Genomic DNA, 55,457 nt, shown 5'->3' with positions numbered 1-55,457 from the left:
TATTCGAGGCCGACGCCGACCGTGCCACCCCAACGGGTGTCGCTGGCGCTCGCGGCGAGCGCGCCGGTCGGTATGAAGAAGGTGCGGTAGCGATTGTCGGTCACCGCCGCGCCGCCCTTGAGGTAGAACAGCACGTTGTTGGCGGCGTAGCCGATCTGGCCGGTGAACAGGCCGAAGGCGTCGACCTTGGTCTGGTTCGAGAAGCCCGGGAAGATCAGGCTGGTATTGCTGCCCTTCAGGTCAGCCCAGTCGCCCTGCGCTTCGAGGCCGAACACCCAGGTGCCGGACTGCCAGCGGTAGCCGATCTGGCCACCCGCAACGCCGCCTGTCGCATCATGGCAACCTTCCGATCCGAGGAAGATGCCGGCAGGGACCGCGTCCCAGCAATTGCGGCTTGAGCCCCAGCCGCCGTTGGCGCCGATGTAGAAGCCGGTCCAGTCATAGACCGCAGCGACCATCGGCGGAGCCTTGGTGTAGGGACGCGCGGCGAGGTCAGCGGCGGAGGCCGGCGCGGCAAGCGCGACCAGAGCAACCGTTCCCAGCAGAAACTTCTTCATCCTCAGTCTCCAATTCCGTCCGCTTCTCGTTGGTCCCGAAGCGGCTGAGACGCGAGCGCCCACGCCATTGGTCAAAGCCTATAACCCGATTCAACCGCAAAAGCCGTCTCCCAAATGCAACACTCGGCGGAGAAGTGAATCTGATGCAACACGCTGATTTGTTTATAGTTTTTCTAGGGTGTCGGCCGTCGGTGTCGGGTTCCAGTTCGGAATTCGCGGGTGTGGGCGCATTGCGCCGATTGCTACGGCAGGTTGCATCGAACAAAACTGGAACATTTCCGGCCACGATGCTATATGTGGATAACCGCGGGACGGCCGTGCGATGCCGGAGGCATCTAGCCGGTGTCAGCGTATAGGGTCGTTCGCGACGCCTGCAGTAAGTGGCGAAGGTTGAGAGCGGCGGCCGATATCCGGTCAGCCCGGTTTTGAGTGGAGATAGAGCGATGGCGGGAAGCGTGAACAAGGTGATCCTGGTGGGCAACCTCGGCAAGGATCCGGAAATCCGTCGGACCCAGGACGGTCGCCCGATCGCAAATCTGTCCATCGCGACGTCGGAAACCTGGCGGGACAAGGGCACCGGTGAGCGCAAGGAAAAGACCGAGTGGCACCGCGTCGTGATCTTCAACGAGGGCCTCTGCAAGGTCGCCGAGCAGTACCTGAAGAAGGGCGCCAAGGTGTACATCGAGGGCCAGTTGCAGACCCGCAAATGGACCGACCAGAGCGGTGTTGAGAAATACTCGACCGAGGTCGTGCTGCAAGGCTTCAACTCCAACCTGACCATGCTCGATGGCCGGGGCGGCGGCGGTGGCAGCAGCTTCTCCGATGACGGCGGCAGCGACTTCGGCTCGGCCGGTCCGGTCAGCTCGGCGCCGCGCCGCGCGGTCGCGGCGGGCGGCGGCCGCAACAGCGACATGGACGACGATATCCCGTTCTGACGGGCGAGTGTTCCGATCCTCAGCAATTTGTCGAGCGCCGCTCGCTCCGTAACGGTTGTTCACGGGACGGGCGGCTCTTTTGTTTTGGTTTCTGACTTTATGTAAAGGAATAATATATCACATCAATAATTTGAATTTGAATGATATTTCGAGAATATAGATGGCGGATTTCGGTGCCTTTGACAGGCGCAAATGTTAATTGTATTAACATGATTTCCGTCGGCTCGATTGCCCGGCGACACCGTCATCCGAGGGCTGTTACCATGAGCCTCGCGCCGCTGCTCGACGCCGCCCCTGCGATGCCGCTCCATGCCTTCGCGGCGATGGCTGCCTTCGTGCTGGGCTCGATCCAGCTCGCCGCGCCAAAGGGAACCCTGCCGCATCGAACGCTCGGCTGGATCTGGGTGATCCTGATGCTGGTCGTCGCGGGCGGCTCGTTCTGGATCCACCAGATCCGGCTGCTCGGGCCATGGAGCCCGATCCATCTGCTCTCGATCTTCTCGCTGGTGATGCTGGTCTCAGGCGTGATGGCGGCGCGCGCCCACAACGTGCGCCGTCACAGGATCACGATGATCTCGATTTTCTTTGGCGCCCTGGTCATCGCCGGCCTGTTCACCTTCATGCCCGGACGGATCATGCACGCCGTGGTCTTCGGCCAGTAAACAGGCAGCAAAACCGGTTTGATGAAGCCCGTTTCCGGGGCGCCGAGCGAGCCGCCGCGCCAGCTCAGTTCCCTTCCTGTAAGTGCATGAAAAAACGAAGGGAAGAACGGCTTGCCGCGGCCGTCCAAGGGTGGTTATCAGACCCCCGATGGGCTATATGATTCCCGAGTAAAACCGACCGGATTTCCCCTTTGTCCGAACCCGAAGATGACAAGCCCGGCGAGCCGCCGGTGCCTTCAGATATTCGTCCCGTTTCCATTCTCGACGAGATGAGGAAGTCCTACCTCGATTACGCCATGAGCGTGATCGTGGCGCGGGCGCTGCCGGATGCGCGCGACGGCTTGAAGCCGGTGCACCGGCGCATCCTCTATGCGATGCACGAGAACGGCTTCGAGTGGAACAAGCCGTACCGCAAATCGGCGCGCACGGTCGGCGATGTCATCGGTAAATACCATCCGCACGGCGACCAGTCGGTCTACGACGCGCTGGTGCGCATGGCGCAGGATTTCTCGATGCGCGTGCCGCTGATCGACGGCCAGGGCAATTTCGGCTCGGTCGACGGCGATATGCCAGCTGCGATGCGTTACACGGAATCGCGGCTGACCAAGATCGCGCAGCACCTGCTCGACGACATCGACAAGGACACCGTCGACTTCCAGCCCAACTATGACGGCTCCGAGAAGGAGCCGTCGGTGCTCCCGGCGAGATTCCCGAACCTGCTGGTCAATGGTGCCGGCGGCATCGCGGTCGGCATGGCGACCAACATCCCGCCGCACAATCTCGGTGAGGTGATCGACGCCTGCATCGCGCTGATCGACGATCCGTCGCTCTCGATCGATGACCTGATCAAGATCGTGCCCGGTCCCGACTTCCCGACCGGCGGCATCATTCTCGGACGGCAGGGCATCCGCTCGGCCTACCACCTCGGCCGTGGCCCGATCGTGATGCGCGGCAAGGTCGAATTCGAGACCATCCGCAAGGAGCGCGAGGCGATCGTCATCACCGAGATTCCCTATCAGGTGAACAAGGCAACGATGGTCGAGCGCATCGCCGACCTCTACAAGGAAAAGAAGATCGAGGGCATCGCCGACCTGCGCGATGAATCCGACCGCGACGGTTACCGCGTCGTGATCGAATTGAAGCGCGATGCGGTGCCCGATGTGGTGCTGAACCAGCTCTACAAGTTCACGCCGCTGCAGACGAGCTTCGGCGCCAACATGGTCGCGCTCGACGGCGGCCGGCCGCAGCTGATGAACCTGAAGGACCTGCTCACCATCTTCGTCGCGTTCCGCGAGCAGGTGGTGACGCGGCGCACCAAGTTCCTGCTCAACAAGGCGCGTGAGCGCGCCCACATCCAGGTCGGCCTGGCGATCGCGGTCGCCAATATCGACGAAGTCATCCGCGTCATCAGGACCTCGCCAGATCCGGCCACCGCGCGCGACACCCTGATGTCGCGCGACTGGCCGGCGAAGGATGTCGAGGCGTTGATCACGCTGATCGACGATCCGCGCCACCGCATCAATCCGGACGGCACGATCCGGCTTTCGCTCGAGCAGGCCAAGCACATCCTTGACCTGCGCCTGCAGCGCCTGACGGCGCTCGGCCGCGAGGAGATTTCCGAAGAGCTCGACAAGCTCGCCGTCGAAATCGCCGACTATCTGGAAATCCTGCGCTCGCGCGCCCGCGTGCAGGGCATCGTCAAGACCGAGCTTGCCGAGGTGAAGGCCGAATTCGCCACCCCGCGCCGGACCGTCATCGTCGAGCAGGAAGGCGAGGTCGAGGACGAGGATCTGATCCAGCGCGAGGACATGGTGGTGACGGTGTCGCACGCCGGCTATGTCAAGCGCGTACCGCTGTCGACCTATCGCGCCCAGCGCCGCGGCGGCAAGGGCCGCGCCGGAATGCAGACCCGCGACGAGGATTTCGTCGCGCGCCTGTTCGTGGCCTCAACGCACACGCCGGTGCTGTTCTTCTCCTCGCGCGGCCAGGTCTACAAGGAAAAGGTCTGGCGGCTGCCGATGGCGGCGCCGAACGCGCGCGGCAAGGCGCTGATCAACATCCTGCCGCTGGAGCAGGGTGAGCGCATCACCACGATCATGCCGCTGCCGGAGGATGAATCGTCCTGGGCCAATCTCGACGTGATGTTCGCGACGACAGGCGGCAACGTTCGCCGCAACAAGCTGTCCGACTTCGTCGATGTCCGTCGTTCCGGCATCATCGCCATGAAGCTCGATGACGGCGAGGCGATCGTCGACGTGCAGATCTGCACCGAGCATGACGACGTGTTGCTGACCGCCGCCGGCGGCCAGTGCATCCGCTTCCCCGTCACCGACGTTCGCGTCTTCACCGGCCGCACCTCGATGGGCGTGCGCGGCATTGCGCTGGCCGAGGGCGACAAGCTGATCTCGCTCGCGATCCTGCGCCATGTCGAGACCACGTCGGACGAACGCTCGGCGTATCTGAAGATGCGCCGCGCGGTGGCCGGCGAGAGCGGGGCCGAGGAGGCGGTTGCGGACGGCGAGGCCGAGGAGACATCCGGCAGCTTCCAGCTCTCCACCGAGCGTTACGCCGAGATGTCGGCGCAGGAGCAGGTGGTGCTAACGGTCTCCGTCAACGGCTACGGCAAGCGGACCTCGTCCTACGAGTACCGGACCACCGGCCGCGGCGGCAAAGGCATCGTCGCGATGAGCGTCAACAACCGCAACGGCAAGCTGGTCGCCTCGTTCCCGGTCGAGGATGCCGACCAGATCATGCTGGTCACCGACAAGGGCCAGTTGATCCGCTGCCCGGTTGCGGACATCCGCATCGCCGGCCGCTCGACCCAGGGCGTGATCGTGTTCGACACCGCCGAGGACGAGCATGTCGTCTCGGTCGAGCACATTCCCGAAGAGGAGAACGGGGCGAACGGCAACGGCGAGTAACTCATTCGCCACTGCCGGTTCGTCACTCGCATGATCCGGGGCGCGACGATTTCACGACGTCGCGCCCTCATCACAATCGGAACAGGCCGAGCCCCTCGGTCACATCGTGCCTGGTGCGGTCGGTGACCTCCCTGGCCTTCATGGTACCGGCACGGATCACCTCGATGACGTGATCGAGGCTCGCGGCTAGCTCGGCGCGCCTTGCCCGGATCGGCGCGATCAGGGCTTGCAGGATGTCATCGAGACGCCGCTTGATCGTGGAATCCCCGAGACCGCCGCGCCGATAGCGCGCCTTCAACTCCTCGACCATGCCGCGATCGTCATCGAAGGCGTCGAGATAGGCGAAGACAAGATTGCCCTCGACCTTGCCGGGATCGTCGATCCTGAGGTGATCGGGATCGGTGAACATCGCGCGCACGGCGGCCGAGATTTCGTCGGGCGAGGCTGAAAGCGGGATCGCGTTGCCCGCGGACTTGCTCATCTTGGCGCGTCCGTCGACGCCCGGCAGCCGTCCCGCGCGTGGAATGACGGCCTGCGCTTCGGGCAGCAGCTCCCGACCGGCCAGCGCGTTGACGCGGCGGACGATCTCGTTGGTCTGTTCGATCAGGGCTGCCTGGTCCTCGCCGACCGGGACGACCGTCGCTCGAAAGGCCGTAATGTCTGCGGCTTGCGACGCCGGATAGCACAGGAAGCCCGCCGGGATGTCACGTCCGAATCCGCGCGCGCGGATTTCGTCCTTGATCGTCGGATTGCGCTCGAGCCGGGCGACCGTGACGAAGTTGAGATAGAGCATCGCCAGCTCGGTCAGCGCCGGGAGGTGCGATTGCAGGCAAATCGACGTCTTGGCGGGATCGATCCCGACAGCAAGATAGTCCAGCGCGACCTCGATGACGTTGTTTCGCACCTTGGCGATGTCGTTGACGTTGTCGGTCAGCGCCTGCGCGTCGGCGAGCAGCAGGAACTGCTCGTGCGTGTCCTGAAAGGCGACGCGGTTCCTCAGTGACCCGACATAGTGGCCGAGGTGAAGCGGACCGGTGGTGCGGTCGCCGGTCAGGATGATCGGTTTGGTCATGGCTCTCTCCATTCGGTTGGAATGGGATCGCCGCATGCGCGCTGAACCAATGAAAAAGGCCGCCCGATGCGGCGGCCCCGAATTGCATCAACTCACGTCCGGCCGCCTTCGCTAGGAGGCGAGCCACCAGACAATGCGGATCGGCTGTTTCATGCTGACATCGGTAGACCCGGCACGTCGTGCGGTCAAGGCGCCGGGGCAGCGGCGCAAGGCTGCTCCCTCCGTCGACGTCCGGCAGTTGCGCCAAGGTCCCTGCATCGCCATTGCCTGCACCTGATCGATCGAGATCGCCAGCCAAGGTTTCAGCGACAACGGCGCGTCGTCCGACATTGCCATTCGTTCCGGGGGCTTTCGGCAATTGCGGGGCCCGGATGCAGCGAAGCGAAATCCGGGAAAGTGGTCGCCGAAATGCGAAGACCCCGGACTACGCTTCGCTGCATCCGGGCTACGAGATCAGATCTCGATCTCCGTGCCGAACTCGACGACCTGACCGGTCGGCACGCCGAAGAACGCGGCGGTGCGCTCGGCGTTGCGCTGCAGGAAGGCGAACAACGACTCCCGCCACACCCACATGCCCGGGATATCCTCGCGCGGGATGATGGTCTCGCGGCCGATATAGTAGGTCACATCGGCCAGACGGACGCCGGGCAGCTTGCCCTGGCGGCAGGCGAGCTTCAGTCCTTCGTAGACGGTTGGATACTGCATGAAGCCGTAATGCAGGATGACGCGGATAATGCCCGGGGTGACGTCGTGGACCTCGGCGCGGCCTTCATCCGGGATGCGCGGGGATTCCTCGATCTGCACTGTGACCAAGAGCACGCGTTGATGCAGCACGTGGTTGTGCTTGACGAACTGCGTTAGCGCGAGCGGCACGCCATTAGGGGCGGATGCGAGGAACACCGCCGTTCCCGGCAACCGGCTGTGGCACCTGTTGACCGCGGTCTCAATCAGATCCTCTTCCGGCTGCCGCAGGTGGGTGCGCGCTTTCTCCACCAGCTTCACGCCTCCGCGCCAGGTCAACATCAGAAACGCCACGGCGCCGGCGAGCACCAGCGGGAACCAGCCGCCCTCGATCAGCTTAGTCGAATTCGCCGCGAAGAAGATCGCATCGATGATGAAGAAGAAGCCGTTCACGGCAATCACGATGATCGGCGCATAGCCCCACTGGATGGCAACCAGCGCGGCGAGCAAGGTGGTGATCGCCATGAGTAGCGACACTGCGATGCCGTAGGCGCCGGCTAGCGCGTCCGACGAGCCAAAAGCCACCACCGCGCCGAGCGTCGCCGCCGCGAGCAGCCAGTTCACCAGCGGCACGTAAATCTGGCCGATCGCGTCGCTCGTGGTGTGCTGGATATGCATGCGGGGCAGGAAGCCGAGCTGGATCGACTGCTGGGTCAGCGAGTAAACGCCCGAGATGATCGCCTGCGAGGCGATCACGGTGGCGATCGCGGACAGCGCGACCAACGGATAGTGCGCCCAATCCGGCGATAGCTGGAAGAAGGGATTTTCGATCGCGGTCGGATCGGAAATCAAGAGCGCCGCCTGGCCGAAATAGTTCAATACGAGCGCGGGCAGGCAGACCGCAAACCAGGCGAGCCGGATCGGGAAGCGGCCGAAATGACCCATGTCGGCATACATGGCTTCGCCGCCGGTCACGGCGAGGAAGGCCGCGCCGAGCACGGCGAAGCTGATGTGGAAATCCTCATGGAGCATCAGGTCCAGCGCGTAAGTCGGGCTCAGAGCCGCGAGCACGCCGGGCGCCTTCATGATGCCATGGATGCCGAGCAGTGCCAGCACCACGAACCAGCCAACCATCACCGGCCCGAAGATCCGGCCGATGAAGCTGGTGCCGCGCTTCTGGATCACGAACAGGACGACCAGAATCGCGATTGTGATCGGCACCACCGCGGGAGCCAGCGACGGCGCGTCGACCTTGAGGCCCTCGATCGCCGACAGCACGGAGATCGCGGGCGTGATCGCACCGTCACCATAGAGCAGGGCGGCGCCGATCAGGCCGACGATCAGGAGCTGGGCCCGCCAGGTCCCCGGCTGCGCGTTGCGCGCCGAGAGCAGCGCCAGCAGCGCGACGATGCCGCCTTCGCCGCGATTGTCGGCGCGCATGATCAGCATGGCGTATTTGACCGAGATGATCAGGATCAGCGCCCAGAGGATCAGTGAGACAACGCCGAGCACCTGGCTCGACGTGACAGCGCCGCCATGGGCGGCGGCCTTGGCGGCTTCCTTCAGCGCGTAAAGGGGGCTGGTGCCGATATCGCCGTAGACGACACCGAGCGCGCCGAGCGTGATCGCGAATGGCAGCGGGCTGGGCTGATGATGGCCGGAGGCAATGGCTGGCGTCGTGCTCACGTGCGAATCCCCCGATGGCCTCGCACCCGCCGGAGGCATCCGGTGGGCGCATTAAAGGATAGTCTGCGACGGGACGTCGCAAATTGCCATGGGGTATTACAGGACAGCTGTGACGCTACGGTGTGCGGTCGGCGGTGACGAGGCGGGCTTCGCGAACGATCGACTTGGAGCCGGCGGTGCGCAGGCAGGATGCTTCGAAATTGGGCCAGGGCTGCTGCGAGCAGTCCTTGCCAACCGGGCGGATGTCGAGGCGGTCGGCCTTCGCGAGCGGCTGCGGGGTGCTGGCCTCGACCTGGGGCGCAAAGCCCGGAAGCACGGTGAGCGCGGCAGCAATGAACGCGGCAACGGCGATGGCAGAAAGTGCCTTGAGCATGACGGTGTCCCCTGTCATCGGGCCGTGGCGGCCCGTCGTTTCGTTGTGTGACCTGTACCGGCCGCAAGTTTCCTCGTGTCTTCGCCATGCCGGAAAATGGTTTCGTCCCGGGGCGGTTGTGTTTCGTCGGCCCGCTTGCGACGAAACACTCGCTCCCGTAGACGCTGGGATGCCAGGACAGGTTCACGGGACTCGTTCATTGGCCGAGGCGGGATCGGCTGCCCGGGACCTGCGGAACCGGAGCCGCTTGCCGGGGAGAGCAGGGCGGGTTAGGAGGGGGCCATGCCCCGTATCGCGCTCTATCCTGGCTCCTTCGATCCCGTCACCAACGGCCACCTCGATGTGGTCAGGCTGGCCGCCGCCCTGTGCGACCGCCTGGTCGTCGCCGTCGCCGTCCATCCCGGCAAAAAGTCGCTGTTCTCGACCGAGGAGCGGCTGGACATGCTCAAGGAGGTCTGCGGCCCGATCGTCCAGAAAGCGGGCTGCACCCTTGAGTGCACCACCTACGACAATTTGACCGTTACGGCGGCGCGGCAACTCGGCGCGACCATCATGATTCGCGGCCTGCGTGACGGCACCGACCTCGATTACGAGATGCAGCTTGCCGGCATGAACGAGGCCATGGCGCCCGAGGTCCACACCGTGTTCGTTCCGGCATCGGTCGCGGTCCGCCCGATCACCGCCACACTGGTGCGCCAAATCGCCCAGATGGGCGGCGACTTCTCTTCATTCGTGCCGTCATCGGTAGCCGCTAGCCTGAAGGCGAAATTCGCCGGCTGACGCCGGCCGCCTGCCACATCCCGACGTCCTGATCCGGAGTTTCCATGATCCGAATTCTCGCATTCGTTGCCGCGCTCCTCTGCGTCGCTCCCGCGATCGCGCAACCGCTGCCCGCCGGTCTCGACAAGGCCAATGCGATCGTGATCGACACCGCCAAGGGCCGCATCGTGATCAAGCTGCGCACCGACATCGCGCCGCAGCATGCCGAGCGCATCAAGCAGCTCGCGCGCGAGGGCTACTACAACAACGTGCCGTTCCACCGTGTCATGGACGGCTTCATGGCGCAGACCGGCGACGGCCAGAATTTCAACGGCACCGGCGGCTCGAAATATCCGAACCTGAAGCAGGAATTCTCCAACGTGCCGTTCAAGCGCGGCATCGTCGGCATGGCCCGGCGCGGCGACAGCGTCGACAGCGCCAACTCGCAGTTCTTCATCATGTTCGCCGACGGATCCGGCCTCAACGGCCAGTACACCGTGATCGGCGAAGTGGTGTCCGGCATGGACGTGGTCGACAAGCTGAAGAAGGCGCCTCCGGGCTCCGCGAGCGGCAGTGTCACCGACCCCGACAAGATGGTGAAGGTGCAAGTCGCATCCGACATCAAGTGAACGATGGCGGCGGCGCGCAGCAGGGCACTGTCCTGGTTTGCCGCGCCGCTGGTGTGGCTTGCGCTGACCGCGGCGGCGGCGCCGGCCGAGCCCGAGCGGCTCGACACGATCAGGGATGTCGTCCTTAGAATTCACCGCTGCTGGCGGCCGCCGCCGCCGGACAAGGCCAATCCGATCGACATCACGGTCATCGTCAGCTTCAACCGCGAGGGCGCGATCCTCGGGCATCCCAGGATCAGCTATGAATCGCAGCAGGCGACTGATAACGACCGGCTGCAATACCGGATCGCCGTGATGGAAACATTGCAACGCTGCACGCCGTTGCCATTTACGGAGAGCCTGGGCGGTGCCGTGGCCGGCCGACCCTTCGCGATCCCGTTCAGAAACAAGAAGTACCCACCCAGAACCCAGGAGAGGCAAGCATGGCTGTCACCGAGAACACTTTGATCCTTGAAACCACCCAGGGCCCCGTCACCATCGAGATGCGCCCGGACCTCGCGCCGAACCACGTCGCGCGGATCAAGGAACTGGTGCGCGAAGGCTTCTACGACGGCATCGTGTTCCATCGCGTGATCGACGGTTTCATGGCGCAGACCGGTTGTCCGCAGGGCACCGGCATGGGCGGCTCCGGCAAGAAGCTGAAGGCCGAGTTCAACAAGGAGCCGCACGTCCGCGGCACCGCCTCGATGGCCCGCGCCGCCAATCCGGATTCCGGCGACAGCCAGTTCTTCATCTGCTTCGATGACGCCTCCTTCCTCAACGGCCAGTACACGGTCTGGGGCAAGGTCACCGAGGGCATGGAGAACGTCGACAAGATCAAGCGCGGCGAGCCGGTGAAGAATCCGGACAAGATCGTCAAGGCGCGCATGGCCGCCGACGCGGCGTAACGCCGTCGCGCATTCGAAGCGTTGTGGAGCGGGATGACTTTCTTCGGATCGTCATCCCGTTCTGATTCTTGATTGAGTGCGAGCGTTACGCGGTTACGCCGCTCGCGGTCCGATCACGCTAGTTCGTGGTGAGTTGACGGACGGCGCCGATCCAGTCCTCGATGTGGTAGGAGCGGACCATCTTGCCGCCTTCGAGCGTGTGAACGTCGATCGACATCACCTTGAACGACTTGCCGCTGTGCGGCGCGCCCATGAATTCGCCCGCGGGCGTGCCGGTCGCCTCACCGCGGATCGTCACCTGATTGCCTGACACCAGCACGTCCTTGATCTCCCATTTGAGGTCGGGGACGGATTTGAGGCGTTGGGCAATGCCCGCGATGACCTCGTCGCGGCTGTTGCAGAGATTGTTGCCGCGGCAGGAGACCCAGTCGGCGGCCGTCGCCTGCCGGATGAGGTCCGCGCTGTCACCGGCGAATTGGGCGTTCAGCGCCTTGTAGAACGGGGCGACCGTGGCGCGGGCCGCCTCCGGGCCCATCTCGGCCGCGGCCGGGCAAGTCGCGATTGCAATGGCGGCGGAGGCGGCGAATATCCGTTTCATGCTGGGTTCCAGTTGTTCTCTTCCAAGGGGAGCGGTGCTATGAACCCGGCCGGATCATTAATCCAATGAGTAATATTGTCGTTTCATGAATAAGATCGATTTGCGCCGGTTCGACCTCAACCTGCTGGTCGTGTTCGATGTCCTGATGAACGAGCGCAGCGTCACGCGCGCCGCCGAGCGGCTGGGGCGGACCCAGTCGGCGATCAGCCATTCCCTGTCGCGGCTGCGCAGCCAGTTCGGCGATCCGCTGTTGGTCAAGGGCGGGGTGCGGATGCAGCCGACGGCGTTCGCGCTCGATTTGATCGAGCAGGCACGGCCGATGCTGAGCGGCATCCAGCGCGTGCTGTCGCCGACGCAGGTATTCGATCCGGCGCATTCGCAGCGCGTGTTCAGGCTGGCCGTGCCGGATTTTGCGCTCGCGTTGTTTGCAGAACTGCTCGCGCGGGTTCGCCGCGACGCGCCGTCGGTGTCGGTCGAATGGACGACGCCGCGCGCGCCGACCCTGCTTGACGTCGCCGAAGGCCAGGTCGACCTCGCGATCGTCCCATCGGAACTGCAATGGCCGCCCAGCGTGGCAGGAGAGGCGATCGGGGCGCTCGGATGGCGGTGCTTCGGCCGCCGCGGTCATCCAGCGTTCTCGGACTGGGGGCCGTCTAACTGGATGCGCTGGCCCCATCTCGCGGTGCGGATCGGCGACAATGTGAGGAGCCCGGTCAACATTGCCGCGGCGGCCGCTGGCCTGACCCGGACGATTGCCGGATGGGTGCCGCATTTCCCCGCGATCGCACCGACCCTGGCGAGGTCGGATCTGCTGGCGACGCTGCCGGCGGCGGCGATGGCGGGGGCGGTCGAGGCTCACGATCTTTGGAGCGTGGACGTGCCGTTCGCGATCGCACCGCTGCCGCATGCGATGGTGTGGTGCAGTGGCCGCAGCCGCGATCCCGGCATGGTCTGGCTGCGCGACCGGCTCCGTCCCATCGCCAGACGCACTTTTGCCGGTTAGAACCAAACGACACATGCGTACCGATCTTTTCGATTTCGAGCTTCCCCCCGAACGCATCGCGCTCAGGCCCGCGAGCCCGCGCGATTCCGCGCGGATGCTGGTCGTGCATCCCGACGGCGTGCTGCGCGATCGCACCATCGGCGACCTGCCGAACTGGCTCGAGCCCGGTGATCAGATCGTCGTCAACGACACCAGAGTGATCGCGGCGCAACTCAAGGGCCGCCGCATCGGCCGCGAGACCGAGCCGAAGATCGAGGCGACCCTGATCAAGCGGCTCGACGGCTCGCGCTGGCAGGCACTGGTCAAGCCGGCGAAGAAGCTCGGCGCCGGCGACACCATCCGTTTCGGCAACGAAGGCAAGGTCTGCCTGCTCGGCCATCTCGACGCGATCGTGGAGGCCAAGGGGCTGGAGGGCGAGGTGACGCTGTCATTCTCGTTCCATGGCCCCGCGCTCGACCAGGCGATCGCTGACGTCGGCGCGACGCCGCTGCCGCCCTATATTGCCTCCAAGCGCACCCCCGACGAGCAGGACGCCGCCGACTATCAGACCATGTTCGCGGCGAACGAAGGAGCGGTCGCAGCGCCGACCGCGGGGCTGCATTTCACGCCGGCACTGGAGGCCGCCTTGCGCGGCCGCGGCGTCGAGCTGCACCGGCTGACGCTGCATGTCGGTGCCGGCACCTTCCTGCCGGTGAAGGCCGACGACACGTCGGAGCACAGGATGCACGCCGAATGGGGCTGCGTCACCGCGCAGACGGCATCGGCCCTGAACGCCGCGCGCGCCAAAGGCGGCCGCATCGTCGCGATCGGCACCACATCGTTGCGGCTGCTGGAGAGCGCGGCCACCGCCGACGGCACCATCCAACCGTTTTCCGCCGAGACGTCGATCTTCATCACGCCCGGCTACCGCTTCCGCGCGGTGGATATCCTGCTGACGAATTTCCATCTGCCGCGCTCGACGCTGTTCATGCTGGTCTCGGCGTTCTCAGGTCTCGAGACCATGAAGCACGCCTACGCCCACGCGATCAGGGACGGCTATCGCTTCTATTCCTACGGTGACGCCTGCCTGTTGTTCCGCGCGCACGAGCCGCGCGGCGATTTGTAGGGTCCGCAAGCGCAACTGTATTCACCGTCACGCTTCGAGGCTCGCCTTGCGGTGCAAGTGCACCGCAAGGCTCGCGCCCTCCAGCGACAACGGCGAAGCCGTTGCGCGGGGATGACGGGTGTGCGCAGGTTCGCGCTCTTACCTCACGCCGGCACGCGCTCCGGCAACAGCTCGGCGATCTGCACCGCGTTGAGGGCAGCGCCCTTCAAGAGCTGATCCGCCGCGACGAAGATCGAGATCGAGTGGCCGCTGGCGTCGCTGAGGTCCTTGCGGATGCGGCCGACCAGCACGTCGTCCTGCCCGGAGGCATCGATCGGCATCGGGAAATAGTTCTTCGCGCGATCGTCGACGATCTTGACGCCCGGCGCCTGCGCCAGGATCGCGCGGACCTGATCCTCGGTGATCGGCTTCTCGCATTCGAAGGTGATCGCCTCGCAATGAGCGCGCAGCACCGGCACGCGCACGCAGGTCACGCCGACCGCGATCGTCTCGTCCTCGAAGATCTTGCGGGTCTCCTTGATGACCTTGGTCTCCTCGTCGTTGTAGCCGGTCTCGGGATCAACAGAGGTGTTGTGGTTGAACAGGTTGAAGGCGTAGGGGTGCGGCATCACCTTCGGCGTGTAGACCTGACCGTTGAGGTTGGCCCGGGTCGATTCCACGAGCTCTTCCATCGCCGCGGCGCCGGCGCCACTCGCGGCCTGGTAGGTCGCGATGATCACCCGCTTGATGCGGTTCTTCTGATGGATCGGCCACAGCGGCACCAGCGCGGTGATGGCGGCGCAGTTCGGGTTGGCGATGATGCCCTTGTGGTCGCGGATGCGGCGCGCGTTGATCTCTGGGATCACCAGCGGCACGTTCGGATCCATGCGGAACGCCGAGGAGTTGTCGACCACGACCGCGCCGGACTTGACCGCAAGCGGTGCGAACTTCTTCGAAATGCCGCTGCCGGCGGAGAACAGCGCGATGTCGACGCCCTCGAAGGCGCGCTCGGTGAGTTCCTCGATCACGACGGGCTTGCCGCGGAAGTCGACGGTCTTGCCGGCCGAGCGGGCGCTCGCCAGCGCCTTCAGCTTGCCGACGCGGAAGCCGCGCTTGTCCATGGTGGCGATGAATTCGGCGCCGACTGCACCGGTGACGCCGACAATCGCGACGACGGGATCGTTACTCACTTTGTCCTCCATTCAGGTTTGAGCATGATCTTGTCGGAAAACCGGTTCCCACTTTTCCGGATCATGCTGTTTGCTGCAGGCAAAAAAAAGCCCCGGACCTTCATCAGGCGGGGCTTCGGGTGAAGATGATGCGGTTCGACCGACTACGCGCGCACGCCTCCCGAGGCCCCGGAGGGCTTGGTGGTTTTGGTGGTGCGTTTGGTCAAAGTGATCATGGCGCGGACTTATGCGGGAGAGTTTGGCGTCCGTCAACGGCTTTTGGACGCATGGGAGCCCCTCGCGGCCTCATTCAGCGCCGCCGCGCGCCCGGAGGCTCCAGGATCACCTGTTTCAGATCGGCGCCGCTGAGCACGACGATCACGAAATTGAGCCTGCCGCGCTCGCGCGTCAGGCCGCCGCTGATCGCCTTTCCGGACGTGGTGCGCTCGGCGACCCGCACGGCATCCGACAGGCGATGCCGGAGGGTTTTCAGCACAATCAAGTTGCTGCGATCCTCGGCGTCGAGCGTCATCAGCGGCGAGGCCGCCTCGCTTTCCATGACGGCGCCGGTCGCGGCATCGATCGTATGCCGCCACACACGGTCCTCCTGGACCGTCTTGACCCGGTAGACCGGCGTTGCAGCCGCGCCGTCGAAACTGACGTCGGCAGTCGTCGATCCGGCATGCAGGGATTCGGCAATCGCCATGGCGCGGCTCAGCGTCACCTGCGCCGCGCGGAAACTGTCGAGCTCGCGGCGCACCGTCTGCGCGTCCAGCGCGGCGTTGTCATCGACCGGGCCCTGAAGCGGGTCCCTCGCGGCATCCGCGGTCGCGATCGCATAAGACGGGGAAGCAAAGGGCAGGGACAGCAGCGCGCTCGCAAGCAGGAGCGTTGCGAATGTCCGGCGTCCCGGCATGCATGGTCGTCGTGTCGTCATCATCGAACCCGTGCTTCTCGCTCAGCCTTCGCACACAAGGAGACTTGGAGATAGGTACGGCCGACCCGCGGTTCGAGGTCGGCCGCCGAGCGTCCCTGACGGAGCGACGGCGGCTCCGCTGTGGCGATCGAAGTCTGGCAGGTGATGCGGGCCGATTTGGGGGCTTGCAACGGCAGATCCGCTTCCTCTTGAACAAAACAATACGGTTTCGTTTTGTTATCGTCAAGAACGGAATGGTCTGAACGATGTGCGGGAACCCGACGTTCGGGAACCGTCAGCGAGGCGGCCGGCGCCGTACCGGGGTCTTCGGCGATGCAGGCAGGCGGTTCGGCGGTCCCAGGGCACCGGCGAGGAACAGCCTGATCGCCAGCTTCATCCGCTTCTCGGCGGCCTTCATGTCGACGGGGATGCCGAATGTCGCGATGCGGTGGGTGTGGCCGACCACCATGTTGAGGAAGGCCTCGGCCGCAATCGTGGTGTCCTCGACGTCGAGGGCGCCGGCTGCGACCAGCTGATCAAACAAGCGCGCGGTCGTTGAAACGGCTTTCGACCAGCCTTCTTCCTCGGCAAGTTTGGCGATCTCGGGAAAATTGATCGCCTGTGCCGTCAGGATGCGGCCGAAGGCGACGGCGTCAGTGCCGCAGCTGATCGACAGCAATTGCCGCCCGAGATCGACCAGCCGCTGTTCGATCGATCCGTCAGAGGGACAGTCGACTTGCATTTCGGTTGCGGCCGCGAGCGGGGCGAGCCAGCGCGCGATTTCGAGCCGCAGCACGGCGGCAAACAGCCCGCGCTTGTCGCCATATTGCGCATAGACCGTGGGTTTGCTGACCCGCGCCGCCTCGGCCACCGCGTCGATCGAGGTTGCGTCAAACCCGCGCTCCAGGAACAGGCGCGTGGCGACGTCGATCAGCCGCTGGTCGCGCTCGATCGCGGCGTCCCGGGTCGGCCGGCCGCCGCGCGACTTCGGAGCGGCGCGTTTGGCTGCCTTGGTCGCCGTCAATCCCATACCCATTCATCTCGTTGTATGCGTTCGGACGGGTTTGTCCCGGTCTATAACCCGCAGGAACCGGATTCGTCCAATCAGCGGACGTTCGGGCCGCGCGGTCATCGGGCGGTTCGGCCAGATACCGGGGGGAGGCGGGTTGATCGGGCACCGGCGGCACGCAATAAGCAGCCGCATGACCGTCCCCAATCATTTCGAACTGCTCGCAACCGATGGTGCCGCCCGCACCGGACGCCTGACCGCCCCGCACGGCGTGGTGCAGACGCCGGCGTTCATGCCGGTCGGCACCGCCGGCGCCATGAAGGGCATGCACTGGCGCGAGGTCCGCGAGGCCGGCGCCGACATCGTGCTCGGCAACACCTATCATCTGATGCTGCGGCCGGGCGCCGAGCGCATTGCGGCGCTGGGCGGCCTGCAAAGGTTCACCGGCTGGGGCGGGCCGATGCTCACCGACTCCGGCGGCTTCCAGGTGATGTCGCTGTCCGAGCTGCGCAAGGTCACCGAGCAGGCCGTCACCTTCCGCTCGCATATCGACGGCACCAAGGTCGAGCTGTCGCCGGAGCGCTCCATCGAGGTGCAGCGGCTGCTCGGCTCCGACATCGCGATGCAGATGGATGAATGCGTGCGGCTGCCGGCTGAGCACGCCGACATCGAGCGGGCGATGCAGCTCTCGCTGCGCTGGGCCGAGCGAAGCAAGCGCGCATTCGAGAGCGCGCCCGACGGCTACATGCTGTTCGGCATCGTGCAGGGCGGCGATGTGCCTGCGTTGCGGCATGTCAGCGCGCGCCGGCTGACTGAGATCGGCTTTCACGGCTACGCGATCGGTGGGCTTGCCGTGGGCGAGCCGCAGGCGGTGATGCTGTCGATGATCGAGGAGACGGCGCCGGCGTTGCCGGCCGACCGGCCGCGTTATCTGATGGGCGTCGGCACGCCGGAGGATATCCTCGAGGCGGTCGCGCGCGGCGTCGACATGTTCGACTGCGTGATGCCGACGCGGAACGGACGCCACGGCATGGCGTTCACAAGGTTCGGCCAGATCAATCTGCGCAACGCCCGCCACATCGACGATCCGCGTCCGCTCGACGAGGAGAGCCCGTGGCCGGCGGCACGGAGCTATTCGCGCGCCTATTTGCATCATCTCGTGCGTGCCGGAGAGACGCTCGGCGCGATGCTGCTGTCGGAGATCAATGTCGCCTATTACCAGGAGCTGATGCAGGGCATTCGCGCGGCGGTCGCCAACGGCACGTTCGAGGAATTCAGAACGACAACGCGCGCCGGATGGGCGCGCGGTGACATTGCTCAGAGGTGAGCGTGTTCAAATGTCAGTTACAGGCGAAACGCTTCACCGAATGCTTGGTTACGAATCCGTAACCACACGTGTCGCAAGTCCAGAGATAGCTGATCACGTGGTCGGCCATGTAGGCGGAAGCCTCGGCTGCCACCATGGAGTCTGCGCACACTGGGCAGGTCGGTAGATCACACCCCCGCGGATCGGGTCTGGACGCGACGGTCGACATGACTTCAGCAAATGCTGCCATCGTGACCTCCTTTGCGTTCTGAACCTGAGCTTCGCTCGCAAGGACGATATAACCGCATTTGTTTGACCATGTCGCAACACAAATGCGTAGGTTTTACGTTATTTGCGCAGGGTTTCGGTATTGCAGCGCAGCGAATGTGCGGCGATCCGGTTTCTCACTTGCGCGTTATGATGCAGTGCTTCTAATGAGAAAAGACCGCATATTCCCGGCACAACTTGCCACAGGAGCCGCTTGATGGACGCATCGTCGACAACGAGTGCAGTGCAACCCGGACGCGGCCGCGTCTTTGACTCCATTGTCGATGCGATCGGCTCGACGCCGATTGTGCGTCTACGCCGGTTGCCGCAGGCGAACGGTGTCAACGCGACGATCCTCGCCAAGCTCGAATACTTCAATCCGGCGGCGAGCGTGAAGGATCGCATCGGCGCTGCGATGATCGTCGCGATGGAGAAGGCCGGCATCATCAACGCCGACACCGTGCTGATCGAGCCGACCTCCGGCAACACCGGCATCGCGCTTGCCTATGTCGCGGCCTCGCGCGGCTATCGGCTGAAGCTCGTGATGCCGGAATCGATGTCGATCGAGCGGCGCCGGATGCTGTCCTTCCTCGGCGCCGAGATCATCCTGACGCCGGCGGCGCAGGGCATGAAGGGCTCGATCGCGACCGCCGAAGAGCTGGTACGCACGACGCCGAATGCGGTGATGCCGCAGCAGTTCAAGAACCTCGCCAACCCCGAAATCCATCGCCGCACCACGGCGGAGGAGATCTGGAACGACACCGGCGGCAACATCGACTACTTCGTGGCCGGCGTCGGCACCGGCGGCACCATCACCGGGGTCGGGCAGGTGCTGAAGCCGCGCAAGCCGAGCTTGCGTGTGGTCGCAGTCGAGCCCGAGGAGAGCCCGGTGCTGTCCGGCGGCCAGCATACCCCGCACAAGATCCAGGGCATCGGCGCCGGCTTCATCCCCGATATCCTCGACCGCTCGGTGATCGACGAGATCGTCAAGGTGAACAGCGCGACCGCGATCGAAACCTCGCGGGCGCTGGCGCGCAACGAGGGCATACCCGGCGGCATCTCGTCGGGCGCGGCGATCGCGGCTGCGCTTGAGATCGGCAAGCGACCGGAGGCGGCCGGCAAGACCATCCTGGCGATTGTGCCGTCGTTCTCGGAGCGCTACCTGTCGACGGTGTTGTTTGAAGGAATTTGAGATATGGCCGATCAGCCGAGACGACCGCGAACCCTGAGTGATGCCCGCACCGAGGCGGAGGCTGCGTTCAAGCGCGCCACCACCAAGAAGGCCGAAGCGCCGCCAAAGACCAATGCGGTCCCCGGCGTGCGCGAGCAGGTCACGCTGCGGATCGACCAGGACGTATTGGCGTATTTTCAGGAAGGCGGGCCCGGCTGGCAGGACCGCATTAACGAGGCGCTCCGCAAGGCGGCGGGGAAATAACAGCGCATCACAAGAAGCCCGGGATGATCCCGGGCTTCTTGCTGCGGGTTGCGCGGTTCAGCGCGGCACGCCGCCGATCACACCGCCCATGAAGCGGTCGATGCCGGCCGGATCGGGGCCACCGCCCGAGTGACGCAGTTCACAAGGCTGGCAACGAATCTCAGGCCCGGGCGCTCGCCGGAGCCGATGCGTTCGGCTTCAGGTTCAAGAGGTTGCCGCTCAGGATCAGGACCGCGCCAAGCGCCGTGTAGATGTCGAGCCGCTCGGCATAGATCAGCCAGGCGATGATCGCAGTCAGCGGAACCCGCAGGAAATCCATCGGGACCACTACGGTGGCGTCGGCGTGCAGCATGGCGCGCGTCATGCAGTAGTGCGAGAAAGTGCCGCAGAACGCGATCACGATCAGCCAGAACCAGGTCTGCAGCGGCGGCCAGGTCCAGACATAGAGCGCCGGAACGAAGCTCGCAGCCGATTGCACGACCAGCATCCAGAAGATGATCGCGAGCGTCTGCTCGGTCCGCGTCAGGGATTTCACGATCGCGATCGAGACGCCGAAGCCGAGCGCCGCGCCGAGCGCGATCAGCTGTCCCGGATTGAGCTCGCCGGTCGCCGGCCGCACGATCACGACCACGCCGACAAGGCCGAGCACGATCGCGGTGATCTTCTGCAGGCTCAAGCGTTCGCCGAGGAAGCTCGCGGCGACCAGCGCGGTCCAGATCGGCATCGTGAACTCGATCGCGACCACCTGGCTGATCGGAATCAGCGTCAGCGCGTAAAACCAGCCGAGCTGGGCCGTGTAGTGGATCAGGTTGCGCCCGATGTGCACATGCACCCGCGCCGTCTTCATCGCGGCAAATCCGCCGCTGAAGTGGATCAGCGGGTAGAGCATCACGAAGCCCAGCACCGCGCGCACTTCCATCAGCTCAAAGACGTTCACCTCGCGCGTCGCCTCGCGGCCGGCGACGGCCACGATCAGCATCAGCGCGAGCCAGCCGGCCATCCACAGCGCGGCGCGGGTCTTCGAGGGCGTATGGTCCATCGCGTGAAACGAGGTGAGGAGGGGACGGCCGGTATCGGCGAGTTGGCATGAATTTGCAACGCGCAAATCTGCCGATGCAGTGATGCGCTGGCCGCCCGTTCGGTGCTAAGCAACGTCTGAAATAGTCAGGAGGATCTGCTCATGCGCGTCTTGCAACCGGCCGAATGGTCGAAACCCCGCGGCTTCTCGCACGGCGTCGCCTTCGACGCGTCAGGCAAATGGGTCGTGCTGGCCGGTCAGACCGGCGGCGACGAAAAGGGCGAGTACCAGCCCGATATGGCCGCGCAGGTCTCCACCGCGTTGAAGCGGATCGTCAAGCTCCTCAACGAGGCCGGCGCAGGGCCCGAGCACATTGTTCGGCTCACCTGGTACCTGACCAGCCGCAGCGAGTACGAGGCCGCCGGCGCCGGCATCGGCGCGGCGTGGAAGGAAACGCTCGGCCGCAATTTCCCGCCCTCGACGCTGCTCTATATCGACGGGCTCGTCGATCAGCGCGCCAAGGTCGAAATCGAAGTCACCGCCTTCATTCCCGCCGCATAGGACCTTCAGCAATGAATAAGAGCAGCATGCGAAAAGCTCCGGACCTCCTCACCGGGTTCGCGACCGGCTGGCCGGAGCATCAGCCCGATATCATGGTGATCTCGATGACAACGGACAAAGGCGTGCACGACTTTGCCGTCAACAAGGAGCAGGCGCTGTTGATCGCTCGCACCATCCAGCAGACCGCCGAGAAGCTTGCCAAGCCGCGCACAGCGTAACGCGCACCGAACCAACAAAAAACGCCCCCGGGATTTGCGTCCCGAGGGCGTTGTTGTCTGACGGCTGATTACTTCGACAGCGCGATGTTGGCGCCGCGGAACTGGCTGTCGGCGCGGATCGAAACCGACTGCTTGTTACCGCTGGTGTGCATCGCGATGTTGGCATTGAAGCCGGGCGCGCTGGCAAGGACCTGGAAGTTGCCGCCGCCGCCGCGGCCCTGGAGGTCGCCGCTGACATTGCGGCTGGTCTCGCTCCATTCGCCCGTGATGGCACTTCCTTCAGCCTTCACTGCGGCCTGCAGATTGAACTTGTAGGCGTCGCTGGCGCAGGTGAGGCTCATTTTCATGGTGGGGCCCGAGACCTGATAGGTTGCGCGGCAGCGGATCCGCTCGCTCGAACCATCGTCGAGGGTGACGGTGCCGCCGCCCGACCAGCTGCCGGCCATTCCGGCGAACGGGCTGGACTGGGCATGGCCGGCGGTCGTTGCCAACGCCGCCATGAAAAACGCGACGGCTGCGAATGCAGGCCGCCGCGCTTTTGCCAGAAATTCTGACGTGCTACTCAACTTACTGACGGGATGCTTCCCATCGGCCGCTGCACGGTACGCCAGCTGATGCCCCATTCCACTTCCCCGATCCGGAATTGCCACTGAGTTGACCGTTCGCATATGCACCATTGATCGAGACTCGCACAAGTCCCCCACTGCCCACGGTGCCGGAGATCGCCGCGTTCGGTGCGCTGATCTTTCCGTCGGCCACGGTGACGGTCGAACTGGTCGATGCATCGCAGCTGCCGGTCTTGGTCACAACGGTGACATTCCAAAGGCCATCATAGGGCTGCTGGGCGGAAACAGGTGCAGCGGCAAAGGTGGCTGCGGAGGCGACAAACGACGCAAAAAGCATGTCGCGGATGCGGATCGAACGCATTGAATGAAATCCCCATGATTTGTGTGATGCGCGGGTTATCCGGGCACAATGTGTCCAAAATTTGCTGCGCCGCAGAAGCCCCGAAAGTTCCTGTGGATTCAAACACATCATCGTGAATCCGGTTCCGATCCTGGAACGCTGACCAGACGGGTCTGAAATGCTTGCGGTGTCTGGATACTGGTTCATTCGAACCTAGTGCTTGGCGCCGGTCAGGCTTGGTGCCTTGGTCGCAAACTGCTCGTCCTGGGGCTTCGCGGGCAGGGTCTTGTGGGCTTTGGCGTGGTCGATGACCTCGGCGAGCAGGCGCAGGCCAAGCGGCGCCAGCGCGCGCTCCCACAGCTCCCGCGCCGTCTCGCCTTTCTTCACGAAGACCCAGTCCTGGGCCGCGATCGCGCCGGCGTCCATGCGGTCGGCGAGGTGATAGATGCTGCCGCCGGCGATCGGGTCGCCTTCCTTGACGGTCCATTCCACGGCCGCAATGCCGCGATGCCGCGGCAGCAGCGACGGGTGGTAGCCGATGCCGCCGAGCCGCGCCGCATCCAGCGCCTCCTTGCTCACGCGGGCATGGCTGTGGGCAGTGACGATCAACTCGGTGCCGGGCGCGATCTCCGACGCGGTGACGAGCTTGGGATCGGCCTGCACCACGACCGCGATGCCGAACGCCCGGGCGGCTGCCGCCAGACGGTCCTCGCCGTCGTGAACGACGACCCGCGCGATGTCGACGCCGTGCTGGCGCAGCATGTTCAGGGTCGTCACGCCGAAATGGCGGGAGCCGACGAGGGTAATCTTCATGGGGGCTATTCCGTGGGTTCACTTGCGGCCGGTATGCCGTAGCACAGCACAGCCGCGTGTTTTGCTTTCCTGCCCGTTATCAACAGGGGGCCGGAATCGCAAGCTCAGGCGGCCTCCAGGCGGCTCGCCAGCACCTTGTCGATGCGCCGGCCGTCGAGATCGACGATTTCGAATTGCCAGCTGTTCGAGGTGATCTTCTCGCCCACAGTGGGGATCGCGCCGAATTCCTGCAGCAGGAAGCCGGCGAAGGTCTGGTAGGGCCGCGGCGAGGGCAGCGTGATGCCGAGCAACTCAGCGAATTCGAGCGCAGGCATCCAGCCCGAGATCAGGTAGGAGCCGTCGTCGCGCCTGACATAGGCAGGCTCCGCCGGTCCCTCCTCGGTGTGGAAGGTGCCGACGATGGCCTCGAGAATGTCGAAGCTGGTGACCACGCCCTGGAAGGTGCCGTACTCGTCATGCACGAGGCCGATATGCACGGCGGAGTCGCGCAGGATCGCGACCACGTCGCGCGCATCGACGGTCTCGGGGATGATCGGCGCGTCGCGGGTCAGCGCGCGGATGTCGGGCGTGCGGCCGGCAAGGTAGACGTCGAGCAGGTCCTTGGCTTGCACGATGCCGAGCGCGTGATCGCGGTTGCCGTCGAACACCACGCAGCGCGAGTGATTGCTCTTCTGCAGTGTCGACAGGATCTCGGGCTCGGGGTCGGCGAGATCGATCAGGCTCACCTCATGGCGCGGCGTCATCACGGCGCCGACCGGGAGATCGCCGAGCCGCATCACGCCGGCGATCATCTCCTTTTCGCCGGGCTCGAGCACGCCGGCGTTCTCGGCTTCCACCACCAGCGTCTTGATCTCCTCCTCGCTGACGCGATCCTGCGCATCCTCGCGATGACCGAGCAGCCACAGCAGCGCCTTGCCGGAACGGTCGAGCAGCCACACCACGGGCAGCGAGAGCTTGGCCATCATCGTCATCGCCGGCGCGACCTTGACGGCGATGGCCTCGGGGTCGCGCAGCGCGATCTGTTTCGGCACGAGCTCGCCAACGATCAGCGACGCATAGGTGATGACGCCGACGACGAGGCCGACGCCGGCCGCATCGGCCAGCGTCTGCGACAGCCCCATCTCGAGCAGCCATTGGGTGACGCGCTGGCCGAGCGTCGCGCCGGAGAACGCGCCGGACAGCACGCCGATCAGCGTGATGCCGATCTGCACCGTGGAGAGGAACTTGCCGGGATCGGACGCGAGCGCAAGCGCGCGGCGCGACCCGCCGACGCCTTTCTCGACCAGCCCCGCAAGCCTTGCCGGGCGCGAGGAGACGATGGCGAGTTCCGACATCGACAACAGACCGTTGATGACGATCAGGACCGTCACGATCGCAAGTTCCAGATATAACACTGAGAGACCCTAAGCGCTTTGGCCGCGATGGCGGCAGCGCAACGGCGTCTATATAGGAACGCCCGCGCCGCTTTGCTGTGCCTTGTGAGCGCGCAGCGCACAAGCGGGCGCGATGAATGTCGCGCATGCAGCAACGGATCGCGGCATTTTGGCGCGCTAGCCCTTGCCGACGCAGCTCGGATAGGGCGCGCGTTCGTTCGGCACGATCGGGCAGAGGCGGATCGGCTGCAGCGTGCGCAGCCGTTCCTGCCATTTCGCGTCGTCGATCACCGGCTTGGCGAGCGGCGCAGTGCGCTCGGCCCATTGCAGCGTGTAGTAATCGGCGGTGCCCTTGACGGTGATGATCAGCGCGCTCTCGCTGTGCGGCTCGGGAGCGCCCTCGATGCGGCCGCAGCTTGCCACCGCGACATAGGCGTCCTGGTCGCCGAGTTTGGTCGGGCCGAACCCCTTCGCTGCAAAGCTCTCCGGGCACGCCGCCTTGAAGCCGCCGACGATCGAGCCGGCGAATGCTTCGGGCGAGGCCTTCGGATTGCCGACGAGCCCCTTGGCGCCGGTCACCGTGATCATCTGCGTCCAGCGTTCGGCGGTTTCGCCCTTCAAGACGGCCTCGCGGATGTAGCTTGGCCCGTTGGTCCTTTCGCCGATCGCCACGAAGGTCGACGGCATGGAGAAGGTCACGAGCTGGCTGAAGATCGGCGAGATCACCGTGAAGCTGCCTGGCGCCGGACTTTGCGCCGACGCAGGAGCCGCGGCGAACGCGGCAAGGACGGTGCAGAGAGCCAACGTTCTCGTCATGGGCAAGCCTCGGCTTTTGTCGCGTGAGAGTCTTCATGCCGCTGGTGCTGCGCGTGGTACGCGTCACCGGCAACCGATCTTGGCCGAAGAGAGTGACGCCACGTATCGCCGTCCGATCCTTGCCGCCGATCGGGCGGATCGTCCGACGAGGCCGCGCTAGCTCCAGGCCAAGAGCCGCAGTGCCGGTTTGGCGAACGTCTTCGGAGGCGTTGCCGGCGGCTCTGGCGGCCGCTCGGAGGCGGCTTGCAGATGCATCCGCAAATCCGCGCTGCACTGCTTCATCTGGTTGCGCAGTTCGCGGCGGGAAAAGGCGGTGAGGGAGGGATCCCCGAGTTGCTGCCAGGCGTTGCGCAGCCATTCCTGCAGGGCGCGAATATTCTGATCCAAGACTTCTGGCTGGGTCATGCCGCCGGAATCTCAAAGAGTGATCAGTTGTGAAGTAACGCTGATTCGCGCGAAATCGCCTAGCGCCTTGTTTGAGCGGCGATCGCAATTGCCGAAGGTGGAGCGAGGGCGGGTGACGATCGCGCGGCGCTGTCGACGCAGCTGTCAACGCACCTTGTCGGTTCTTGCGCGCACGAAATCGATCGCCACCGGAAGCGCGAGGAAAAGCGCTGCGATCACCGCGAAATGCCGTATCTCGGTGCCGGTCAGGCCGAGGTCGTTCCGGGCCACGTAGACAAGCATGATCGCGACATAGGCGGCGACGCAAACCGCGACGACGACGCCAGCGAAATCGATCCTGTTGTCCATGGCGGCACCGTGTTCGTACGGGGCCACCGTAACGTGCTGCGGTGATGCAGGATTGTGAAATGGTTCACGATCGGCGCGTCATCTCGCAAGGCGATATCCTATTCCGCGCAGGCATAGACGCGAGGGACGATGCGGGCGGCCGTGTAGCGGTAGTAGGGGCGATAGACGTAGCCGCGATAGACCGCCGGCGGCTCATGGTAAAGAGCGCCATGATAGAAGTTCAGCACCTGGCGGTCGCTGCAGCGGTAGGGGATCCAGCCATAGGGCGGCGGTGAGCGAAAACCGAGCTCCGGCGGAACGGCCGGCCAAAGCTCTCGGCCTTGCCAAAGCTCTTGGGCTTGCGCTGGCCAGGGCGCGGTGATTGCAATCAGGGCGAGGGCGGCAAGCGGCAAGGCGCGCGTCATGGACGGACCCCATCGCAGGCGAGGCGCCTGCTTGCATGATGCTGCCAGCAAAGCCGCCGTTGGTCCAACACCTCCGGGCTATTTGCTGCTCGGCAGCTTAACCGGGACGTGGGGTGAGGTGCTCAACACGCGCGGACTTCCATCGGGATAGGTTTGGCTCTTCAGCAACGTCTCGAGATACAGAATGAATTTTTCGGCAAGCATGGGCGTAGCCCTCGTCGTCTATTCTAATAGGTCGCGCTGCTCGCTCGGAAATTCGATCAACAAATCGCGAGAGGCGCCGGCAGCTTGATGCTGCAGCGCAATCGCAGCTGTCTTCAATCCGGCAGATTACTGGTGCGCACATGCGTCGCGGTCGATCTGGACAGCCGAAAATTCGGCCGGTTGCGACTTGTCGCCGGCGCAACGGTGGCGCCGCCGCCGGGTGCCGCATGCGGTACGCCTGCCAGGGTGAGTTAATCAATTCTTAAGGCGCTCGCCTTCAGCACACGATCGCGCCACACCGTTCTTTCAACGATCGACGCTAGCAATGCCCCCGCCATGGACCCGCAGCATGACATCGACGACAGCATCGCCTCGGCGCTTCGCCGCAGTTATGGGCGGCTGGCCTGGTGGATCGTCAGGCTGAATCGCATGTTCGAGCCGTCCCGTGTCGACGAGCCGTCGCGGCCGCATTTGCCGCCGCGGATCGCGGTCCCGCCACGGCAGCCCGTGCCGCCACGCTCCGAATAGCGCCGCCTGGAGCGGCACCGGATACCTGCGGCCCCCGTATCGGGAGCCGGGCCGGGCTGCTATGCATGCGCCATCCGCGGACCGCTGGTCCGCCAGGTTGGACATCTGCGGGCCGCAAGGCGGCCCAAGCGACAGAAGGACGAAACGCGATGATTGAAACGGTTGGCATTATCGGCGCAGGTACCATGGGCAACGGTATCGCCCAGATTTGCGCAGCCGCCGGGCTCGGCGTGACCATGGTCGACATTTCCGATGCCGCGGTCCAGCGCGGGCTCAAGACGGTGGGGGCAAGCCTCGATCGCCTGGTCAGCAAGGAGAAGATGACGGCCGCCGACCGCGAGGCGACGCTCGCGCGCATCACGGCGACCACGGACAAGGCGAAGCTCGCAGCCTGCGACCTCGTCATCGAGGCGGCGACCGAGAACGAAGACCTCAAGATCAAGATCCTGAAGGACCTCTGTGCGGGGCTGAAGCCGAGCGCGCTGGTTGCCACCAACACGTCGTCGATCTCGATCACGAAGCTCGCCGCGGCGACCGATCGCCCGGACCGGTTCATCGGCATGCACTTCTTCAATCCGGTGCCGGTGATGGCGCTGCTCGAACTGATCCGCGGCCTGCAGACCTCCGACGACACCGTTGCCAAGGCCGAGGCCTTCGCCAAGCGCGTCGGCAAGGTCGCGATCACGGCGAAGAACAGCCCCGGCTTTGCCGTCAACCGCATCCTGTGTCCGATGATCAACGAGGCGATCTTCGCGCTGCAGGAAGGCATTGCGACCGCGGAGGAGATCGATGCCGGCATGAAGCTCGGCTGCAATCATCCGATCGGACCGCTCGCGCTCGCGGATCTGATCGGGCTCGACACCATGCTGTCGGTGATGGAGGTGTTCTGCACCGGCTTCAACGATCCGAAATATCGCCCAGCGCCGCTGTTGAAGGAAATGGTCGACGCCGGCTATCTCGGCCGCAAGACCGGCCAGGGATTCTACAGCTACAACAAGTGAGATTGGACACCGCGGCGCGCCGACCCGTCGACTTCGCGCGCTGCGGTCGACACCGTAGTCATCCGGAATGGATTGCGCACAAGACCTGGCGTAATACGCACGCCATCAAACATCATCTGATCCGCCAGTGGGGCGGGGGACGATAGATACGAGGCCCGGTCTCCTAGGCTCACCGGGCCTCGTACTCTTTTTGGGGTCTCGCATCGGACCGCTTTGGTCACCTGCGACCTCGAAATTCAGTTCGCCGATGCAACCGGCGTGACGCTGGTCTCTTCCGGATCGAAGCCGAACAGGCCGACGAGATATTTGTAATACTCCGGCATCTTCTCCTTCAGTTTCGCGCGCGTATGCGGTTCGTGCGTGGCGTCCTTGCCGGCCAGGAAGATGCTCGCGGTGACGGCGAAGAACTCCTGCTGGTTCTTCAGCACGTAGGATTCCTTAGGGAAGAGGTCCTTTGCCTTGGCTTCGGCGACGAAGCCCTTGATGCCCCTGTTGTCGTAGCCGTTCGGCATCAGCCGAGCGTGGTAGGCGTGCAGGAGTTCGTGCAGCAGCACCGGCTCCTTCTCGTAGCGCATCATGTTTGGGCGCAGTTTGATGACGCCGATACCGGAATCGACGGCGAGCGCGAGTGCGTCCGAGTTGGTCCATTGCTGCTTGTCGTGGTCCCACGTCGTGACGTTGCGCGCCACGCGCTGGTCCCATTCCGAGGCCATCAGGCCGTAGCAGGCCGCCGCCGCTCCCTCGTCGAGGCACGCCATTTCGCTCGCCACGATCGGTACGCTGTGGAAGAACTGCAGCACCTTCGGGCTGAAGCCCACGCTTTCCACGACGTCGAGCTGGCGGCGAACCGCATCGGCGATGCTGGCGACGTCCTTGCGTTCGCTGTTCTCGGCGAGATTGAAAGCGTAGCCGCGATATCGCTCAAAGCCGGCGGGTGAATTTGATGGCTCTGACGATCGTGGCCCGGCGAGCGCTGGGCCAAGCGTGAGTGACAAGACCATTGAGGCGAGCAGCGCGCTGCGCATGATTATCCCCCTTGCGACACCGAAGGCGAAGTCGTTGGTGAGTTTGACCGGCAGGGAGATTAGGGAGGTTGGCGTTGCGCCGCGCTTAAGGTACGCAACTCAACCGCACCGGTCGCATTATGTGCCGGTTAACCAAGGTCGCCCGTCAGGCTTAAGGGAGCTACGGAATTCAGCGCCGGCTGTCAGGCCTCCTGGGGCCGGGAACTCGTCCGGAGCGGGTCCTCACAGCTTGTTGAGGCGAGAGTGGGAAACCTCGCGAATGAGGGTTCCGTACATAGATCAGACAATGTGTTTCGATTGAAGGGGAACGAGATCATGCGCAGCGCGATGTGGGGGCTTCTGGTGTTTGCCGCACTCGGTTCCGGCTGGCTTGTCGGCCCGGCATCCGCGGCCGGCTTTGATCCCTACGATTATCCCTGGTGCATCCAGGGCAGGGCGGAGGGCTATCCCGGCTATTGCGGCTTCCAGACCTACGCGCAGTGCCAGGCGGCAGCGTCGGGCCGGTACGCCTATTGCGGCTACAATCCGCGCTTTGCGTTCGGCGAGCAGCGGCTTTCACCGCGGCGGGTCCGATGACATCGCACCGGGTGAATCCGGGTAGACGCATCACCTGGCACGATGTTCGCATTACCTATCGAATCAAGAATCCCTGCTTTGGAGAGCCAATGGGCGACGTTGTGCGGTTCATGTCGAAATCAGACCTCGAACGGGCGCGGCTTATCCGCGAAGCCCGCGCGAATTACGAACGCATATTTCCGTCCGCTGATCCGGCGCGCGAACAACCAGGCCCGCTCGGCGGCGATGGAAGGCAGGGGACATCTGACGCCTGAGTTGGCGTCTACCTTGCCCGCCGATGCCGATGTGGCCGTTGCGGGCAATCAGTCATACGCAGCCTGACGGAAGGTGCGGGCGGGACGATGTGGAAGCGGCTGTGGCGAACATGGACGATCGGCAAACCCGCGGCATTTGGCGATTGGCTGTGGGAGATTTTCGTCGTTGAGCTCGCAGCTCTGCTCGACCGGCTGACGCTGCGTCGGGTTATCGCGTTCATCCCGGTCGTCGTCCTCATCCTGGCCTATCATCACCGGATTCCGATCCCTCCCGAGCTGATGCTGCTCGGCGACGTGCTGGCCTATATCGACATTTTCTCGATGATGATCCTGCTCGGCATTGTGACGCGGATCGCGACCGTGATGTACGTCGTCAGACACGCTGTCGATCATGCGCTGGAGCTCCTGCGACGCGTGCCCATTGCGTGGCGGCGCCTCGGCGCCCGTCAGCGGCGCGCAGGCGCGACAGGCCACCGCAAGCGGCCGAGCCGGGCAAGGGAGGATGACGACAGCAGCGCCGTCGTTCCCGGCCTGGCCTGGGCCTGAAAAACAAGAAGCCCCGACCTGGGGCGGGGCTTCGAGGCGTTTCGATCGATCCGGATCAGTACTTCGCGACGACCGGGCCGCCCCATTTGTAGTTCACGCTCAGCCGAACCATGTCCTCGATGAAGCGCTGGCTCGCGGTGTAGGTCGTCGCGGTGAAGAAGCCGGTGGTGGAAGTGGCCGTCACCGACGCGCGCCCGAGATCCATATGGAGATATTCGGCTCCGACGTTCCAGTTGCCGAAGGCCTTGGCGACGCCGGCGCCTGCGGCCCACCCGACCTTGACCTCGGATGCAGTGCCGGCAAAGCCGATGGTAGCCGCGGCGCAGCCAACCCCGCCGGGAGTGCATGACAGCGCCGTGCTGCTCTTGGTCTCGCCATAGGCGAGGCCACCGGTGCCGTAGAACAGCCAGTCATTGGCCGCGAGACCGACCTTGCCGCGCACGGTGCCAAACCAATCGATCTTCGCCGAGATGCCCTCGGTCACGTTGCAGCAGGTTGTCGCCGGCGTGAAGACAACGCCGCTCGCCTTGAAATCGGCGGCCTGGATATCGGCCACCACGCCGAGGACCCATTGGCCGAATTGCTTGTCATAGCCTATCTGACCACCCCCGAAGACGCCCGAAGGCTTCAGGCCGGGGTAGAGGTTTCCGGAGGGAAAGCCTGGAAATCCGGTCGTCAGGAACGGATTAAGTCCGGCGCCGCCGCCGTCGGCGACCGAGATTGCAGGATCGGTGTTCTCGCCCCAGCCGTAACCGACGTTGCCGCCGATATAGAAGCCGGTCCAGTCGTAGACCGCGGCGACCGCGGGAGGCGCCTTTGTGTACACATTTGCCGCGAGATCGGCGGCGAACGACGACACGGTCGATGCGGCGAGGGCACACAGACCAACAACAATTCGCTTCATTTCAAACCTGCAAAGAATATGGCAACAACGTGACTACGACAGTATGCCGGACCAATCCGCCTGGGGTGGCAGAAAGGTCACACGCGGCGATCAAAATCTCCGAAGCCTACGGCCCCGGCCGTTCGTCGCCTTTGACAGCTCGTGCACCTTGCGGAGCGGCGTGCCTCGCGGAAGGACCTTCACTGGGTTGGCGATGCGAACTGCTGAGGTCGGTCGTGCCGCGGTGGGATCGGTAGAACTCGGCGGCTAGGCGGACGCTCCACACACCGAACAGCAGCGCCCCTGCGATGCAGGTGGCAACGAAGGTCCAGTCGCGTTTCCTCATCCTGTCGACCGCGGCCAGCTCGATGTCATGGATCGCTTCCTGGCCGACTCGCCTTCACTCACGGCCCCGCTTGAAGAAGCGCTTGGTGGCTTCGATCGCTTCTAGCAGGAAGGGCGAGAGCACGAAGAAGGCGCCCATTCCGACCGAGATGATGATGTGGCGCAGGGACAGCTTCTCGTCGCCGTCATAAGGATAGGCGTTCTTGTCGATCGGCTGCGGCGCAAGGCCTCTGCCGGGCTGGCCGGCCGGCTCCGGCCGTCGCGGCTTGCGCGGCGGGGACATCACCACCACGAACAAAACGTTCAGCAGCAGCCAAATCCCGAGAATGATGAACAGGGTGCGCACCGCAAAAGCCCGAAAAACCGAACAAAAACAAACTGCAACTTACCGGCTCGCGACCTGGCCCGCTACCACTCATTTGGGCTTGATCACCATGGTCGGAACGATAGGTTCCGATCCTCCGCAGTTCACAGCCTGCATGCCCGGTTCCGGTTTAAATGCAGACGGGCGCAGCGGTCGGCCTGCCGGGAAGGCGGGCAAATTCGGCCCGATCTGCGCGCGCGGTCCAGCTCTGAGCAGCGCAAGGATCATCGAAGATGTTGCCGCGCGACGGCATCCGAAACCAATCCCGCCTATGCTACCGCGCCGAGCGGGAGTATCCTTGTCAACGTCCCGGCGCCGATTGCGCCGGGAGGTTTCGCACACCGCGGTGACCTGAGGCGTCATGCTTCTCGGAACGTGAAGGCCGAGGGCGCGCGCGAGTCCGTCGACCTCCTCAATCAGTGGCAATATCCGGACTGCCTTTCACGCGAATGGCGCTGATCTGCGCGGCGGACTCGATCGACGCACGCACCTCGAACGTGAGCGCAACGACGAGATTCACGGGCCATATTTCGACCGACTGTGCGTCAGACGTCGTCAGGTTGTCGCGCCGCAATTAGGCAAGAGACGCTGGGGAATTTTTGTCACCACCAGCGATGACGCGATGTCGCATCGGCGAAGCTAGTCCGCTCGTGCGGCATTGTGTTCCGGACCTTCGTTCGAGAGGACGAGCCCATGTGGTGCGCGCTGCTGGGGTTAGCGCTTGTCGCGGGTGTCCTGATCGCTGCTGCGGTCCTCTCACCTGTTTGGCTTGGTCCGCTGGCGTTCGATGAAACCGATGATTGGCCGGATGGCTGCCACAAGGAATAACCCGACGCCGCAGCCCATCGGCGAGCGCGCGGTGCCGATGCAACAAGGCCAGAATCCGCGAGCCCCGAGTTCGAATCCCGAAGCAGCGGACGCGCGTGCGCTCCGGCGCGCAAACCCAACCCGGTCGGTCTGTCGTTCAGATCAGTGGGCCCGATGCGTGAACGCATCAAACGCGTGCGCCAGGAAAATACCGATGCTGACCAGCACGAGCATAGCAACGATTGCTTCGGTCATCGCGGCGCTCCCTGCTTCGGCATGGAGCTGAGATAGCTGCAAAGGGACTGCTCATAGAGCGCATTCACGAGATACGCGAACATGACACTTCCCCTAAATATTTTGGGGTACGTTAGTCTCGCAGCGTTGCGGGCCGATTTCGAGCGACCGCGAAAATGGTTTCGTCGTGCCGCCGGATTGTTTCATTGGAACCGCAGACGATAACGATCGCACGGCCTGCGCCGGTTTGCTCGGGGTGGTCATGACGGACGTCTGCCGGGAGCACGAGACCTTGCAGCCCCTCGACAACCCGTTCGGCACGAGGTTGTCACCCATGTCTTAGGTACGACCTGTTACCTATGTCTCCGGGCCAGACAGAGTTTGCTTGGTGAGCGCGGAGGGACTCGAACCCTCGACCCCATGATTAAAAGTCACGTGCTCTACCGCCTGAGCTACGCGCTCACTCACCTGGGCAGCTTCTCCTGACAACCCGCGGGTACCCGCTGCTCCGGATCATGCTCCAGCCCGCGCTGTGTAGGGGGCGGGGCCCATCGGGTCAATAGCGGAGGGTACCGCAATTGTGCGCCGGACTGTTCCTGAATCTGCCTTACAAGGCCGGATGTTAGCGCTGCTTCTTGAAGCCGCCCCGGCCACCCATCCACTAGGCGCAAAGGCGAAGGCTCAGCCGTCCCGGCGGATCTCCGAGGTGACCGGCTGGGATGGGGCGGCGACCGAGGGCAGGCTGACCGGGCGCAGACCGATCAGTTCCGCGGTTCGCACCGCGCTGTTGCGCCAGAAGGCGAACTCGTTGATGCGCGAATTCTCGAGGATCGCGATCGCGACCGCGGAGAGGAACGGCAGGCTTTCCAGCACCAATACGCCGGCAAAGATGTAGATCTCGCGCACCTGCTTGAAGCCGTTGGTGGCAACCAGGACGACCGCGCCAACCAGCAGCAGCACGCCGATCACAGCCTCCCAGAACGCCTGGAACTCGATCGACATCCGCGACAGGCCGCCCTTCGAGGTGCGGGCGAAGGCGAGGTGCTCGGTGATGAGGCCCTGTGCCACCGCGCGCGACACCGTCCACTGCACGCTCATTGCGGCGATCATGGCTCCCAGCATCTGGCCGGCCTTGATCTTCACCCGCAGCCGGTAGAGCGCGACGAAATGCACCAGCGAGACGATGAAGGAGGCGATGATCGGTAACGTCAATATCTTGTCGGGGATCGCGATGTCGGCAAAGGCGACGATCGGCACCCAGATCAGGTTCAGGATCGCGACCACAACGCCGAGGCTTTCGGCGCCAAGCCAGTTCAGCCAGCCGAGCGAGAATTCGCGACGCTGATCGGGCGTCAGCCGGCTCGCGCCGGGCATGAAGCGCCGCCAATGCTTCTTCACGATCTGGAAGCCGCCATAGGCCCAGCGGTGGCGCTGCTTCTTGAAGGCCTCATAGGTGTCGGGCAGGAGGCCCTCGCCGTAGCGCACATTGGTGTAGTGCGTCAGCCAGCCCTGCTGCTGGATCGTGAGGCCGAGGTCGGTGTCCTCACAGATGGTGTCGCTCGACCAGCCGCCGGCCTTGTCCATCGCGGCGCGCCGGATCAGGCACATCGTGCCGTGCACGATGATGGCGTTGGCCTCGTTGCGCTGGACCATGCCGATGTCGAAGAAGCCGGCATATTCGCCGTTCATGATGTAGTGCATCAGCGAGCGGTCGCCGTCGCGGTGCTCCTGCGGCGCCTGCACTAGGCCGACGCGCGGGTCGGCGAATAGCGGCACGAGGTCCTTCAGCCAGTCCGGATGCACGACATAGTCGGCATCGATGATGCCGATGATCTCGGCGTCAGCGGCGGTGCGCTCCATGGCGATGCGCAGCGCGCCAGCCTTGAAGCCTTGCACCTTCTCGGCGTTGATGAACTTGAAGCGCTCGCCCAGGAGACGGCAGTGATCCTGGATCGGCCGCCAGAACTCCGGATCGGGGGTGTTGTTGATGATGCAGACGCATTCGAAATTCGGGTAGTCGAGCCGCGACACCGCATCGAGCGTCTGCTTCAGCATCTCCACCGGCTCGTAATAGGCCGGGATGTGGATCGAGACCTTGGGGAAGGCGAGGTTCTCGCCGATCGTGGCCGGCGCAAGGGCTGCGCTCTTGGCGATCAGCCGCCGCGGGCCGCGGCCGAACGCGACGGCCGCAATCTCCTCGATCCGCGCCATCGCGATCAGCACCAGCGGAATCAGCAGCACAAGGCCGAGCCCGAGCGCGAAGGCCGAGCCCCAGACGAAGTAGTGCGTATTCCAGTAGGAGAACACGGTGGCGACCCAGGCGCCGACGCCGTTGGCGGCGGCCGACAGCAGCAGCGCCTGCATCACGGTAGGTGAATCCAGCCGCAGGATCGGCAGCGACATGAACAGGCCGACCAGCACGGCGATCGCGGCGAGCTTCCAGTAGTCCGGGTTCACGATCGGGCCGCTCCAGGCGAACTTCGGCTCGCGGTCGGCGTTGAGGATGCCCCAATACGGGCCGACGCCGCCCTCGAAGAATTTCCAGGGCTGATCGATCGCCTCGACGATGTTGTAGTCCATGCCGATGGCTTCGGCGCGGGTCACGAAGTTCCTGAGCACCGAGGCCTGCTTGAACGGGCCGGGTTCGGCGTTGCGCAGGTTGTAGCCCTGGCTCGGCCAGCCGAATTCCGCGATCACGATGCGCTTGCCGGGGAACAGGTCGCGCAACAGGTTGAAACGATCCACCGCCTGATCGACGGCCTGCGCGTCGGTGAAGTTTTCCCAGTAGGGCAGCACGTGCGCGGCAATGAAATCGACGGAGTTGGCGAGCTGCGGGTAGTCGCGCCAAATGTTCCAGATCTCGCCGGTCGTCACCGGAACGTTGACCGACTTCTTGACGCGCTTGATCAGCTCGATCAGGTCGTCGACCTTCTGCTCGCCACGGTAGATGGTTTCGTTGCCGACGACGACGCCGATGACGTTGCTGTTGCGTTTGGCGAGGTTGATCGCCGCGTCAATCTCGCGGTCGTTGCGATCGTTGTTCTTGTCGATCCAGGCGCCGACCATGACCTTGAGGCCGAACTCCGCGGCGATCGGCGGGACCAGCTCGACGCCGCCGGTGGACGAATACAGACGGATCGCCCGCGTCATCGTCGACAGCTTCTTCAGGTCGGCGTGAATCTTCTCGGCTTGCGGAATGTTGTCGACGTCGGGATGCGAGGTGCCCTCGAACGGTGCGTAGGACACGCTCGGCAGGATGCCGTGGAAATCAGGCGCCGACTGCTTCTCCTGGAACAGACCCCAAAGCGCAGCGTGGGCGGCGGTGACAAGCAACAGGACGGCGACGACGGCGCGCATCGCGGTTAAACCATACGGGGCCTGAGATTGAGGACTAAGCGAACCCGTCCCCTAGGTTCGACCGAACGGCGGCGGACGTAAAGATATCTCCACCACACGATTTAACAACTGGTATGCCGCCGTGGCGTTTTAAGGGCGCAAGGCATTCCAGCCGCCAAAAAAACGCGCGGCCGGATCGGCGCGAACAGGCTATTTCGCCGGCGTTGGCGACGCCGACGGCGCCGGTGCAGGCGAGGGGGACGCGGCCGGCGCGGGCGCGAAATTGGCAGCGGGCGACGCCGCCGGAGCTGGGGCCGCAGCGGCCGCAGCCTGCGGCTGGGCGCCGGGGTTGATCCAGCAGGCATGGATGCGGCCGTCGAGGCTGCGCGGCACCTTGTCGTCGATCTGGGCGCCAAACCGGGTCAGGCAGCGGAAGGTGGCCTGGACGTGGCCGCCAGGGCAGCCGAATCGGTCATAGAGGTCGAGATGGCGGAAAGCGGTGTCGAGGTCGTCGAGCCACATCAGGCGGACGACACGACGGCCGAGCCAGACGCATTCCGGGTTGCCGGCCGGGCCGTTGATGGCCTGTTGGGCCTCGACGAACTCGTCGGTCTTGCGCTGGTTGTTTTCCTTCGCGGCATTTGCGTTGGCGTCGGCAGGATTTGCAGACTGTTGCTTGGCCTGGTCCGGCGGATTGGGCGTGCCGCTCTGGGCGAAAGCTGCGCTGGCCCCGATCAGGAGCGCAAGGCCGGCTACGATGAGATGGCGCGATCCCGTGTTCTTCAACTCAAGCAGCCGTCGACGCATACGTTCCCCGATATGTTCCTGCCCGCGGACAATCCTAACGGCTCGCGTGATGCCGTCCAAATGGGTCTCCAGTGCGGCGGAGACTCTGGCGGAATCCCATGACCGGAATTTGCGATTTTGTCCAGCAAACTCACAACTTTATCGCAACAGCGCAAAACTGTCGCAGGACAACCATGGTATTGACCAATTCCAGCTCTTGGCAGATGGGCGCTGACCGGCTAATTCGACGGTCCCCCGGAGGATGGAACCGATTTCGCTTCGTACGCCACTGGCGCTTCTCCTGATATCGCTCTCCGTGATCGCAGCCGTGTGGTGGTGGCTCGCCACGCCGGTGATGCTCGCGCGTGCGCCGATCGACCCCAACGCAAAGCTGCAGTGCGTGTCCTACACGCCGTTCCGCGGCGCCCAGACGCCGCTTGATCCGACCACGCAAATCCCGCTCGAGCAGATCGAGCAGGATCTCACCGATCTCGCCAAGGTCACCGACTGCGTCCGCACCTATTCGATCGAGAACGGCCTCGACCAGGTGCCCGCCGTCGCAGCCAAGGTCGGGCTGAAGGTGATGCAGGGCATCTGGCTCGGCAGCAACCGCTTCAAGAACCTGCAGCAGATCGCGATCGCGGTGCGGCTCGCCAAGGAATATCCCGGCGTGATCACCTCGATGATCGTCGGCAACGAGGTGCTGCTGCGTGGCGAGATGACCACGGCCGACCTCGCCGCCAATATTCGCGCGGTGAAGGCGCAGACCGAAGTCCCCGTCACCTATGCCGACGTCTGGGAATACTGGCTGAAGAATCGCGAGATCTATGACGCAGTCGATTTCGTTACCATCCACATCCTGCCGTACTGGGAGGACATGCCGGTCAAGGCGAAGTTCGCCGCCGCTCATGTCAACGACATTCGCCAGCGAATGGCGGTGGCCTTCCCGGGCAAGGAGATCCTGATCGGCGAGACCGGCTGGCCGAGCACGGGCCGGATGCGCGAGGGCGCGCTGCCGTCGCGCACCAACCAGGCGCGAATCGTGTCTGAGATCCTCGACTTGGCCAAGCGCGAGGGGTTTCGCGTCAACCTGATCGAAGCCTATGACCAGCCTTGGAAGCGCCAGCTCGAGGGCACCGTCGGCGGCTATTGGGGCCTGTTCGATTCGGTGAAGCGGCAGGTGAAGTATCCGCCGGGCGTGGCGATCAGCAACTATCCCGCCTGGAAGCTGTACATGGGCTCCGGAATGGCGCTCAGCACCGTGACCCTGCTGGTGGCCTGGCTGACCCAGCGGCGGCGCCCTTGGACGCCGCGGCCCGCCGCCTGGATCGCGGTCGGCATCTGCGCGACGACGGCGGGCGCGCTGCTCGGGATCGCGGCCGACAAGATGTATTACGAGAGCTACGGCATCGGTGGCTGGCTGCAATGGGGCGCGCTGCTCGCCGCGGCGATTGCCTCGCCGCTGCTGATCGCGCATGCGCTGATCGCGGGCCGCTCGCTGCCGACCTTCCTCGAACTGCTTGGGCCGCGCGACTATCGCGGCAAGGGCGTGCTGGCGGCACTGCTCGCGATCGTGCTGGCGGTGACGGTCGTGATCGCGGCCGAGACCGCGCTCGGCTTCACCTTCGACCCGCGCTACCGCGATTTCCCCTATACCTCGCTGACCATGGCGGTGGTGCCGTTCGCGCTGCTGACCATGCTCAACCGCCCGAAGGAGGGCGTCCGCCCGATCGCGGAAACGGTGTTCGCGGGGGTGCTCACGCTCGCGGCGCTTTACACGATCTACAACGAGGGCACGATCAACTGGCAGTCGGACTGGACCTGCGTGATGTACCTGCTGCTGGCGGCTACGCTGTGGCGGGCGCGGGCCGCGCAAAGCCCAGAATAAGCAGCCCGATCGCGATCCCCGACAGCACGATATTGTAGAGCACGATCCCAAGCCCCGCGGCGACCAGCCCGCCGGTCAAGAGCACGATCGACGGCCGCAACACATGCAGCAGGGCGATCACCAGCGCCGTGATCCCGAACACCGAGTTCTTGAACAGCACGGTCGAGAGCGCACGCGCCTTGCACACCATGGTCTGCAACCCGGCGTCGCAGGCGAGCGCCACCGTCGAGAGCTCGATCGCGAGATAGCGCAGATAGAGAGCATAGCCGACCGTGACGAAGCCGACGATCAGGAGGAACTGGACCTGGTAGGGCGAGAGGCGGAACGGGGCTTTTTTCATCGCGGGCACTATGGTCGGGATCGGGATGCGGGACAAGCCGCCTCTCAATCAGCGAAACTGGGTGAGAATCTGGCGGCAACGCCGTGCCATCCATGATTATTGGCTGTTGCGGCGGAACATCGAGGAGAATGTCGTGGGCTCCGGCTTTTTCGGCTCCTCGGCAGGCGGTGGCGCCACCGCGCGCTTCGGCGTAACCCGGCGGTGTTGCGGCACCGGCTTGCCCGCGGCCGGCGAATCGTCGGCCTTCAGCGTCAGGCGCTGGCCGTCATAGATCGCGGTGTCGCAGGTTCGCTGGTTCGGGCTCAGCCCGGCGCAAATCCTGGCGGCGGTACCGGCATCGTTGAGTGGCCCGGCCACCAGCCGAAGCTGCATGCCGAGCCCGTTGGTGGACTCCCTGATCACGATGATCGGCTGCAGCGCTGCCAGCGGCGCGTTGGCCTTGGACTTGAGCAGCCCGCGCCACAGCGCCCGCAGGCCATTGACGGAGTTCGCGGTGCCGAGGTCGACGCCGAATTCGGTGCGCTGGATCTTCGCCTTCGGCGCGGTGGCCTCGTCGACCTGGGAATCCGGATCCAGCGCCACGTCCGGGATCGCGCTGGCCGCGACATCATTGGCGGTCGCTGGCCTGACCGGCTCGATCAGCTTGCCGGCGGCCGGATCGGGCGGCGCCATCATCGACTTGGACGCCACCAGCGGGGGCGATGGCGGCGCGACCGGGCTCTTTGCTGGATCCTTTGCTAGATCCTTGGCCGCATCGGGCGGGGCGGAGGTTGCCGCAGGTGGGAGGGCATCGGCGGGCGCCACGGTTGCGACCGGGGCCGGCTTGTCGGCCGGCGCTGCCGGCCTGTCCGCGATGCCGGACGGCTTGTCCGTCGCGGGCTTCTTGTCGGCGGGCGCGGCTGCGGCCTTGTCGGTCGGCGCGGTCGGCTTGTCCGCGGCAGCCGGTTTCTCGGGTGCCGGCGGCGGGGTGGTTGTAACCGGCGCGACCGCAGGGGCGGGGGCGGGATCAGCCACAGGCGCGACCGGCGCGGGCGAGGCCACCGCAGCCGGTGGCGCCGGTGCCGTCGCCTGTTTGGTGATTGCACCGGTGACGGAATCGAGCCCTTGCTCAAGCGTGGAGACCCGCGAATACAGCCGGTCGCGGTCGCTGTTCAGCGTGTCGATCGCGGACGCCAGCCGTCGCGCTTCGTTGTGGCTCTCCTTGGCCAGCATCTGCAATTGCTGCGCCTGGCGCGCGACGTCGGCGGCGGCAAGCTGATCGCGCTTGAACGAGAGCGAGTTCTGGTTGGCCATCACGGCGATCGTCACCGCACCGACGGCGCCGACACCCCACGATCCGAGCCGCCACAGCGCGCGGCGATCGAGCGGGTCCTCCTCGGCCAAAAAGCCGCCGGTGTCCTCGGTCTCGAAATCAGCCGCAAGCTTGTCGGGATCTTTGGCCACAGCGCCCCTGGCCCTCCTCAAGGCCCGCCGAATCACGCTGCAAAGATTAACAGGAAATGGACCGGGAACTTGAATCCGCAGCCTGACCGCGGCGAATCGGTTTCTTCTGTCGGGGAAAACAATTAAAGACGGCCCGGCGCCACTCCCGGCGCGGCGTATTGAGGACGTTGGATGACTGCGCGATCGAGCCTGACTGTGGTGCTTGCGGCCGGCGAGGGCACGCGGATGCGTTCGTCGCTGCCGAAGGTGCTGCACCCCGTTGCGGGACAGTCGCTGCTCGCGCATGTGCTCAATGCCGCATCCGCCGGCGAGGGCTCCGCGCTTGCGGTCGTGATCGGGCCGGACCACGAGGCGGTGGCCGACGAGGCGCGCCGCGTGCGCCCCGACGCGCAGACCTTCGTCCAGCGCGAGCGGCTCGGCACCGCCCATGCGATGCTCGCGGCGCGCGAGGCAATCGCCCGGGGCGCCGACGACCTCCTGGTCGCCTTCGGCGACACGCCGCTGATCTCCGCCGAGACGTTTGCGCGGATGCGCGCGCCGCTCGCCCAAGGCGCGGCGCTTACTGTGCTCGGCTTCCGCGCCGCCGACGCGACCGGCTATGGCCGCCTCGTCGTCGACAACGGCAAGCTGGTCGCGATCCGCGAGCACGCCGACGCCAGCGAAGACGAACGCAAGATCACGCTGTGCAATGCCGGCGTGATGGCGTTCGGCGGCAGCCGGGCGCTCGAGATCATCGACAGAATCGGCAATGCCAACGCCAAGGGCGAATATTATCTCACCGATGCCGTCACCATTGTCAGGGAATTGGGATTGGAGGCCGTCGTGATCGAAACCAGCGAAGACGAAGTGCGCGGCATCAACACCAAGGCGCAGCTCGCCGAGGCCGAGGCCGTGATGCAGGCGCGGTTGCGTAAAGCGGCGCTCGAGGCCGGCGTGACCATGATCGCGCCCGAGACCGTCTATCTCGCCGCCGACACCACATTCGGCAAGGACGTCACCATCGAGCCGTTCGTGGTGATCGGTCCCGGCGTCTCGATCGACGACGGCGCGGTCATCCATGCCTTCTCGCACATCGTCGAGGCCAGGATCGGCAAGAAGGTCTCGGTCGGCCCCTATGCGCGGCTCCGCCCCGGCACCTCGCTCGGCGACGGTTCGCGGATCGGCAATTTCGTCGAGACCAAGGCGGCGACGCTGGAGGCCGGCGTCAAGGTCAACCATCTCTCCTATGTCGGCGACGCCCATGTCGGCGCCAACTCCAACCTCGGCGCCGGCACCATCACCTGCAACTATGACGGCTTCCTCAAGCACAAGACGCTGATCGGCGAGGGCGCGTTCGTCGGCACCAACTCCTCGCTGGTGGCGCCGGTGAAGATCGGCAGTCGCGCCTATATCGGCTCCGGCTCGGTCATCACCAAGGACGTGCCGGATGATGCGCTCGCCGTCGAGCGCAGCCAGCAGACCATCCGCGAAGGCGGCGCCGCGCGCTACCGCGAGCTGAAGCTGAAGGCGAAGGCGGCGAAGGGGAAGTGACGGCTTTCCCGTCATCCTGAGGCGCGAGCCTTGCGGTGCACTCGCACCGCTGGGCGAGCCTCGAAGGATGCACGGCCCCGATGCTTCGACGCGGTGAGAGCCGGGCCGTCGTGCTTCGAGACGGCCGCTGAGCGGCCTCCTCAGCATGACGGGGATGGAGTTGAGAGAGGCCCTCCATTTCGTCATTGCGAGCGAAGCGAAGCAATCCATCGCGCCGAGCACGCGGGAGGATGGATTGCTTCGTCGCTTCGCTCCTCGCAATGACGGGGCAGGGTCATGCATCCTCATTCTCGCGACATGACTGTCCGAGGTTTGCGTGTCGTTTTCGCCGCTCTGGAAGCAGAGGGCGCAGGGAAAGCCGGGTGCCGATTGCACCCATGGGTCCCGTGCAACAAAAAGCACGGGAGGTCGGACCACGGGTGAAACCGGAAAACACTTCGGCTTTCCCTGCGCGATGGTTTTACGGCTTCCTTCGTGCTCTCCCCGGCGAGACCGGGCTTGTTTGTCACCGTCTTCGCAGGACGTTTCGCGTCTTGCGAGGAGACACCTGCCACTGGGGCGTCAGGACCACACGACTTCGCCGTCCGCGTTGCACGCACTCGTCAGTTGCGCGCTCGGCGTCCACCGCATCTCGACCCAACACTCGTGACGATCGCGTAGCGCCCCTCAAGCGGGTGAGACGGGCGAATTCATACACCGATTTTCCATTCAGAAAAACAGAAATATTTTGATCGCCGGGACTTGCGTCGTCGGGCAAATCAATGCCAAGGGGCGACCCCGGTTCCTTCGTCGTGTCCAGCCTGCCTGCCGGGCTGCACCCAAGGCCTTGTGCTTCAAATGCCCTGCAAGCGGCACACGCCGGCGGAGGCAACGCGACAGCGCGCCGGAATTGAACCCGGACCGCTTCGGGCTAGACTAATGGGGATCAAGCGACGCGCGAGGCGGCTCGGTGAGCACCCACCCCACGATGACCGACACGTACCGCAAGATCGCGGCGCGGCTCACCATGTTTCGGCCGCAGATCGATCTGACGCAATACTTCGCGGGGCCTAACCCGGATGTGCGCCTCTATGAGGAAAAGCCCTACATCCGCGACCAGCTCAAGAAATACGGTGTTGCGGCCGCGACGAACACGCTCGACGGGGTCACCTTCCTGGCGAAGGATTGGCAAGGCCTGATCGAGAAGCTGCGGGTCGCCAAGACGGCGGACGGGTTCGATGCGTTCGCCGAAGGACGCAGCGCGGAGAAACCGGCGCATTGGGCCCTCGATTTGTCGATGGCCGCGACGATCGGCAAGGGCTTTCGCGAGATCTGGCGCCCACAACTGTCCGACAGGCCGCTCTCGACGCGAGACCTCCCGGGCCGGCACGGCTTTGGGCTCGGACGCGACCGCGGGCAGTGGAGCGACGCCTACAGCGCGCAATTCGGCAAGGATCCCAAGCCGCAAGACATCACTTCGCTGCATTTCGCGGTGGCGCCCGATCGGGTGAACGTTCATATCGACGAAACCGGCTTCGTGTTCGAGGGCGTCGACGGTGCGCTCACGGTCGGGCCGAACTTCGCGCACCACGCCGGCAACGAGCTGTTCTGGAAGACCAGCCTGGGGCTACCAAAATGGGCGGCCGAACACATCGACCTGATCCTGCCGAACAGCGCGAATGATTTTTCGCGCCTGGGCATTTCGGTCGACCTGTACCAGCGCAAGGACTTGCGCGTCACGGTGACCGGCTCCTGCGGAATTTTCGGCGGGTTCGAGTGCTCGGGAACGCTGAGCGTCAGCGGGACGCACGATCTGTTGGGTTCGAAGCCGAAGGGCGCGCGCTGAAGTGAATCGGCGGTTCTGAGATTTCTGACGGTTCGCCTGCCCCCGGCGAGACCGGGCTTGTTTGTCACCGTCGTTCGCGAAAGACATTGCGCTCTTGCGCCTGAGGGACGCTTCGCGATCGTCACGAGTGTTAGGTCGAGATGCGATGGACGCTGATTGCGCCACTGACAAGTGCGGAAGGGCTGGACAAATCACCCAAATCAGTGATTTCGAACTGCGACCTGCCGGAGCTGATGACCTCTACCGCGCCTTGAGGATGCGCTGCCAAACCGTGCCGCCGAGCACCTTCCATCCGAGATAGAAGTACAGCGCGATCAGCGCGAACAGCAGCAGCGCGGGTCCGCCATTGAGGCTGAAGCCGTCTTTCGTCGTCTGGCCGGTGGCGGCGCCGATGACGTAGCCGCCGACGAAGAACACCGTCAGGAAGTCGAGGAAGCCGGCAAGACCGCGGCGCCAGAACGGCTTGACCGTCGGTGGAGCATTATCGGTCGGCATCGAATCTTCCTCTAATGACGGCCCAAGCTAGCTCAGGTCTTCCGTCAGGTGAAGGAGATCTCGATCCGGTTATCGGCTTTCGCGCGCTCACTCGGGCAAGCCCGCTTTCCGAAGACCCTCCGTGAGCAGCTTTGCGTTTGATTGCCCGCCCCGAGCGATCCACGCAGATATTGTAAAGGCGGGATCGAGCTCAAGCAGACGCGCCGCCGCCTCACGCGCCTCAGCGTCGCGTCCGAGATGGGCGAAAGCGGACGCGAGACAGCGGTAAGTTCCCGAATACGAGGGGTTCTGACGTCGGGCCTTCTTCCCTGCGACGATGGCCTCGTCAAAGCGACCAAGCTCGATAAAGGCAAACCCCATCCCGACAAACGTTAGGTGTAGCCGTGGGTCGATCGGGCTCACGCGAATGGCGCATTCCAAGCTTCGGATCGCTTCCTCCGGCAGCCCCGCAACTCTGTAAACCCAGCCTCTGCCGTTCCATGCGCTAAATGAATTGGGGTTGAGCGCGACCGCCCGGTCGGCCATTTCGATCGCACTTTCACAATCGCCGACCATGAACGCCGAGATTAAGCAAGTCCATGCCAACGTGTCCGGATCGCCATCGTCGAGGTTCATTGCCACGCCAAGAAGCCGAACGGCTTCCTTGCGGTCGAACTGAGGATCGGCAGCATAGCCATAAAGGATGTTTTGCATATGATTGACACCTGCCAGAGCCGCAACCAAAGCAGACCGAGGGTCGAGCTCCAAGGCGCGATGAGCCAGCCTGACCCCCTCGGCCACACCTTCGCGGGTCGTCAGGTAGAACTGCTGCATGGCGCGAAGAAAAAGATAATAGGCGGTGAGGTTCTCCGGCCGCCGACGCACCGCCACTGCAATTTCGGTTTGGAGCAGCTTTGGCTGAATGGCTGAGACGACGGCGACCGTGACCTCGTCCTGGAGCGCGAACACGTCCGTCAGGTCACGCTCGAATCTGTCCGCCCAGATGTGCGCGCCGGTCACCGCATCAATCAACTGCCCTGTGATGCGAACTTTCCCGACGCCTTGCGCACAGACCCTTCAAGGACGTAGCGCACGCCGAGCCTGCGCCCGACTTCCTTGATATCGACCGCTCGGCCCTTGAAGGTGGAGCTCGAATTGCGGGCGATGACGAACAACCATTTGAACCGCGAAAGTGCGGTAATGATCTCCTCAACCATCCCATCGGCAAAATATTCCTGCTCGGGATCGCCGCTCATGTTCTCGAACGGCAGCACGGCGATCGACGGCTTGTCGGGAAGCGGAGGGGCCGCACTCGGTCCCTCAGTCAGCGCGCCATGCACTCCCGCGCATACGGCGTAGGCGCGGACCGGCCTGGAGATGTTCTTGAGCTGCTGCTCGCCGCGATCCTCGAAAGATGCGTCCAGCTTGCCCTCGACCTCGCTGTGGACCTTGCCGGAGATCAGGATGCCGCCCGGGTCGGCAATGCTTTCGAGGCGGGCCGCGATGTTGATCCCTTCTCCGTAAACATCGCCTTGCTCGTCAACGATCACGTCGCCGAGATTGATGCCGATCCTCAGTTGAAGGGCGCTGTGGTGTGAGGCGAGGTGATCCTGAATCTCCAGCCCGCATTTGAGGGCGGCCAGCGGGCTGGCGAACTCCGCGAGGATGCCGTCTCCCGTGGTCTTGATGAGGCGGCCCTGGTGGCGGCCGAAGCCAGGCTCGATCACCTCGCGCCTCAGCCGGCCGATCTCCGCATAGGTGGCCTCTTCGGCCCGCTCCATGAGCGCGGAATAGCCGACAACATCCGCGGCCAGGATGGCCGCCAACCGCCGTTGAACACGCTCCTGGGGCAAGGCCGCCCCCCTATGTTCAAAATCAACTGCCGGCATCAAATCACAGCAGCTGGTTGTTCCGCTAGCTGCTTTCCGGGCCGAAATCGGTCACACGGGACAGGATGTAGGCCAACGCCCAAGTCGGCCCAGCCTGCGTGTTAGCCCTCGCGCTTTGCACTGTCTCAATTCGCAATAATTATTGAGCATCTTGAGAGCGGCGTTTCCCGTTAAGGGACCGTGTCGCCGCCTTGGCAAATTTTCAGCGATTCTGCCCGTCGGGTGATTCGTCGCGCCCACCGCCTCCACATCGTCATTGCGAGCCAACGGGTCGTGTGAATCCGCGCCCGGTGACAGGCTGCGCGACGTGTCCGCCTTCGCTCGTCGAGCTACGCCGGACAAAGGACGGGGTGATATCCGGCCGATCCGCGTTGCAGCTCATTGCCGGCACCGGTTACCCTTGGGCAAAGTATGACTGGTCGGGCGGGCGGCGAAGTGAAATACTCCGGACGAAACTGCTGCAGGTTGTGGCGCGGTGCCGCCATCCATTGATGTGGATTTTTTGCCGATGCCCGCGCTTTCGCAGGACGTTGTGGCAGATTTGAAACAGGAGAACGCCCGGCTGTCGGCCGAGCTGCGGGCTGCGCGGGAACACCAGAACGCCAGCGCGGACATCCTCAGGACCATTGCGGACGCATCGGGCGATGCCGAACGCGCCTTGAAGCAGATCGCCGAAACGAGCGCTCGCCTGTTCGACGCAGCCGATGTTCAGATCCAACTCGCCGAAGACGGCGAATGGGGACGGGGATTCCGATTCGGCACGAGTGCGCGACATGTGCGTTCAGCCGCCCCCCTCGAGGCAATCCGGGTTGGCGGCCGAAATCTTCCCGATGCCGTGATCGGCGACAACCGGCAAATCCACATTCCCGATCTCGACCGTCCTGATCCGTCCGTGGCGGATTTTGTCGGCATCCCACGCGCCCGTGCGGCGGGGACGCGGACGATCTGCGGCACCCCGTTGCGGCGGGAGGGCAGGGCTGTTGGCGTACTGGTGGTCTATCGCGACCGCCTGTCGCCCTTCAGCGACGAAGAACTCGCGCTGCAGCAGAGTTTCGCCGACCAGGCGGTGATCGCGATTGAGAACGCGCGGCTGTTCAAGGAGGTCGGGCAGCGCACGCGCGATTTGACCGAATCGCTGCAGCAGCAGACGGCGACGGCCGAGGTTCTCAAGGTCATCACCCGCTCGACATTTAACCTCCAGGCCGTTCTCGACACGCTGGTCGAATCCGCCACGCTGCTCTGTGAAGCACAGGGCGCTTTGATTCACCTGCCGAGCGGCAACGTCTATCGCGCTGCAGCCCGATACGGCTATTCCCGCGAGAATCTGGAGTATTTCGAGTCGCATCCGATCAGCATCGATCGAGGCAGTGTGGTGGGGCGCACCGTCATCGACAAGCAGATCGTCCATATCGCTGATGTGCTGGCTGACCCCGGCTACACCCGACATGATGCCCAAACGGTCGCGGGATACCGAACCGCGCTTGGCGTCCCGCTGTTGCGCGAAGCGGAGGTGGTCGGCGTGATCTTTCTGGCGCGCATCCGACCGCAGCCGTTCACGCAGAAACAGATCGAGCTGGTTGCGACCTTCGCCGATCAGGCGGTGATTGCGATCGAAAACGCGCGTCTGTTCGAGGAGTTGCAAGCCAAGACGCGCGATCTACAGGAGGCGCTGACCTATCAGACCGGCAGCGCCAACATCCTTAAGGTCATCGCGTCCTCGCCGACCGATGTCGGTCCGGTCCTGAAAGCGATCGTCGAAAGCGCCTGCGAGCTATGCGAGGCCTATGACGCCTTGCTTGTCCTGAAGAGCGGCGCGGACCTCGTCGTCAGCGCGCATCGAGGTCCGATACCGGTCAACCGGCAGAGATGGGTCAATGACCGGGATTCCGTATCGGGCCGCTCGATTGCCGACGGCGCGCCGGTCCATCTGCACGACGTGCTCTCCGATGAAGGCGCAGAATTTCCGGCAGCCCAGCAATTGTCGCGCCGCGATGGCGTCCATACGCTCCTGGGCGTACCGCTGCTGCGCGAAGGTGAGGGGATCGGAGCAATCGTGCTTCGTCGTACCGAGGTGAACCCATTCAGCGACAAGCAGATCACCTTGTTGCAGACTTTCGCCAATCAGGCCGTTATTGCGCTCGGCAACGTCCGCCTGTTTGAGGAGGTGCAGGAGCGCACGCGCGAGCTTTCCGAATCGCTGGAGCAGCAGACCGCGACGTCTGAAGTGCTCGAAATCATCAGCGCTTCGTCGGGCGACCTCGAGCCGGTCTTCCAAAAGATGCTCGAAAATGCGACGCGGATCTGCGGCGCCAGTTTTGGCGAAATGACCATGTATGAGCCGGGCGGCTTCCGGTCCGTGGCGCTGTACAACGTGCCCGAAGCCTGCAGGTCCGCCCAGCTCCACCTACTGATCGAGCCGCATCCGCAAAGCGGACTGAGCATGATCGAGCGGACCCACCACGCCGTCCAGATCGAGGATCTCCGGACCCAGCCGCCCTATCGGGACGGCCATCCAAACGTCCGCGCGCTCGCCGATCTCGGCGGAGCACGGTCGCTCGTGATCGTACCGATGCTGAAGGAGGGCGAGCTGATCGGCACGATCACGATTTTCCGCCAGGAGGTGAAGCCCTTCACCGCAAAGCAGACGGAGCTGGTTGCAAACTTCGCCAACCAGGCCGTGATCGCCATCGAGAATGCCCGGCTGCTCAACGAACTGCGCGAGCGCACGAGGCAACTGTCGCAATCACTGGATGACTTGCGCACGGCGCAGGACCGCCTGATCCAGACGGAGAAACTTGCCTCGCTTGGCCAGCTCACCGCCGGAATTGCGCATGAAATCAAGAATCCGCTCAACTTCGTCAACAATTTCTCGTCGCTTTCGTCGGAACTGATCGACGAGCTCAGTGAAACACTCCGCTCCGCCGGGCTCGACGAGACAGCCAGGCAGGGCGTCGACGAACTGACGCAGATGCTGCAGGGCAACCTTGAGAAGATCGTGCACCACGGCAAACGTGCCGATTCCATCGTCAAGAACATGCTCATGCATTCACGCCAGGGGTCTGGCGAGCGGCGTCCCACCGACATCAACGCGATCGTCGAGGAGAGCCTCAACCTGGCCTACCATGGCGCGCGCGCAGAAAAGCCGGGATTCAATATCACCCTTGAGCGAAGTCTCGATCCTGCCGCGGGGACGATCAATCTGTACCCGCAGGAGATCGCGCGGGTCTTCCTCAATCTGATATCAAACGGATTCTACGCAGCCACCAAACGCAGGGAGATAGCGGGGGACGGCTTCGAACCGACGCTGAGCGCAACGACACGAAGCCTCGGCGGCGGGGTGGAAATCCGGATCCGCGATAACGGCACCGGCATTCCGGCCGAGGTGAGGGAGAAGATCTTCGATCCATTCTTCACGACCAAGCCGGCGGGCGACGGCACGGGGCTCGGCCTTTCGATCTGCCACGACATCATCGTGAAGCAGCACGGCGGCAGAATCGCGGTCGATACCGCGCCGGGCGACTTCACTGAATTCATCATTACGCTGCCGCGTGCGGCGGCGGCACAAACGCAGACCGGAGGCAAGAGTTGAGCGTCTATATCCTGGTCGTCGACGACGAGCCCGACATCGAAGTGCTGTTTCGCCAGCACTTCCGGCGCGATTTGCGCGCCGGCCGTTTTCTCATGGAATTTGCGCCGTCGGCTCCGGTGGCGCTGCAACGCGCCATCGAGATCAGGGATGCCGCGCTCGTTCTGATCCTGTCTGATATCAACATGCCTGGCATGAGCGGGCTGGAGATGCTTCCAATCGTGCGTGCGGCGCGGCCCGACGTTCCCGTTATCATGATCACGGCTTACGGCGATGCCGAAACCAGGCGAAGGGCGCTCGAGAACGGAGCGACTGACCTATTGACCAAACCGATCGATTTCGCGGCGCTGCGCCTGGCGATCGATACAAGGCTCGAGCAGGCCGCATGACTGCCACCATCCTCGTGGTCGATGACGAGCCTGACCTGGAGGCACTGGTCCTCCAGAAGTTCAGGCGGCAGATTCGCGAGGGGATGGTCGGTTTCATGTTCGCGCGCGACGGACTGGAAGCGCTGCAGTCACTCGAGCTGCATCCAGACATCGACCTGGTGGTCTCCGACATCAACATGCCGCGGATGGACGGCTTGACGCTGCTCGCGAAGCTGCAGGAAGCCGACGACAAGAAGGCGACCGTCATTGTCTCGGCCTATGGCGACATGAGCAATATCCGCACTGCCATGAACCGTGGCGCGTTTGATTTCGTGACCAAGCCAATCGATTTCGTCGATCTCGAGGCGACCATCGAGAAGACGCTGCGCCATATCGAAATGCTGCGCGAGACAAGGCGCCGCCAGGCGGAGGCCGAGCGTGCGCTGGCTTCGTTGTCTCGCTTCTTCTCCCCCGCGCTCGCCAAGCGTTTGGCCGCCAGTCCGGATAGCAACGGCATGGAGGCGCGTTGGCGCGATGTTGCCGCCATCTTTACCGACGTCACCGGCTTTACCTCCGTCGTTGAGACCGTGGCACCCGACGTGCTTGGCGAAATGCTCAACGAATATGTGGGCGGAATGGCCGAGATTGTGTTCGGGCATGAGGGCACGGTCGCCAAGGTGATCGGCGATGCGATCCAGATTCTGTTCAACGCTCCCGGAGACCAGCCGGACTATGCGACTCGCGCCGTCGTCTGTGCGCAAGACATCGATGCCTGGGCCGAAGCCTTTCGGGCACGTTGGCGGACCAAGGGCGTGAATTTCGGCGCGACCCGGATCGGCGTCCACGCCGGTCCCGCGCTGGTCGGCAATTTCGGCGGAAGCCGCTTCTTCGACTACACCGCCTACGGCGACACCACCAATACCGTCGCTCGGCTTGAAGCAGCAAACAAGTTCCTGGGGACGCGCGTTTGCGTCAGCGCGGTGGTTGCCGATGCCGCATTGAACTTCCAGGGCCGCCCCATCGGCGACCTCGTCTTGCGCGGGCGCAGCGCGCCGTTGCGTGCCTACGAACCGCTACCGGCTGAACGTTTCAAGGCGCAGGCCACGGCGCAATATGCCGAAGCCTTCGCCAAGCTCGAGGCCGGGGACGCGGCCGCAATACCGGCTTTTGCTGCGTTGGTCGGCTTGCATGCGGATGATCCTCTCGCCGGCTTCCACCTGAAACGCCTGCTCAATGGGGCAAAGGGCGTCCGCATGCATGTCGACTAGGTCGCGTTTCGGTGGGCCCCGTTTCCGCCATTTTGACCGACCGGGCCGGCGGGGCGCGCTCGATCGTGAGGGGCTTCTCTCGCGCGGATCCCGACGCATCCAAGCGGAATTCAAGGCGGGAGAGCGGGCCAGGATTAACCAATCCCCGCCATTAATCCTTTGGTTTAAGACTGTCGCAATCCGCAATAAATATTGACTATCTTGCGGCCAGCGATTCCCGTTAAGGGACCGTGTCGCCGCTTTGGCAAATTTTCGGCGATTTGGGGATATCAAACCGCATGTGCGGCATCGTCGGCATTCTTGGACGCGCTCCGGTCGCGGAGCAATTGGTGGATTCGCTCAAACGCCTGGAGTATCGCGGCTATGATTCCGCGGGCGTTGCAACGCTGGAAGGCGGCGGGCTCGCGCGCCGCCGCGCCGAGGGCAAGCTGAAGAATCTCGAGGCGCGGCTCGAAGCCAAGCCGCTCTCCGGCCACACCGGCATCGGTCACACCCGCTGGGCGACCCACGGCAAGCCGACCGAGAACAACGCGCATCCGCACGCCACCGAGCGCGTCGCCGTGGTCCACAACGGCATCATCGAGAATTTCCGCGAGCTGCGCGAGGAGCTCGAGGCCAAGGGCACCGTGTTCTCGACCGAGACCGACACCGAGATCGTGCTGCATTTGGTCGACCACCTGCTCAAGGGCGGCGTCAAGCCGGTCGAGGCGGTGAGGGCGACGTTATCGCAACTGCGCGGCGCGTTCGCGCTCGGCTTCATCTTCGCCGGCGAGGACGATCTGTTGATCGGCGCCCGCAACGGCCCGCCGCTCGCGATCGGCCATGGCGACGGCGAGATGTATCTCGGATCGGACGCGATCGCGCTCGGGCCCTTCACCGACACGATCAGCTATCTCGAGGACGGCGACTGGGTTGTGCTGACGCGCAAGGGCGCGACCATCTTCGACAAGGACAACGCGATCGTCCATCGCGACGCGATCAAGCACACGACCGCAACCTCGCTGGTCGACAAGGCGAACTACCGCCACTTCATGGCGAAAGAGATCCACGAGCAGCCGGAAGTGGTCGGGCATACGCTCGCCCGCTACGTCGACATGGCGACCGACCGCGTCATGCTGCCGGCAAAGCTGCCGTTCGACTTCAAGGATATCCAGCGCGTCTCGATCACCGCCTGCGGCACGGCGAGCTATGCCGGCTTCGTCGCAAAATACTGGATCGAGCGGCTGGCGCGGCTGCCGGTCGAGCTCGACGTCGCCTCCGAGTTCCGCTACCGCGAGGCGCCGCTGCGCAAGGGCGATCTTGCGATCTTCATCTCGCAGTCAGGCGAGACCGCCGACACGCTGGCGGCGCTGCGCTATGCCAAGGCGCAGGGCGCGTACACGCTCGCGGTCGTCAACGTGCCGACCTCGACGATCGCGCGCGAAAGCGAGACTGTGCTGCAGACGCTGGCCGGTCCCGAGATCGGAGTCGCCTCGACCAAGGCCTTCACCTGCCAGCTGATGGTGCTGGCGTCGCTCGCGGTCGCCGCCGGTAAGGCGCGCGGCGAATTGTCCGATGCCGACGAGACCAAGCTGGTCCATGGCCTCGTCGAGATCCCGCGGCTGATGTCGGCTGCGCTGACCTCAGAGCCGCATATCGAGAAGCTCGCGCGCGAGATCTCGAAATCGCGCGACGTGCTCTATCTCGGCCGCGGCACCAGCTATCCGCTGGCGCTGGAGGGCGCGCTGAAGCTGAAGGAGATCTCCTACATCCATGCCGAGGGCTATGCCGCCGGCGAGCTCAAGCACGGCCCGATCGCGCTGATCGACGAAAACATGCCGGTCGTGGTGATCGCCCCCTACGACAAGGTGTTCGAGAAGACCGTTTCCAACATGCAGGAGGTCGCTGCGCGCGGCGGCAAGATCATCCTGATGACCGACGCAAGGGGGGCGGCGGAAGCGACCGTCTCGTCGCTGGTGACGATCGTGATGCCCGACATGGGGGCGATGTTCGCGCCAATGGTCTATGCCGTTCCGGTCCAATTGTTGGCCTATCATACCGCCGTGGTGATGGGCACGGACGTGGACCAGCCGCGGAATCTGGCGAAATCGGTCACGGTCGAATAGTCGCAAGGCCGGGTGTCACGCAGGCCCTTCAAAAACCTGCTAGGATGGCTTAGCTGGGTAATGGACTACGGCCGCTTCGACGACCTGGAACCCGAATGACCTCCAAACAAGTGCCTCCCGTCACGTCAGGCGAACTGCCTCCCGACCACCCGCGCGGGCTGATGGCGCGCTTCCGCAACTACTTTCTGACCGGCCTGGTGGTCGCCGGCCCGGTCGCGATCACCCTGTACCTGACCTGGTGGTTCGTGAACTGGGTCGACAACCTGGTGCGGCCGTTCGTGCCTCTGGCGTACCGGCCGGAGACCTATCTGCCGTTCGGGCTGCCCGGGTCGGGCCTGGTCGTCGCCGTCATCGCGCTGACGCTGCTCGGCTTCCTCACCGCTAACCTGATCGGCCGCTCGCTGGTCGATCTCGGCGAGCGGCTGCTCGGCCGGATCCCCGCGGTGCGGGCGATCTATCGCGGCCTGAAGCAGGTGTTCGAGACGCTGTTCTCGGGCAATGGATCGAGCTTCCGCCGCGTTGGTTTGGTCGAGTTTCCGTCGCCGGGCATGTGGTCGATCGTGCTGATCTCGCAGGCGCCGAGCCCGGACGTGGCGGCGAGCCTGCCGGGCGCGGAGGAGCACATCTCGGTGTTCCTGCCTTGCTCGCCGAACCCGACCACCGGCTTCTTCTTCTACGTGCCGAAGAGCAAGATCATCGAGGTCGACATGAGCACCGAGGACGCCGCGACGCTGATCATGTCGGCCGGCGTGGTGCAGCCGGGCGCCAACGGCGATGCGCAGAAGCGGGCGGCCGCGCTCGCCGGCATGGCCAACGCTGCGCGGGTCGCCAACCAGACCTCGCTGCAGCCGGCCGCGCAGCCCGCACCGGCGAAGGTGGAGTAGGGAGCGAGCGCTCTCACCCCGTCATTGCGAGGAGGCTCTCTGTAGGGTGGGCAAAGGCGCGAAAGCGCCGTGCCCACCTTTCTTGCTGCGACAGGATTGGTGGGCACGCTTCGCTTTGCCCACCCTCATATGAGGCCTTTGTGAGTCAAGCGTCGCG

56 protein-coding genes and 1 tRNA gene (1 of these 57 running past the window's edge) are annotated in these 55,457 nt (G+C 64.4%); 27 read left to right on the top strand and 30 right to left on the bottom strand.

Features of this window, described 5'->3' with window-relative positions; translation table 11 throughout:
- Positions 1-557, bottom strand: partial view of an outer membrane protein gene (locus ACFFWD_RS15470; protein WP_376966525.1) — the 5' portion only. 184 nt of this gene lie to the left of the window's left edge; only the first 557 of its 741 coding nucleotides appear in the window; its start codon is at positions 555-557; its stop codon lies off the left edge, out of view.
- A gap of 443 nt (positions 558-1,000) precedes the next feature.
- Between ACFFWD_RS15470 and ACFFWD_RS15465 the strand changes: the two genes are divergently transcribed.
- From ACFFWD_RS15465 to gyrA, 3 genes are all read left to right on the top strand, one after another.
- Entirely contained in the window at positions 1,001-1,492 is a 492-nt protein-coding gene (locus ACFFWD_RS15465; protein ID WP_376966523.1) for a single-stranded DNA-binding protein, read from the top strand.
- Between the two features lie 263 nt (positions 1,493-1,755).
- The gene (locus ACFFWD_RS15460) at positions 1,756-2,154 is read left to right on the top strand and encodes a DUF2306 domain-containing protein (RefSeq protein ID WP_376966521.1); all 399 of its coding nucleotides are present in this window, start codon (positions 1,756-1,758) and stop codon (positions 2,152-2,154) included.
- A 191-nt stretch (positions 2,155-2,345) separates the two neighbouring features.
- Positions 2,346-5,075 carry a DNA gyrase subunit A gene (gene gyrA, locus ACFFWD_RS15455; protein WP_376966519.1) on the top strand — a complete coding sequence of 910 codons (2,730 nt, stop codon included), beginning with the start codon at positions 2,346-2,348 and terminating at the stop codon, positions 5,073-5,075.
- Positions 5,076-5,145: 70 nt separating this feature from the next.
- Here gyrA and trpS read toward each other — a convergent pair whose 3' ends face one another.
- From trpS to ACFFWD_RS15435, 4 genes are all read right to left on the bottom strand, one after another.
- A complete protein-coding gene (gene trpS, locus ACFFWD_RS15450) occupies positions 5,146-6,147 on the bottom strand; it encodes a tryptophan--tRNA ligase (protein WP_376966517.1) in 1,002 nt (333 codons plus the stop codon).
- A gap of 111 nt (positions 6,148-6,258) precedes the next feature.
- Positions 6,259-6,477: a hypothetical protein gene (locus ACFFWD_RS15445; protein ID WP_376966515.1), complete on the bottom strand. Its 219-nt coding sequence runs from the start codon at positions 6,475-6,477 to the stop codon at positions 6,259-6,261.
- A 123-nt stretch (positions 6,478-6,600) separates the two neighbouring features.
- Positions 6,601-8,454, bottom strand: a complete 1,854-nt coding sequence (locus tag ACFFWD_RS15440) for a potassium transporter Kup (protein WP_376966565.1) — start codon at positions 8,452-8,454, stop codon at positions 6,601-6,603.
- A 175-nt stretch (positions 8,455-8,629) separates the two neighbouring features.
- The gene (locus ACFFWD_RS15435; protein ID WP_376966513.1) at positions 8,630-8,887 is read right to left on the bottom strand and encodes a hypothetical protein; all 258 of its coding nucleotides are present in this window, start codon (positions 8,885-8,887) and stop codon (positions 8,630-8,632) included.
- Positions 8,888-9,169: 282 nt separating this feature from the next.
- Here ACFFWD_RS15435 and coaD point away from each other — a divergent pair, with 282 nt between their 5' ends.
- Genes coaD through ACFFWD_RS15415 form a run of 4 tightly spaced genes read left to right on the top strand, consistent with a single transcriptional unit; the run spans position 9,170 to position 11,162 of the window.
- On the top strand, positions 9,170-9,667 hold the full coding sequence (gene coaD / locus ACFFWD_RS15430; protein WP_376966511.1) for a pantetheine-phosphate adenylyltransferase: 498 nt from the start codon (positions 9,170-9,172) through the stop codon (positions 9,665-9,667).
- Positions 9,668-9,711: 44 nt separating this feature from the next.
- Positions 9,712-10,275, top strand: coding sequence for a peptidylprolyl isomerase (locus ACFFWD_RS15425; protein ID WP_376966509.1), 564 nt, complete (start codon positions 9,712-9,714; stop codon positions 10,273-10,275).
- A gap of 3 nt (positions 10,276-10,278) precedes the next feature.
- Positions 10,279-10,722, top strand: a complete 444-nt coding sequence (locus ACFFWD_RS15420) for a UCP034077 family protein (protein ID WP_376966508.1) — start codon at positions 10,279-10,281, stop codon at positions 10,720-10,722.
- Complete coding sequence (locus ACFFWD_RS15415; RefSeq protein WP_376966506.1) at positions 10,698-11,162, top strand: peptidylprolyl isomerase; 465 nt, start codon at positions 10,698-10,700, stop codon at positions 11,160-11,162. The genes ACFFWD_RS15420 and ACFFWD_RS15415 overlap by 25 nt, the downstream gene beginning before the upstream one ends.
- Positions 11,163-11,280: 118 nt before the next feature.
- Here ACFFWD_RS15415 and ACFFWD_RS15410 read toward each other — a convergent pair whose 3' ends face one another.
- Positions 11,281-11,760, bottom strand: coding sequence for an ester cyclase (locus ACFFWD_RS15410; RefSeq protein WP_376966504.1), 480 nt, complete (start codon positions 11,758-11,760; stop codon positions 11,281-11,283).
- 85 nt (positions 11,761-11,845) lie between these two features.
- Here ACFFWD_RS15410 and ACFFWD_RS15405 point away from each other — a divergent pair, with 85 nt between their 5' ends.
- Complete coding sequence (locus tag ACFFWD_RS15405; protein ID WP_376966502.1) at positions 11,846-12,763, top strand: LysR family transcriptional regulator; 918 nt, start codon at positions 11,846-11,848, stop codon at positions 12,761-12,763.
- Between the two features lie 13 nt (positions 12,764-12,776).
- Positions 12,777-13,868, top strand: coding sequence for a tRNA preQ1(34) S-adenosylmethionine ribosyltransferase-isomerase QueA (gene queA / locus ACFFWD_RS15400; protein WP_376966500.1), 1,092 nt, complete (start codon positions 12,777-12,779; stop codon positions 13,866-13,868).
- Between the two features lie 143 nt (positions 13,869-14,011).
- Here queA and ACFFWD_RS15395 read toward each other — a convergent pair whose 3' ends face one another.
- From ACFFWD_RS15395 to ACFFWD_RS15385, 3 genes are all read right to left on the bottom strand, one after another.
- Entirely contained in the window at positions 14,012-15,049 is a 1,038-nt protein-coding gene (locus tag ACFFWD_RS15395; protein WP_376966498.1) for an aspartate-semialdehyde dehydrogenase, read from the bottom strand.
- Positions 15,050-15,326: 277 nt separating this feature from the next.
- On the bottom strand, positions 15,327-15,776 hold the full coding sequence (locus tag ACFFWD_RS15390) for a PepSY domain-containing protein (RefSeq protein WP_376966496.1): 450 nt from the start codon (positions 15,774-15,776) through the stop codon (positions 15,327-15,329).
- 451 nt (positions 15,777-16,227) lie between these two features.
- Positions 16,228-16,962, bottom strand: coding sequence for a TetR/AcrR family transcriptional regulator (locus tag ACFFWD_RS15385; RefSeq protein WP_376966494.1), 735 nt, complete (start codon positions 16,960-16,962; stop codon positions 16,228-16,230).
- A 172-nt stretch (positions 16,963-17,134) separates the two neighbouring features.
- Here ACFFWD_RS15385 and tgt point away from each other — a divergent pair, with 172 nt between their 5' ends.
- Positions 17,135-18,268, top strand: a complete 1,134-nt coding sequence (gene tgt, locus ACFFWD_RS15380; RefSeq protein WP_376966492.1) for a tRNA guanosine(34) transglycosylase Tgt — start codon at positions 17,135-17,137, stop codon at positions 18,266-18,268.
- Between the two features lie 13 nt (positions 18,269-18,281).
- Here the strand turns inward: tgt and ACFFWD_RS15375 are convergent, their stop codons facing one another.
- Entirely contained in the window at positions 18,282-18,497 is a 216-nt protein-coding gene (locus tag ACFFWD_RS15375) for a hypothetical protein (protein WP_376966490.1), read from the bottom strand.
- Positions 18,498-18,731: 234 nt separating this feature from the next.
- On the opposite strand from ACFFWD_RS15375, the gene cysK reads away from it, so the two are divergent.
- Both cysK and ACFFWD_RS15365 read left to right on the top strand, forming a co-directional pair.
- A complete protein-coding gene (cysK, locus tag ACFFWD_RS15370) occupies positions 18,732-19,706 on the top strand; it encodes a cysteine synthase A (protein ID WP_376966488.1) in 975 nt (324 codons plus the stop codon).
- 3 nt (positions 19,707-19,709) lie between these two features.
- Positions 19,710-19,949: a BrnA antitoxin family protein gene (locus ACFFWD_RS15365; RefSeq protein ID WP_376966486.1), complete on the top strand. Its 240-nt coding sequence runs from the start codon at positions 19,710-19,712 to the stop codon at positions 19,947-19,949.
- Positions 19,950-20,109: 160 nt separating this feature from the next.
- Here ACFFWD_RS15365 and ACFFWD_RS15360 read toward each other — a convergent pair whose 3' ends face one another.
- On the bottom strand, positions 20,110-20,988 hold the full coding sequence (locus ACFFWD_RS15360) for a DMT family transporter (RefSeq protein WP_376966484.1): 879 nt from the start codon (positions 20,986-20,988) through the stop codon (positions 20,110-20,112).
- 141 nt (positions 20,989-21,129) lie between these two features.
- Between ACFFWD_RS15360 and ACFFWD_RS15355 the strand changes: the two genes are divergently transcribed.
- Together ACFFWD_RS15355 and ACFFWD_RS15350 are read left to right on the top strand one after the other, a co-directional pair.
- Complete coding sequence (locus ACFFWD_RS15355; protein ID WP_376966482.1) at positions 21,130-21,528, top strand: RidA family protein; 399 nt, start codon at positions 21,130-21,132, stop codon at positions 21,526-21,528.
- Between the two features lie 26 nt (positions 21,529-21,554).
- Positions 21,555-21,746, top strand: a complete 192-nt coding sequence (locus ACFFWD_RS15350; RefSeq protein WP_376966480.1) for a hypothetical protein — start codon at positions 21,555-21,557, stop codon at positions 21,744-21,746.
- 68 nt (positions 21,747-21,814) lie between these two features.
- Here ACFFWD_RS15350 and ACFFWD_RS15345 read toward each other — a convergent pair whose 3' ends face one another.
- From ACFFWD_RS15345 to ACFFWD_RS15310, 8 genes are all read right to left on the bottom strand, one after another.
- On the bottom strand, positions 21,815-22,369 hold the full coding sequence (locus ACFFWD_RS15345) for a hypothetical protein (protein WP_376966478.1): 555 nt from the start codon (positions 22,367-22,369) through the stop codon (positions 21,815-21,817).
- Positions 22,314-22,673, bottom strand: coding sequence for a hypothetical protein (locus ACFFWD_RS15340; protein WP_376966476.1), 360 nt, complete (start codon positions 22,671-22,673; stop codon positions 22,314-22,316). Before ACFFWD_RS15340 ends, ACFFWD_RS15345 begins: the two co-directional genes overlap by 56 nt.
- 192 nt (positions 22,674-22,865) lie before the next feature.
- Positions 22,866-23,465, bottom strand: coding sequence for a formyltransferase family protein (locus ACFFWD_RS15335; RefSeq protein WP_376966472.1), 600 nt, complete (start codon positions 23,463-23,465; stop codon positions 22,866-22,868).
- Between the two features lie 104 nt (positions 23,466-23,569).
- A complete protein-coding gene (locus ACFFWD_RS15330; RefSeq protein WP_376966470.1) occupies positions 23,570-24,859 on the bottom strand; it encodes a hemolysin family protein in 1,290 nt (429 codons plus the stop codon).
- Between the two features lie 156 nt (positions 24,860-25,015).
- A complete protein-coding gene (locus ACFFWD_RS15325; RefSeq protein WP_376966468.1) occupies positions 25,016-25,654 on the bottom strand; it encodes a hypothetical protein in 639 nt (212 codons plus the stop codon).
- Between the two features lie 156 nt (positions 25,655-25,810).
- Positions 25,811-26,059 (bottom strand): hypothetical protein, encoded by a 249-nt coding sequence (locus ACFFWD_RS15320; RefSeq protein WP_376966467.1) that lies wholly within the window; start codon positions 26,057-26,059, stop codon positions 25,811-25,813.
- A gap of 144 nt (positions 26,060-26,203) precedes the next feature.
- The gene (locus ACFFWD_RS15315) at positions 26,204-26,407 is read right to left on the bottom strand and encodes a hypothetical protein (protein ID WP_376966465.1); all 204 of its coding nucleotides are present in this window, start codon (positions 26,405-26,407) and stop codon (positions 26,204-26,206) included.
- A gap of 98 nt (positions 26,408-26,505) precedes the next feature.
- A complete protein-coding gene (locus ACFFWD_RS15310; protein WP_376966463.1) occupies positions 26,506-26,811 on the bottom strand; it encodes a hypothetical protein in 306 nt (101 codons plus the stop codon).
- A 540-nt stretch (positions 26,812-27,351) separates the two neighbouring features.
- Between ACFFWD_RS15310 and ACFFWD_RS15305 the strand changes: the two genes are divergently transcribed.
- Positions 27,352-27,543 carry a hypothetical protein gene (locus tag ACFFWD_RS15305; protein ID WP_376966461.1) on the top strand — a complete coding sequence of 64 codons (192 nt, stop codon included), beginning with the start codon at positions 27,352-27,354 and terminating at the stop codon, positions 27,541-27,543.
- Between the two features lie 149 nt (positions 27,544-27,692).
- On the top strand, positions 27,693-28,544 hold the full coding sequence (locus ACFFWD_RS15300) for a 3-hydroxybutyryl-CoA dehydrogenase (RefSeq protein ID WP_376966459.1): 852 nt from the start codon (positions 27,693-27,695) through the stop codon (positions 28,542-28,544).
- A 236-nt stretch (positions 28,545-28,780) separates the two neighbouring features.
- Here the strand turns inward: ACFFWD_RS15300 and ACFFWD_RS15295 are convergent, their stop codons facing one another.
- A complete protein-coding gene (locus ACFFWD_RS15295) occupies positions 28,781-29,569 on the bottom strand; it encodes an anthrax toxin lethal factor-related metalloendopeptidase (RefSeq protein ID WP_376966457.1) in 789 nt (262 codons plus the stop codon).
- Positions 29,570-29,884: 315 nt separating this feature from the next.
- On the opposite strand from ACFFWD_RS15295, the gene ACFFWD_RS15290 reads away from it, so the two are divergent.
- The 3 genes from ACFFWD_RS15290 (at position 29,885) to ACFFWD_RS15280 (ending at position 30,945) form a co-directional block, all read left to right on the top strand.
- Entirely contained in the window at positions 29,885-30,145 is a 261-nt protein-coding gene (locus ACFFWD_RS15290; protein ID WP_376966455.1) for a DUF3551 domain-containing protein, read from the top strand.
- An 89-nt stretch (positions 30,146-30,234) separates the two neighbouring features.
- A complete protein-coding gene (locus ACFFWD_RS15285) occupies positions 30,235-30,399 on the top strand; it encodes a hypothetical protein (protein WP_376966453.1) in 165 nt (54 codons plus the stop codon).
- Positions 30,400-30,486: 87 nt separating this feature from the next.
- Positions 30,487-30,945 (top strand): hypothetical protein, encoded by a 459-nt coding sequence (locus tag ACFFWD_RS15280; RefSeq protein WP_376966451.1) that lies wholly within the window; start codon positions 30,487-30,489, stop codon positions 30,943-30,945.
- Between the two features lie 55 nt (positions 30,946-31,000).
- Here the strand turns inward: ACFFWD_RS15280 and ACFFWD_RS15275 are convergent, their stop codons facing one another.
- The 5 genes from ACFFWD_RS15275 to ACFFWD_RS15255 form a co-directional block, all read right to left on the bottom strand.
- A complete protein-coding gene (locus tag ACFFWD_RS15275; protein WP_376966449.1) occupies positions 31,001-31,849 on the bottom strand; it encodes an outer membrane protein in 849 nt (282 codons plus the stop codon).
- 379 nt (positions 31,850-32,228) lie between these two features.
- Positions 32,229-32,519 carry a hypothetical protein gene (locus tag ACFFWD_RS15270; protein WP_376966447.1) on the bottom strand — a complete coding sequence of 97 codons (291 nt, stop codon included), beginning with the start codon at positions 32,517-32,519 and terminating at the stop codon, positions 32,229-32,231.
- A gap of 1,445 nt (positions 32,520-33,964) precedes the next feature.
- A tRNA-Lys gene (locus ACFFWD_RS15265) sits at positions 33,965-34,040 on the bottom strand.
- A gap of 219 nt (positions 34,041-34,259) precedes the next feature.
- A complete protein-coding gene (locus ACFFWD_RS15260) occupies positions 34,260-36,935 on the bottom strand; it encodes a glycosyltransferase (RefSeq protein ID WP_376966445.1) in 2,676 nt (891 codons plus the stop codon).
- 189 nt (positions 36,936-37,124) lie between these two features.
- The gene (locus ACFFWD_RS15255; RefSeq protein WP_376966443.1) at positions 37,125-37,721 is read right to left on the bottom strand and encodes a beta-1-3, beta-1-6-glucan biosynthesis protein; all 597 of its coding nucleotides are present in this window, start codon (positions 37,719-37,721) and stop codon (positions 37,125-37,127) included.
- Positions 37,722-37,962: 241 nt separating this feature from the next.
- Here ACFFWD_RS15255 and ACFFWD_RS15250 point away from each other — a divergent pair, with 241 nt between their 5' ends.
- Complete coding sequence (locus ACFFWD_RS15250) at positions 37,963-39,588, top strand: glycoside hydrolase family 17 protein (RefSeq protein ID WP_376966441.1); 1,626 nt, start codon at positions 37,963-37,965, stop codon at positions 39,586-39,588.
- On the opposite strand, the gene ACFFWD_RS15245 is transcribed toward ACFFWD_RS15250, so the two are convergent.
- Both ACFFWD_RS15245 and ACFFWD_RS15240 read right to left on the bottom strand, forming a co-directional pair.
- Positions 39,548-39,928, bottom strand: coding sequence for a hypothetical protein (locus tag ACFFWD_RS15245; RefSeq protein ID WP_376966439.1), 381 nt, complete (start codon positions 39,926-39,928; stop codon positions 39,548-39,550). The two genes, ACFFWD_RS15250 and ACFFWD_RS15245, sit on opposite strands and share 41 nt — an antisense overlap.
- Positions 39,929-40,024: 96 nt before the next feature.
- Positions 40,025-41,371, bottom strand: a complete 1,347-nt coding sequence (locus ACFFWD_RS15240; RefSeq protein WP_376966437.1) for a hypothetical protein — start codon at positions 41,369-41,371, stop codon at positions 40,025-40,027.
- A gap of 171 nt (positions 41,372-41,542) precedes the next feature.
- Here ACFFWD_RS15240 and glmU point away from each other — a divergent pair, with 171 nt between their 5' ends.
- Together glmU and ACFFWD_RS15230 are read left to right on the top strand one after the other, a co-directional pair.
- Positions 41,543-42,901: a bifunctional UDP-N-acetylglucosamine diphosphorylase/glucosamine-1-phosphate N-acetyltransferase GlmU gene (gene glmU, locus ACFFWD_RS15235; RefSeq protein ID WP_376966435.1), complete on the top strand. Its 1,359-nt coding sequence runs from the start codon at positions 41,543-41,545 to the stop codon at positions 42,899-42,901.
- Positions 42,902-43,850: 949 nt separating this feature from the next.
- Positions 43,851-44,726 carry a hypothetical protein gene (locus tag ACFFWD_RS15230; RefSeq protein ID WP_376966433.1) on the top strand — a complete coding sequence of 292 codons (876 nt, stop codon included), beginning with the start codon at positions 43,851-43,853 and terminating at the stop codon, positions 44,724-44,726.
- 240 nt (positions 44,727-44,966) lie between these two features.
- Here the strand turns inward: ACFFWD_RS15230 and ACFFWD_RS15225 are convergent, their stop codons facing one another.
- From ACFFWD_RS15225 to ACFFWD_RS15215, 3 genes are all read right to left on the bottom strand, one after another.
- Positions 44,967-45,221: a hypothetical protein gene (locus ACFFWD_RS15225; protein ID WP_376966431.1), complete on the bottom strand. Its 255-nt coding sequence runs from the start codon at positions 45,219-45,221 to the stop codon at positions 44,967-44,969.
- Between the two features lie 87 nt (positions 45,222-45,308).
- Complete coding sequence (locus ACFFWD_RS15220; protein WP_376966429.1) at positions 45,309-46,232, bottom strand: tetratricopeptide repeat protein; 924 nt, start codon at positions 46,230-46,232, stop codon at positions 45,309-45,311.
- Positions 46,229-47,026 carry an adenylate/guanylate cyclase domain-containing protein gene (locus ACFFWD_RS15215; protein WP_376966427.1) on the bottom strand — a complete coding sequence of 266 codons (798 nt, stop codon included), beginning with the start codon at positions 47,024-47,026 and terminating at the stop codon, positions 46,229-46,231. Before ACFFWD_RS15215 ends, ACFFWD_RS15220 begins: the two co-directional genes overlap by 4 nt.
- A 571-nt stretch (positions 47,027-47,597) precedes the next feature.
- Between ACFFWD_RS15215 and ACFFWD_RS15210 the strand changes: the two genes are divergently transcribed.
- From ACFFWD_RS15210 to ACFFWD_RS15190, 5 genes are all read left to right on the top strand, one after another.
- Positions 47,598-50,678 carry a GAF domain-containing protein gene (locus ACFFWD_RS15210; protein ID WP_376966425.1) on the top strand — a complete coding sequence of 1,027 codons (3,081 nt, stop codon included), beginning with the start codon at positions 47,598-47,600 and terminating at the stop codon, positions 50,676-50,678.
- Positions 50,675-51,064, top strand: a complete 390-nt coding sequence (locus tag ACFFWD_RS15205; protein ID WP_376966423.1) for a response regulator — start codon at positions 50,675-50,677, stop codon at positions 51,062-51,064. The genes ACFFWD_RS15210 and ACFFWD_RS15205 overlap by 4 nt, the downstream gene beginning before the upstream one ends.
- Entirely contained in the window at positions 51,061-52,311 is a 1,251-nt protein-coding gene (locus ACFFWD_RS15200) for an adenylate/guanylate cyclase domain-containing protein (protein ID WP_376966421.1), read from the top strand. The genes ACFFWD_RS15205 and ACFFWD_RS15200 overlap by 4 nt, the downstream gene beginning before the upstream one ends.
- Before the next feature lie 278 nt (positions 52,312-52,589).
- A complete protein-coding gene (gene glmS / locus ACFFWD_RS15195; RefSeq protein ID WP_376966419.1) occupies positions 52,590-54,416 on the top strand; it encodes a glutamine--fructose-6-phosphate transaminase (isomerizing) in 1,827 nt (608 codons plus the stop codon).
- A 95-nt stretch (positions 54,417-54,511) separates the two neighbouring features.
- Complete coding sequence (locus ACFFWD_RS15190) at positions 54,512-55,300, top strand: DUF502 domain-containing protein (protein ID WP_376966417.1); 789 nt, start codon at positions 54,512-54,514, stop codon at positions 55,298-55,300.
- Positions 55,301-55,457 lie beyond the last annotated feature (157 nt).

It is taken from the genome of Bradyrhizobium erythrophlei, from assembly GCF_042430365.1.
GTDB lineage: Bacteria > Pseudomonadota > Alphaproteobacteria > Rhizobiales > Xanthobacteraceae > Bradyrhizobium > Bradyrhizobium erythrophlei.
Note: the sequence above shows the minus strand (reverse complement) of the source record. Positions and strands in the feature narration are given on the sequence as shown.

Excerpts from the sequence above, each read along its gene's own strand:
- ACFFWD_RS15465 (WP_376966523.1), top strand. The coding sequence starts at position 1,001 with ATGGCGGGAAGCGTGAACAAGGTGATCCTGGTGGGCAACCTCGGCAAG.
- ACFFWD_RS15460 (WP_376966521.1), top strand. The coding sequence starts at position 1,756 with ATGAGCCTCGCGCCGCTGCTCGACGCCGCCCCTGCGATGCCGCTCCAT.
- trpS (WP_376966517.1), bottom strand. The coding sequence starts at position 6,147 with ATGACCAAACCGATCATCCTGACCGGCGACCGCACCACCGGTCCGCTT.
- ACFFWD_RS15445 (WP_376966515.1), bottom strand. The coding sequence starts at position 6,477 with ATGTCGGACGACGCGCCGTTGTCGCTGAAACCTTGGCTGGCGATCTCG.
- ACFFWD_RS15435 (WP_376966513.1), bottom strand. The coding sequence starts at position 8,887 with ATGCTCAAGGCACTTTCTGCCATCGCCGTTGCCGCGTTCATTGCTGCC.
- coaD (WP_376966511.1), top strand. The coding sequence starts at position 9,170 with ATGCCCCGTATCGCGCTCTATCCTGGCTCCTTCGATCCCGTCACCAAC.
- ACFFWD_RS15425 (WP_376966509.1), top strand. The coding sequence starts at position 9,712 with ATGATCCGAATTCTCGCATTCGTTGCCGCGCTCCTCTGCGTCGCTCCC.
- ACFFWD_RS15420 (WP_376966508.1), top strand. The coding sequence starts at position 10,279 with ATGGCGGCGGCGCGCAGCAGGGCACTGTCCTGGTTTGCCGCGCCGCTG.
- ACFFWD_RS15415 (WP_376966506.1), top strand. The coding sequence starts at position 10,698 with ATGGCTGTCACCGAGAACACTTTGATCCTTGAAACCACCCAGGGCCCC.
- ACFFWD_RS15410 (WP_376966504.1), bottom strand. The coding sequence starts at position 11,760 with ATGAAACGGATATTCGCCGCCTCCGCCGCCATTGCAATCGCGACTTGC.
- ACFFWD_RS15405 (WP_376966502.1), top strand. The coding sequence starts at position 11,846 with ATGAATAAGATCGATTTGCGCCGGTTCGACCTCAACCTGCTGGTCGTG.
- queA (WP_376966500.1), top strand. The coding sequence starts at position 12,777 with ATGCGTACCGATCTTTTCGATTTCGAGCTTCCCCCCGAACGCATCGCG.
- ACFFWD_RS15395 (WP_376966498.1), bottom strand. The coding sequence starts at position 15,049 with ATGGAGGACAAAGTGAGTAACGATCCCGTCGTCGCGATTGTCGGCGTC.
- ACFFWD_RS15385 (WP_376966494.1), bottom strand. The coding sequence starts at position 16,962 with ATGGGATTGACGGCGACCAAGGCAGCCAAACGCGCCGCTCCGAAGTCG.
- tgt (WP_376966492.1), top strand. The coding sequence starts at position 17,135 with ATGACCGTCCCCAATCATTTCGAACTGCTCGCAACCGATGGTGCCGCC.
- ACFFWD_RS15375 (WP_376966490.1), bottom strand. The coding sequence starts at position 18,497 with ATGGCAGCATTTGCTGAAGTCATGTCGACCGTCGCGTCCAGACCCGAT.
- cysK (WP_376966488.1), top strand. The coding sequence starts at position 18,732 with ATGGACGCATCGTCGACAACGAGTGCAGTGCAACCCGGACGCGGCCGC.
- ACFFWD_RS15365 (WP_376966486.1), top strand. The coding sequence starts at position 19,710 with ATGGCCGATCAGCCGAGACGACCGCGAACCCTGAGTGATGCCCGCACC.
- ACFFWD_RS15360 (WP_376966484.1), bottom strand. The coding sequence starts at position 20,988 with ATGGACCATACGCCCTCGAAGACCCGCGCCGCGCTGTGGATGGCCGGC.
- ACFFWD_RS15355 (WP_376966482.1), top strand. The coding sequence starts at position 21,130 with ATGCGCGTCTTGCAACCGGCCGAATGGTCGAAACCCCGCGGCTTCTCG.
- ACFFWD_RS15350 (WP_376966480.1), top strand. The coding sequence starts at position 21,555 with ATGCGAAAAGCTCCGGACCTCCTCACCGGGTTCGCGACCGGCTGGCCG.
- ACFFWD_RS15345 (WP_376966478.1), bottom strand. The coding sequence starts at position 22,369 with ATGGGGCATCAGCTGGCGTACCGTGCAGCGGCCGATGGGAAGCATCCC.
- ACFFWD_RS15340 (WP_376966476.1), bottom strand. The coding sequence starts at position 22,673 with ATGCGTTCGATCCGCATCCGCGACATGCTTTTTGCGTCGTTTGTCGCC.
- ACFFWD_RS15335 (WP_376966472.1), bottom strand. The coding sequence starts at position 23,465 with ATGAAGATTACCCTCGTCGGCTCCCGCCATTTCGGCGTGACGACCCTG.
- ACFFWD_RS15325 (WP_376966468.1), bottom strand. The coding sequence starts at position 25,654 with ATGACGAGAACGTTGGCTCTCTGCACCGTCCTTGCCGCGTTCGCCGCG.
- ACFFWD_RS15320 (WP_376966467.1), bottom strand. The coding sequence starts at position 26,059 with ATGACCCAGCCAGAAGTCTTGGATCAGAATATTCGCGCCCTGCAGGAA.
- ACFFWD_RS15315 (WP_376966465.1), bottom strand. The coding sequence starts at position 26,407 with ATGGACAACAGGATCGATTTCGCTGGCGTCGTCGTCGCGGTTTGCGTC.
- ACFFWD_RS15310 (WP_376966463.1), bottom strand. The coding sequence starts at position 26,811 with ATGACGCGCGCCTTGCCGCTTGCCGCCCTCGCCCTGATTGCAATCACC.
- ACFFWD_RS15305 (WP_376966461.1), top strand. The coding sequence starts at position 27,352 with ATGGACCCGCAGCATGACATCGACGACAGCATCGCCTCGGCGCTTCGC.
- ACFFWD_RS15300 (WP_376966459.1), top strand. The coding sequence starts at position 27,693 with ATGATTGAAACGGTTGGCATTATCGGCGCAGGTACCATGGGCAACGGT.
- ACFFWD_RS15295 (WP_376966457.1), bottom strand. The coding sequence starts at position 29,569 with ATGCGCAGCGCGCTGCTCGCCTCAATGGTCTTGTCACTCACGCTTGGC.
- ACFFWD_RS15290 (WP_376966455.1), top strand. The coding sequence starts at position 29,885 with ATGCGCAGCGCGATGTGGGGGCTTCTGGTGTTTGCCGCACTCGGTTCC.
- ACFFWD_RS15285 (WP_376966453.1), top strand. The coding sequence starts at position 30,235 with ATGGGCGACGTTGTGCGGTTCATGTCGAAATCAGACCTCGAACGGGCG.
- ACFFWD_RS15280 (WP_376966451.1), top strand. The coding sequence starts at position 30,487 with ATGTGGAAGCGGCTGTGGCGAACATGGACGATCGGCAAACCCGCGGCA.
- ACFFWD_RS15275 (WP_376966449.1), bottom strand. The coding sequence starts at position 31,849 with ATGAAGCGAATTGTTGTTGGTCTGTGTGCCCTCGCCGCATCGACCGTG.
- ACFFWD_RS15260 (WP_376966445.1), bottom strand. The coding sequence starts at position 36,935 with ATGCGCGCCGTCGTCGCCGTCCTGTTGCTTGTCACCGCCGCCCACGCT.
- ACFFWD_RS15255 (WP_376966443.1), bottom strand. The coding sequence starts at position 37,721 with ATGCGTCGACGGCTGCTTGAGTTGAAGAACACGGGATCGCGCCATCTC.
- ACFFWD_RS15250 (WP_376966441.1), top strand. The coding sequence starts at position 37,963 with ATGGAACCGATTTCGCTTCGTACGCCACTGGCGCTTCTCCTGATATCG.
- ACFFWD_RS15245 (WP_376966439.1), bottom strand. The coding sequence starts at position 39,928 with ATGAAAAAAGCCCCGTTCCGCCTCTCGCCCTACCAGGTCCAGTTCCTC.
- glmU (WP_376966435.1), top strand. The coding sequence starts at position 41,543 with ATGACTGCGCGATCGAGCCTGACTGTGGTGCTTGCGGCCGGCGAGGGC.
- ACFFWD_RS15225 (WP_376966431.1), bottom strand. The coding sequence starts at position 45,221 with ATGCCGACCGATAATGCTCCACCGACGGTCAAGCCGTTCTGGCGCCGC.
- ACFFWD_RS15210 (WP_376966425.1), top strand. The coding sequence starts at position 47,598 with ATGCCCGCGCTTTCGCAGGACGTTGTGGCAGATTTGAAACAGGAGAAC.
- ACFFWD_RS15200 (WP_376966421.1), top strand. The coding sequence starts at position 51,061 with ATGACTGCCACCATCCTCGTGGTCGATGACGAGCCTGACCTGGAGGCA.
- glmS (WP_376966419.1), top strand. The coding sequence starts at position 52,590 with ATGTGCGGCATCGTCGGCATTCTTGGACGCGCTCCGGTCGCGGAGCAA.
- ACFFWD_RS15190 (WP_376966417.1), top strand. The coding sequence starts at position 54,512 with ATGACCTCCAAACAAGTGCCTCCCGTCACGTCAGGCGAACTGCCTCCC.